Source organism: Janthinobacterium sp. ROICE36, assembly GCF_002869965.1.
Classification (GTDB): domain Bacteria; phylum Pseudomonadota; class Gammaproteobacteria; order Burkholderiales; family Burkholderiaceae_D; genus Janthinobacterium.
The window spans coordinates 1-55649 of sequence record NZ_PEBS01000034.1 but is presented as its reverse complement, the minus strand read 5'-3'; the positions used below and the strand labels follow the sequence as shown (position 1 = coordinate 55649).

The following is a 55649-nucleotide window of genomic DNA, read 5'->3' as shown; positions in this document are numbered from 1 at the left end:
TTTGAAAACCACGGCAATTACATCGTCTCGCTGGGCAATGTGGTGCGTTGGATGGGCCAGCAGGCGGAAAACCTGGGCGTGGAAATCTTCCCTGGCTTCCCTGCCGCGGAAATCCTCTACAACGACGACGGTTCCGTGAAAGGCGTGGCAACCGGCAATATGGGCGTCAAGCGCGACGGCGAACCGGGCCCCGACTTCCAACTGGGCATGGAATTGCATGCCAAGTACACCCTGTTCGCCGAAGGCGCGCGCGGCCACCTGGGCAAGCAATTGATGGCCAAGTATGACTTGAACGCCGGCAAGGACCCGCAATCGTACGGCATCGGCATCAAGGAATTGTGGGAAATCGACCCTGCCCTGCACCAGCCGGGCCTGGTGATCCACTCGACCGGCTGGCCACTGGACGCGAAGACCTACGGCGGCTCCTTCCTGTACCACCTGGAAAACAACCAGGTGATGGTTGGCTACGTGGTCGGCCTGGCCTACGAAAACCCGTATTTGTCGCCGTACGAGGAATTCCAGCGCTACAAGACGCATCCGGAAATCCGCAAGTTCTTCGAAGGCGGCAAGCGCATTTCCTACGGCGCGCGCGCGATCACGGCCGGCGGCCTGCAATCGTTGCCGAAACTGGTGTTCGCCGGCGGCGCGCTGATCGGCTGCGATGCGGGCTTCCTGAACATGAGCCGCATCAAGGGCAGCCACGCAGCCATCAAGAGCGGCATGCTGGCGGCGGACGCGGCCTTCGGCGCGCTGGGCGAACAGCGCCAGCACGACGAACTGTCCAGCTACCCTGTCGCGTTTGAACAATCGTGGCTGCATGAAGAGCTGCACGTAGCGCGCAACGTCAAGCCTTGGCTGTCGAAGGGCCTGTACCTGGGCAGCGTGATGACGGCCGTCGACCAGCTCCTCTTCCGCGGCAAGGCGCCGTGGACCCTGCACCACACGCATGGCGACCATGAATGCCTGAAGCCGGCAGCCCAGTCGAAAAAGATCGTGTATCCGAAACCCGATGGCAAGCTGACCTTCGACAAGATGTCGTCCGTCTTCATCTCGAACACGAACCACGCGGAAGACCAGCCCATCCACCTGACCTTGAAAAACGCCAGCGTGCCCGTCGACGTCAACCTGGCCACGTATGCGGGCCCGGAAGCGCGCTACTGTCCCGCCGGCGTGTACGAGTTCGTGAAAAACGACGACGGCGCCGAGCGCCTGCAGATCAATGCGCAAAACTGCGTGCACTGCAAGACCTGCGACATCAAGGACCCGACGCAAAACATCGTGTGGGTGACGCCGGAGGGTGGCGGCGGTCCGAATTATCCGAATATGTAAGCAGCGTCGCCAGCTTGCAGGAAGACAGCGCCCTACCCAACGGTAGCGCGCTGTTTTTTATTAAATACATCATATTCCTCCGTGCTTTGACCCGCCAGCAACACCAAGTTTGCATTGCGACAGCATTCCTGGAAAAATTCCGCCTCGAATGTTTCTCAGAAGCACTTCCAGCAGTTACAATTCCCTCTGCTAACTATTTCACCTCCCCCCTCCCATGAACGCAAACGCCCATCCCGCAGCGCCCCTCGACGCCGAATTGCAGCAGGCCATCACTGCACACCAAGCTGGCCGGTATGCCGAGGCGGAAGAGCTGTACCTGGCGATTTTGCAGGCACAGCCGTATCACGCCATTGCCAACCACAATATGGGCTTGCTGGCGGGACAGGTCGGGCAATACCAGGCCGGCTTGCCGTATCTGCACAAGGCGCTGTCGGTCAACCCCGACGAAGGCCAGTTCTGGCTGTCGTATGCGGATGGCTTGCTCAAGGCGGGCGAACGCGAACAGGCGCTGGAGATCGTCACGGCAGCCATCACGCGCGGGCTCGACAACGAACAGTCGCAGGGCTTGCGCAGCCGCATCGAAACGGCCATAGCAAGCACGCCGACAGCGCAGGAAACGCAGCACGTCATTGAGTTGTATCAAGCCGGCCACCATGCCGAACTGGAAGTGGCCAGCCACGCCCTGACGCAGCGCTACCCCGAGTCGGACTTTGCCTGGAGCGTGCTGGGCACCGCCATGCAATTACAGGGCAAGGATGCCTTCGAGGCCCTGCAAAAAACCGCGCAACTGGCCCCTAACGATGCCGAAGCGCATGGCAACCTGGGCACCGCATGGCAGGAACGTGGCATGTATGCGCAAGCGGTCGACAGCTATACGCGGGCGCTGGAATTGAATCCGGACTTTGTCGAGGCGCATGGCAACCTGGCAGCGGCGCTGCAGGCGCAAGGCAAGCTGGAGCAAGCCGAACAGGCATACCGGCAAGCGCTGGCGCTGCGCCCAGACTATGCCAAGGGACATTTCAACCTGGGCAATACATTGCAGGCCATGCGGCGCAGCGCCGAAGCCGTCATTTGTTATCAAAGTGCACTGGCCCTGCTGCCGGGCGACGCTGAAATCTACCTAAATCTGGGCAACGCGCAGCAAGACCTGAAACAATGGCAAGCGGCCATCGTCAGCTATCGGGCTGTGCTCCAACTTGCGCCGCACACCAAAGCGGCACATGCCAATCTGGCGGCGGCGCTGCATGAGGCCGAAGATTACGAGAGTGCGGTAAAAACCTGTCAATCTGGCATCAATTTGCATGCCGACGACGCCAAGCTGTACAACAATCTGGGACGCGCACTTCAGTGGCTGGGCCGGGTAGAGGAAGCCATCGCTGCGTATGAACAAGCGATCGCGCTCGATGGCGACTTCCCACAGGCGTTGAGCAATCTGGGATTACTTCAATGCAAGCACAAGAACTACACTGCAGCCATCGAGTACTGCATGCGCGCGCAGCGCCTGCAACCTGACGATGCGCCAACCTGCGCCCAGCTCGCGATCGCCTACGGGAGCGCCGAAGACAGGGACAATGCGCTAAAGTACTTTCAACAGGCCATCGACATGGCGCCTGAAAACGCCGCAATGCATAAGCACCTGGGCGACTACTACAACACCATTAAGCGCTTCGAGCAGGCCGTAGCGTCATACCACCAGGCGCTCAAGTACGAACCAGACAATAGCGAGACGCATAACAACCTCGGCGTCGTTCTACAGGAATTGAAGGCTTACGACGAAGCTACCGCTGCGTACGCGCGCGCGCTGGAATTGCATCCGAAAAACACCTCGGCGCTCATTAACCTAGGTTCGACACAACAGGCGCAGAATCAAATCGAACTGGCCAGGCAGACTTATCTGGCCGCTCTCGCTATCGACGCCGAATTTGATCGCGCTCACTTTGCACTCGGCAATTGCCACGTGCTCATGAGTGAACCTCTGCTGGCCCTCGATTGCTATCACAAGACGCTGGCAATCAATCCCGACTATCGCGATGCCTACGTCAATATCAGCGCCACTTTCAGCAATATTGGCCGACTAGACGAAGCTCTTGCAACCTGCCGCAAGGGACTGGCCGTTTGCCCGCTGTGGGAAACCCTGTTCAGCAACTACCTGTTCTTGCTGTTGCATAGCGCCAACATTGATGCCCCAACACTATTTGCCGAGCATCAGCGCTTTAGTGAAACGTTCGAAAAGCACGTCACCAAGAACCCGCTGCCGCACGACAATACCCGCGACCCGCTGCGCACCCTGAAGGTGGGCTTTGTGTCAGGCGACCTGCTTAACCATCCGGTGCCACACTTCCTTATTCCAATCTTGGAAAATATCGTAGATGGTGCCCAATTGTCACTGTATGCCTACCACAATAATGCGCAAAACGACGATATCACAGAGCGCCTGCGTGAAGTCATTCCCCACTGGCGTCAGGTCGAGCACCTGTCCGACCCCGACCTGGCACACCTGATTCGCGACGATGGCATCGATATCCTGATCGATCTATCTGGTCACACTGGCAAGAACCGCCTGCTGATGTTCGCTGCAAAACCTGCACCTGTCCAGGCAAGCTGGATCGGCTATCCGCTCACCACGGGCTTGCAGGCCATGGATTACTACCTGAGCGACCCGTTTTTTTCGCCGCCCGGGGAATTAGACAGCCAGTTCACCGAGAAATTATTGCTGCTGCCGGCCTGCGTGCCCTTCCTTCCATCCGTATTTGCACCCGCCGTGCAGCCCGCGCCCGCCCTGGCAAATGGCTATATAACCTTCGGTAGCTTCAATCGTTTGAATAAGATCAACCGCCAGGTGGTCGCGCACTGGTGCCGGTTGCTGCGCGCCCTTCCGGATTCCAGGATGCTGCTCGCCGCCATGCCGAAATCCGAAGCGCCAAAACAACTGGAGGCCTGGTTCGGGGAAGAAGGCATCGCGTTGGAGCGCCTGACCTTTGAAGGACGTACCGGCATAACACAATTCATGGCCATGCACCACCGCGTCGACATTTGCCTCGACACCTTCCCGTACGGCGGCGGCACGACCACCTTCCATGCGCTGTGGATGGGCGTGCCCACGCTCACGGTGGCCGGTCCCACCTTGCCCAGCCGAGCCGGCACGATGATCCTGCGCCAGATCGAGCTGGAAGAATTCATTGCCAGCGACGGCGACGATTTCGTGCGCAAGGGTGTGGCTATGGCAGGCAATCCCATGCTGCTGGGAGCCTACCGCTTCAGCATGCGGCACCGCCTGGAACGCTCGACTATGGGCAAGCCCAAGCTGATCACGGAAGGTCTGGAAAATGGCTTGCGCATCATCTGGCAACGCTGGTGCGACGGCTTGCCTCCCATCTCGTTCGAAGCCCCCGTGGCCGTGCCCAACCCGCCGATCGGATTATGATGAGCGATCAAAAAAACAAACCGGTGTATGTCACCCAGCCCCTGCTGCCGCCCCTGGCAGATTTCCTGCCTTATCTGGAGGCGATCTGGGACAACAAGATCCTGACCAATGGCGGCCCGTTCCACCAGCAGCTCGAGCAAGCGCTGTGCGACTACCTGGGCGTCAAGCACATCTGCCTGTTCGCCAATGGTACGCTGGCGCTGATGACAGCCTTGCAGGCGCTGCGCATCAACGGCGAAGTCATCACGACGCCGTATTCATTTGTCGCCACTGCCCATTCTTTGCTGTGGAACAATATCAAGCCCGTGTTTGCCGATATCGAGCCGCACAGCCTGAACCTCGACCCGAGCAAGATCGAGGCGGCCATCACGCCACAGACCACCGCCATCATGCCCGTGCATTGCTACGGCCGGCCATGCGATATCGAAGCCATCGAGAAAGTTGCGGACAACTACAATTTGAAGGTCATCTACGACGCGGCGCATGCGTTTGGCGTGCGCCACCGGGGCGGCAGCGTGCTCAATCATGGCGATCTTTCCGTGATCAGTTTTCACGCCACCAAAATTTTCAACACCTTCGAAGGCGGCGCCATCGTCTGCCCAGACGCCAAGACCAAGCAGCGCATCGACCACCTGAAAAACTTCGGCTTCGTCGATGAAGTCACGGTGGTCGCGGCAGGCATCAATGGCAAAATGAGCGAGATCAATGCCGCCTTCGGCTTGCTGCAGCTCAAGGGTATCGACGGCGCGCGCCAAAAGCGCAAGGCCATCGATGCGCACTACCGGCAGCAACTGGCCGGCATCGACGGCATCACTTGCCTGCAGCAGGGTGAAGGCGAGGCGGCCAACCATGCGTATTTCCCGATATTGGTGGGTCCCGGCTACCCGCTGGCCCGCGACGCCCTGTTCCAGCTGTTGCGCGACCAGGAAATCTACGCGCGCCGCTACTTTTACCCTTTGATCAGCGACTTCCCCATGTACCGCGGCATGCCGTCCGCAGCGCACGCAAATCTCCCCGTGGCGCGCCTGGCATCATCGCAAGTGATTTGCCTTCCCATCTATCCGGACCTGGAGATGGCAAGCGTGGATGCCATCATCGCCATGATCGCCGCCCCCGCGCTGCAACAAGCATCGATACGGAACATAGTCTGATGAACATTTCCACTGAAACCAATTTTTCCGGTGTGGCGGAGAACCATCCGTGGTCTGGCCAATTCACGGTACTCGGCTACGACGATGGCGCCATCAGCACCCTGCCCCATCAATTTTTCCGAAACTGGCTGGACCTGGAACCGACCAGCGGGCACTTCTACATAGGACGTGGCTCCGGTTTTGGCGTCGGCTCGCTGGTAAAATACGACAGCGGGCAGCAAAGCCTGTGCGTGGGTCGCTATGTGGCCGGCGGCTCGCGCCTGCGCTTCCTGCTCAACGGCCGGCATGAAATGCGCACGATCTCGACATACATGCTGTCGATCCTCGGCGGCGGATTGAAAAATGCCCCCCCGCCACAATATGCCGACACAGTGATCAAGAATGATGTCTGGATAGGCGACGAAGTGATGGTGCTGGGCGGCTGCGTGATCGAAAACGGCTGCGTTATCGGCGCCCGCTCGCTGCTGCCACCCAATTTCCGCAGCGAACCGTATGGCGTGTATGCGGGCTCGCCCGCACGCCTGATCCGCTACCGCTTCACGGAAAAAGTCCGTGAAGCGCTGCTGGAACTGGCCTGGTGGGAAATGCCGCTGAGCTGGGTGCGCGACAACAACGCCATGTTTTTGGAAGACATGTGCGCCGACGAAGCGAAGGCACTGTTGGTCATCGACATACTGAAAAACAGCCGCAAACAATGGGAAGAAAAACACGGAAGCGTGGCTGCCTGAGTGCGGCAAGGCCAGCACTGCCATCCCGATTACCTGCAAGGAGTGACCATGAGTGACTTGTTTAATCCAGGCTATTACACGGAAGACGACTTGCGGCGTGCGGGCTTCCGCGCCGTCGGCAACAACGTCCGCGTTGCCAAGAACTGCGTGATTGTCGGCATAGAAAATATCTCGCTCGGCAACAATGTCCGCATTGACGGCTACAGCACCCTGGTCGCTGCTGACGGCGGCCACATCCGCATTGGCAGCCATGTACATATCGGTGGCTACGGCTTTCTCTCGGGTGCGGCGGGCATCACGCTGGAGGACTTCTCGGGTCTGTCGCAAGGCGTGCGCCTGTATAGCAAGACGGATGACTACAGCGGGGCCAGCTTGACCAATCCCACCGTACCGGAAGAATTTACCAATTGTAAAAGCGGTCCCGTGCATTTGGGCCGCCACGTCATCATCGGCTCGGGCAGCGTCGTTCTGCCGGATGTGACGATAGGCGAAGGCACGGCCGTGGGCGCTCTTAGCCTGGTGACCAAATCCCTGGAAAGCTGGGGCCTTTATACCGGCACGCCGGCAAAGCGCCTGAAAAACCGCGCGCGAGGCTTACTCGTAGCAGAAACATTGCTTTTAGAGAAACTGGCCTGCGCGAAAAAATAACCCGAAGTCACAGTCCGGCACAGGCTAGCCCTAAACCAGAAACATGCCAAAAAAGATACTTTCACGTTGACGCAAGGCCGTCCATGAAAAAATTTCCATGCGGCATTTAATGAAGTGCACGGAACGGTCGTCTTGTACTGATAGGAGCAGCTAAAATTCGCTCCTCACCGCAACCACCCAATTAGGAATGACACCATGCTGAGCCTTCACACCAACGCTGCCTCCCTGTCGGCACAAAACTCGATCACGAACACCCAAGCCAAACTGTCGACTTCGATGACGCGCCTCTCCACCGGCTTCCGCATCAATTCGGCCATGGACGACGCTGCCGGCCTGCAAATCGCCACCCGCCTGAAAGCACAAACCAGCGGCATGTCCGTTGCCATGAACAACACGCAAAACAGCACCTCGATGCTGCAAACCGCCGAAGGCGCTTTCGCTGAAGTGACGAACATGCTGGTGCGCATGAAAGACTTGGCAACCCAGGCAGCCGATGCCTCGTCGACCGGCAACGACAAGACCGCCATGCAAGCCGAGTACAACGCACTGGGCCAGGAACTGTACAACGTCATGACCAACACCACGTTTGGCGGCACCAAGCTGCTGGGCAAGGGTAGCGCCGCAGCTGACGGCACGTTGTCGACGTCGATGACCTTCCAGATCGGCGCCAGCTCGACCGAAAAAATGAGTTTCGATGTCTCGACCAACCTGGCCTCGTTGAATACCGCCCTCGGTGGCTTGAGCACGAACTTCTCGTCAGCAGCCACGACGACTTCCTCGGAACTGACCGCTTCCGCCAATGCCACCATCGGCCTGCTGGCGACCGCCATCGACAGCGTCAGCACCGTGCGTTCGGCACTGGGCGCGACGGCCAACCGTCTGGACCACGTCAACACCAACTTGTCGAACATCGCCACCAACACCAAAGCTGCTACCGGCCGCATCATGGACACCGACTTCGCTACCGAAAGCTCAAACATGACGTCGTCGCAAATGCTGCTGCAAGCTGGCACCGCGATGCTGAAACAAAGCAACAGCATGTCCTCGATGGTCATGTCCCTGCTGCAATAATATTGACCCGGCCGCTTGCGGCCAGTCACTCGAAGCCAGACTCCGGTCTGGCTTTTTTTCGTACGCACCCATACAAACATGCCGCAAGATGGGCCGGCGAGCAACAAATACCATTTATTTTCAAAAATTTCCTTAAAGCATTTAATTAAGGTGGCGGAACGGTCGTCTTGTACTGATAGGAGCAGCTAAAAGTCGCTCCTCACCGCAACCACCCAATTAGGAATGACACCATGCTGAGCCTTCACACCAACGCTGCCTCCCTGTCGGCACAAAACTCGATCACGAACACCCAAGCCAAACTGTCGACTTCGATGACGCGCCTCTCCACCGGCTTCCGCATCAATTCGGCCATGGACGACGCTGCAGGCCTGCAAATCGCCACCCGCCTGAAAGCACAGACCAGCGGCATGTCCGTTGCCATGAACAATACGCAAAACAGCACCTCGATGCTGCAAACGGCCGAAGGCGCGTTCGCTGAAGTGACGAACATGCTGGTGCGCATGAAAGACTTGGCAACCCAGGCAGCCGATGCCTCGTCGACCGCCAACGACAAGACCGCCATGCAAGCCGAGTACAACGCGCTGGGCCAGGAACTGTACAACGTCATGACCAACACCACGTTCGGCGGCACCAAGCTGCTGGGCAAGGGTAGCGCGGCAGCTGACGGCACGCTGTCGACGTCGATGACCTTCCAGATCGGCGCCAGCTCGACCGAAAAAATGAGCTTTGACGTGTCGGCCAACCTCTCCACGCTGAACACGGCCCTGAGCGTCCTGAGCGCGAACTTCTCGAGCGCCGCTGCGGCAGGCGCAACGGAACTGACGTCCAACGCCAACGCCAATATCGGCCTGCTGGCGACCGCCATCGACAGCGTCAGCACCGTGCGTTCCGCACTGGGCGCGACGGCCAACCGTCTGGACCACGTCAACACCAACTTGTCGAACATCGCCACCAACACCAAAGCTGCTACCGGCCGCATCATGGACACCGACTTCGCTACCGAAAGCTCGAACATGACGTCGTCGCAAATGCTGCTGCAAGCTGGCACCGCGATGCTGAAACAAAGCAACAGCATGTCCTCGATGGTCATGTCCCTGCTGCAATAATATTGACCCGGCCGCTTGCGGCCAGTCACTCGAAGCCAGACTCCGGTCTGGCTTTTTTTTCGTCTGCGCCAGCATGCATACCCAGCAAATTTAACTAAATTGCCATCACGTTTAACGATGTTGCCGGCATAGTCGCCTGTACAAGGTAGAACACCACACAATTGCCTACCGGAGCCGCCGCGTGCTGAGCATTCATACCAATACTGCCGCACTGTCTGCCCAGCGGGCCATGGGCTGGGCGCAGCAAATGCTGTCGACTTCGATGACGCGCCTCTCCACGGGCTTTCGCATCAACTCGGCCATGGACGACGCGGCCGGCCTGCAGATCGCCACCAGGCTGAGCGCCCAGACCAGCGGCATGGCAGTGGCCATGCGCAACACGCAAAACAGCACTTCGCTGTTGCAAACGGCCGAAGGCGCGTTTGGCGAAGTCAGCGCCATGCTGGTGCGCATGAAGGACCTGGCCACCCAGGCAGCGGACGCGTCGTCGAACCAGAAAGACCGCGACGCCATGCAGGGCGAGTACGATGCGCTCGGCGCCGAGCTGTACAACGTGATGACGAACACCCGCTATGGCGGCACTTTATTGCTGGGTAACGGCAGCGCCGGCAAGGGCACCTTGTCGCAAGCCATGACGTTCCAGATCGGCGCCAGCGGCAGCGAGACCATGCAATTCAACGTGGCGGGCGACATGGGCAACCTGGACGCGGCGCTGCAGGCGATCTCGGCCAATTTCGCGCCAGGCGCCACGCCGGGCAGCGAATTTACCAGCAACAGCAGCGCCAACGGCATGATCGACTTGCTGGCAGCGGCCATCGACAAGGTCGGCAGCGTGCGCTCGGCGCTGGGCGCCACGGCAAACCGGCTCGGACATGTCTACAATAACCTGTCCAACATGATCACCCACACCAAAACCGCCATCGGCCGCCTCATGGATGTCGACTACGCGGCGGAAAGCGCCAACATGACGTCGGCGCAAATGCTGCTGCAAGCCAGTACGGCCATGCTCAAGCAAAGCCAGAGCATGAGCAAGCTGATTCTTTCCTTGTTGCAATAATTTCGATTCGGTCAAGATGGCGGAATTTATTCATATGTATCACCAGAAAGCAATGGCATGGCGATAGACCGCATTTCATCGGGCAATCCGGTACCCTTGATTACCCAGCGTTTCGACGTCAGCCCCGCGACGCCGATGGTGCCCGGCGTGGTGCAGCCGCTGGTGCCCATCGGGCCCTACATGGCGCCTGCACCCGATGCGGGCACCCTGCCGGCACAACTGCAACAGGGCCAGGACAGCCTGGCGTCCCTCATCAAGCCCAATGCCGATGGCACGGGCGGTGCCATGCCGCGCGACAGCAGCGCCATGCAGGTCAATCAACTGTTCTTCACGCGCCAGCTGGTCTGGCAACCGCCCGATGCGGCGCAGCTGGCCGCCTCTTGGCGCGTGATGGTAAAGACGTATGGCGAGCAATACGCGGCCCTGCAGGAACAGGCACGCGGCCAGCACGTGCCGGGCAATCTGTTCATGGCCGAGCAGCAAGCTGCCCTGCTGCGCGAAGGTGCCCGTCCGCCCTTGACGGTCGACAGCGAAGCGTGGCGCTTTGCCGTATATGGCTGGGGCGGCCAGCGCCTGCTGCTGCGCGTGCTGGCCAGCGACGAAGACGAAGAGGCAACACCGAGGCGGCGCGGCAAGGTGGCGCTGCGCGTCGAACTGCTGATTGCCGGCATCGGCCGGGTGGTGATCCAGATGGAACCGGCAGGCGACGGCGTGCTGCTGGAACTGGCGGCCGACGAGGAAGCCGCCTTGCGCCACTTGCGCCTGGCCCTGCCCGAGATTGCCGGCGCCGTGCGGCGCGCAGGCTTGCGCGTGCTGCGCTGCCGCCTGAATCGCCAGTTGCACGCGCAGCGCGTGCACGGCAATTACCCGATGCAAGCGGGCGCCGCCTCGCTATCGCTGCCCCTGTTCCGCGCCATGGCCGAAGTGGCGCTGCTGCTGACGCAGCCGGAAGCGGAAGCGGCGGCCAATCCCGACGCGCCCGGAGCTCCCCCGGCCGTAGCCGAAGAGAAAACCATCATCGCCTCGAAGGAAGTGGCGGCGCCGCTCGGTTATGATTATGGCGACGAGGAAGAAGCGGCGCAAGGCCGCAGCGTGCTGTTGCTGGCCGACGGCCAGGAGCACGACCTGCTGCCGCCGATCGACGAGCAGGATTGATGCAGCAAAAAAAAACGGCGCCCGCAGCGCCGTTTTTCATTTTTACCCTACCGTACCGATGATGCTCACTTCGCGGTTTTCAGGGATTTCGTTGTACGACAGCACATGCAGGCCAGGCGCGAACAGGCGCGCATAGCGGGCCAGCAAAGGACGAATCTGCGGCAGCACCAGCAGCAGCGGCGGCGTGGCTTGCTGTTTCATCTGCTCGCGCGCCACCGGCATGTTCAGTTGTAGCTGCGACAACAGATGCGGGTCGATCGGGTAATTATCCAGGGTCACCTTGCCCGACTGGCGCGCCTGGTTCAGCGAACCGAGCAGCATGTTTTCCAGCTCGCCACCCAGGTTAAACGCCTGCATTTCCATCTTCTGGCCGAACAGGCCGCTGACGATCTGGCGCCGCAGCGCGCAGCGAACTTCGGCCGCCAGCAGGATCGGGTCCTTGGTGGTTTCCGAACTGTCGAGCAAGGTGGTGGCGATGGGCACGATATCTTTCAAAGACACATTTTCCGCCAGCAAGACGCGGAACACGCGCAGCAGCTGCGTGTGCGTCAGCGCCTTGTCCAGCGCGCCGGCCAGCTTGGGCGACAGGGCCGTCAGGCGCTCCATCATGTTCGAGACATCTTCGTGGCGGAATAGTTCCGGCAAGTATTCGCGCACCATCTTCGACAAGTGCGTGGCGATCACGCTGGGCGCCTCGATGACCTGGTAACCCAGGCCCAGCGCATGCGCCTTTTCACTCGGTTCTATCCACGTGACGGGCATGCCGTAGGCAGGTTCGATGCCGGGAATGCCGTCGAGCTGGCCGTACACGTTCGGCGACGGAATCGCCATCAGCCGGTCGGCCTGCACTTCCGCCTGCGCCACCACGGTGCCCGACAGCACGATGGCGTACTGCGACGGTTTCAGGGCCAGGTCGTCGCGCACGCCGATGTTCGGCAGCAGCAAACCCATGGCTTCGGACAAACTCTGGCGCACGCCCTTGACGCGCTTGTTCAACGGTTCACCTTGCGTTTTATCCACCATGCCGACCAATTTATAGCCGAGCATCACCATCAATGGCTGCACGGCAGGCAATTGCTGCCACTCCATCTCGGCAGGCTTGTCATCGCGCAGTGCCGCCTCGATGGCCGCCATGCCGGCCGCATCGGGCCCCTTCACGCGCTTGGTCAGGCGCCAGGCGACAAAAGCCAGTACGCCCGCAAAGGTCATGAACATGAACCACGGCATGCCCGGGATCAAGGCCAGCGCCACCATCATGCCGGACGCGCTGAAGATCACCGTTGGCGAGGTCAGCACCTGGCCTGCCACTTGCTGCTCGAAATCGCCCGAATCGCTGATACGGGTCACCAGGATGGCGGCCGCGGCCGACAGCAGCAGGGCCGGAATCTGCGCCACCAAACCATCGCCGATGGTCAGCAGCGCGTATTGACGGAAAGAATCGCCGAACGACAAGTCGTGCATCAGCGAGCCGATGGCCACGCCACCGACCATATTGATGATTAAAATCAAAATACTGGCAACGGCATCGCCGCGCACGAACTTCGACGCACCGTCCATGGCGCCATAGAAATCGGCTTCAGCAGCCACGTCCTTGCGGCGGATCTGGGCTTTTTCCTGGTTGATCAGGCCGGCGTTCAGGTCGGCATCGATGGCCATCTGCTTGCCCGGCAAGGCGTCGAGGGTAAAGCGCGCGGACACTTCCGAGATGCGCTCGGCACCCTTGGTGACGACGGCGAAGTTGATAATCATCAAAATCACGAAGACCACGATGCCGACGACGAAGTTACCACCGATCACCACGTTACCGAAAGCCTCGATCACTTTACCGGCCGCGTCCGCGCCCGTATGGCCGTGCAGCAACACTACGCGCGTGGACGCCACGTTGAGGGTCAGCCTGAGCATGGTGGTGGCCAGGATCACCGTCGGGAAGACGGAGAAGTCGAGCGGCCGCTTGGCCGACACGCTGACCAGGATGACGATCAGAGCCAGCACGATATTGAAAGTGAACAAGATATCGAGCAGTACCGGCGGCAGCGGCAGGATGATCATCGCCAGGATCACCAGCAGGAACAGCGGCGTGGCGAACTTGTGGCGGCGCATTTCGGCAACCACGCGGTTCAGGAAATTCATGAAGGGACTACCTCGCTCAAATGAGATGACACGACCACCTCGGTGGGAAATGGGGGCTGGGCGGCTCGCTGCCCAGTACGGAATGCTTTCAGCTGGAGTATGTAGTTGAGCACCTGCGACACGGCCTGGTATAGCTGCACGGGAATCTGCTGCTGCACCTGACTGGTGTTGTAGATGGCGCGCGCCAGCGGCGGCAGTTCCAGCGTTTCAATATGGTGCTCCTTCGCCACTTGCCGGATATACAGCGCCATTTCATCGACGCCCTTGGCAACGACAAACGGCGCCTCGGCGCGGTCCTGGTCATACTTCAGTGCAACGGCGTAATGCTCGGGATTGACGATCACCACGTCGGCGTCGGGCACGGTCTTGCGCACGCTGCGTCGGCCGATCTGCTGCTGTAACTGGCGGATGCGCTGGCGCACTTCGGGCCGGCCTTCGCTGCTCTTGTGCTCTTCCTTGACATCCTGCTTGCTCATGCGCTGGTTGCGGGCAAAGAAAAACGCCTGCGCCGGCACGTCGATGATGGCGAACAGGACGAAGACGGAAATGAGGGCCATCAAGCCATCGAGCATCAAGGCCGAGCCATCGAGCATGGCTTGCTGCAGGGGCCGGTGCTGCAAGTCCACGTACTGCCTCAGGCTGGAACGGCTCACATGCACGAGCACCATGCCCAGCACGGCGGCCTTGGCGATGGACAAGCCGAATTCAAAAGCATGCTTGGGCGCAAACAGCCGCCCCAGATTCTTGGCCGGACTCAGGCGCTCCATCTTCGGCATCCAGTTCTTCGTGCTGATGACCCAGCCGCCCGGCACCAGCGAGCCCAGCACCACAAACAGGGGCACGCAAAACAGCGGCACGATCATCTTGATCAGCAAGCCCACCGAGGTGGAAAACGCCATCGACATGGCATTTTCCAGCGCGCCCTTGCTGTCGAGCGGCATGAAGGCCATGGCGAACAGTTCGCGAAAACTTTGCAGGTAGCCCGGCAGCAAATAAATGAAGACCTTCATGCTGATCAGGATGCCCAGCGCCGTCGACAGGTCGCGCGAACGCACCACCTGCCCTTCCTGGCGTGACTTCTTCAGCTTTTGCTGTGACGCCTTCTCTGTCTTGTCGCCGGTGCTGTTATCCGCCATGGGCCACCCGCATCTGTTCGGTGAGCATGTCCAGCACGCGATTCGTCATGGCGATATAGTGCTCGGGGATAAAGCGCACGATCTGTATCAGCATCAGCAGGCCGAACATGGTGATCATGGAAAAGCCCAGCGAAAACAGGTTCAGCGACGGCGCCACGCGGTTCAGGAAGCCGAAGCCCAATTGCACCACCATGGTGGAAAAGACGATGGGCAAGGCCAGCAGCATGGCGGCGGCGAAAATCCAGGCCACGTTATAGGCCACCGTCTGCAGCAGCAGCGGTCCGTAGCCCTGCCCCACGGGCCAGGCCGTGAAACTGGCGCCGATCACGCCCGTCAGCACCAGGTGGCCGTCGATGGCGAAAAACACGATCATGCACATGATGGTGAGCAGGCCCGTGATCACGTCCGACGAGGTGCCGTTGAGCGGATCGTTCATGACTGCCATGGAAAAGCCCACCTGGCTCGACACCAGGTAACCGAGCACCGACATGACCGACATGGCGAAGTGGAAGGCCAGGCCCAGGATGAAGCCGATGATGGCCTGCTCCAGGGTGGCGACGACGGCGTGCAGCGAAAACGGATCGATTTTCAACAAGTCCTGCGAGATGCCCGACGCCTGCATCACGGGCAGCATCAGGATCGCCAGCACCAGCGACAGCAGCACCCGCACGGGGATGGGCACCATGGCGTCGCCGATCACGGGCGAGGCGCTGAGCATGGCCAGGATGCGGCAGAACGGCCACCACACGGCCAGCAGAAACGGCAGCACCTGATTGAAAATCTGATCCATGGGCGCGCGGCGCTATCCGACCAGGGTGGCGGCGCGCTGAAAAATGGACACGCAATAATCCATCAGATAACCGGCCATCCAGCGCCCGGCCAGTATCAACGCGAGCAGGGTGACCAGCAGGCGCGGCAGGAAACTCATGGTCTGTTCATTGATCGAAGTGGCCGCCTGCACCAGCGCGACCAGCAGGCCCATGAGCAAACCTGGCACGACCAGGATCACCACCAGCAGCATCACGACATGCAATGCTTCGATGATCAGGTCGACGGCGACTTCAGGGGTAAACATGGATCAATAGCCCTGTATGCTGGTAACTAAAGTGTTGACGGTCAGGGTCCAGCCGTCGACCAGAACGAACAGCAACAGCTTGAACGGCAAGGAAATCACCAGCGGCGAGAGCATCATCATGCCCATGGCCATCAGCACGGACGCCACCACCAGATCGATGATGAGGAACGGGATGAACAGCATGCAGCCGATCTGGAACGCCGTCTTGAGTTCGGACAACACAAACGCTGCCAGCTTGACCGTGAAGCTATGGTCTTGCGGACGCATGCTCGACGGCTCGCCAGCCAGGTGCGCGATCTGCGCCAGCGCAGCCTTGCTCGTCTGCGCCAGCATGAAGCGCGAAATCGGCACTTCGGCGATCTTCAGCGCTTCCTGCATGCCGATCTGGTCGCGGTCGTAAGGCATGAACGCTTCCTTCCACACCTGGTCGCCGATGGGACGCATGACCAGCAAGGTGAGAATCAGGGCGATGCCCGTGACGATGCGGTTGGGCAAGCCCTGCTGCAGTCCCAGTGCCTGGCGCAGCAGCGACAGTACGATGACGAAGCGGGTAAAGCTGGTCATCATCATGACCATCACGGGCAGCAACCCGAGCAGGGTCATGACGACCAGGATCTGCATCTTCACCGACAGGTCGGTCTTCGCGCCCGGCACCACGCCGGACAATAAATCCTGCGCCCCGGCGGCGCTACAGCACAGCATCAGAACGGGAACAGCCAGCGCGGCAGCCAGCGCGCCGCGGCGCCGGCTCAAACCGGGTACCGCCAGCTTCATGCTGTCATCAGGTCGAGATTGAGGCCGTCGAGGTCGATGACTTTCAGGCCATAGTTCTCGCCAGCCACCACCACTTCGGCACGGCCGATCGGCGTGCCGTTGACCTTGATCACCAGCGGTTCGCCGGCCAGCATGTCGAGTTCGATCACGCTTTCCGGGCCGATGGCCATCAGTTCTTCCAGCGAAATGCGGGCCGAACCCACTTCCAGGGTCAGGGTGACGGGAATCTTGCGCATCATCTGCGGAATATCGCGGCGCGCGCGGGTGCTGGCCACGTCGGACACATCGCCCTGTTCGATGATCATGTCATCGCCCAGGTCTTCCAGCAGGGTTTCGCTCTGGTTGGTATCGGTGATATTCATATTATTCGACATCTTCAAATGAGGTTAAACAGAGCTTGCCCTTGTGTTCGGAAACAGCCGCGGTAAATAAACGGGAGTCGTCGAGCATGACGTCGGTGCGGCTCAGGCTGACGGGAATCACGTCACCAACGCGAAGGTCGAACAAGGCGCCCAGCTGCATCTGCTTGCTGACCAGCCTGCCTTCCAGGGTCACTTGCAGGCGCGAAGCGAGCGGGCGCACGCTGCCACGCAAGGCTTTCTTCGCTTGCGCGCGCTCGGGCAGCAGGCCGCGCAGCACGTCGGCCATCAGGCGCTTGTCCAGCGAGAACCAGAACTGACCGCTCTGCCCGGCTTCGACGTCGCTGAGCGCCACGCTGACGATCCAGCTGCCGCGCACCGGGTGCACGCCAGTCTGCACGGCAACCTCGGCACTGGTGTCGAGCTCGCTACTCTTGCCCAAGGTTTGCAGATTCTTGTGGACGCGGGCGAACAAATTGTTCACCAATTGTTGTCCCAGCACCACAGCGAGACGTTCTTCCGTGGCCGTCACGCGCACTTGCGCCGGATCTGGCAGCGCACCCTTGGCGCCGGCACTGCCGTAGCGATAGTTGAGTACGCTCAAGAGTATCTGCCGTTCGAGCGTAAAGCCCGTCTGGCCGGCCGGCGTGGAAAAACTCAGCCAGAGATTCACGCTGTCCTCGTTTTCCACGCGCGACAAGGTCACGCCATCGATCTGGAAATTACCCCAGTAGCGACGGCTCATCGGCTGGCGCAGGGCCACGGCCAGGTCGTCGCGCAGCTGGGCGCCGAAGACATGCAGCAAATGGACAGGACGTCCAAGCAGACAGGAATCGAGGACTTGATGGCGCACAGTTTGATCTGTCTTGGTAATGATTGTCATGTAGTAGTCATGTCGGTATTGCGGTGGCAGAACAAATTATACGGATCACCCGAAATTAAATACAGCATCGTATCGCATGCTAGATGACTACGGTGCTGAACAATACATGAAAAAGCCAAATATTGCCATGTACCAATATTCTTTGAGGCAATTCTCTCTTTACTTTATAGTTGCCCCGAGGTAAGCTTGTAGCGAGAAAATAGTGATTTGCAGTGCGCCATTCCGCTTACCTGATTCCGGTTTTTATGGCAGTTTCCAGTTCCGTTTATTGCCACCATAAGAAACTTTTATCAGATAATTATTAGTTGTCATGGCCATGTAAATCATATCGGCGCGAGTCTGCCGGGTTTGTTTGAATCTGCTCAAGCGGATGGTGTGGCAACTGATAAAACTGATGGGCCCTGCGGATCGGGCCGGGCAGAATGGCACTCACATGCACGACTGCCGGATTGGCAACACCAGTAATTCTGATTGATACGTCACCGCATATTGAAAGTAGAGGGCAAGATGAGCAATGAACTCGCAGGTCTGATCAAGGCCGATCTGGCAGCATTGAGCAATGACGCGCACGCCCTGGGCGCCAGCATCGCGCCCGCCGCGCAGTTCGGCGCACCGGAACAATCCGGCTTTTCTTTTGCGCAAAGCATGCAAGACGCCATCGGCAAGGTGAATGGCGACGACCGCATGGCAGCGCAGAAAATGAGCGACGTCGACAGCGGCAAGAGCGACGACATGGTCGGCGCCATGCTGGCCAGCCAGGAAGCAAGCCTGTCCTTTTCCATGTTGATGCAAGTGCGCAACAAGGTCATGGGCGCCGTCGATGAGCTCATCAAACTGCCTCTGTAATCTTCACGCCCTGATCCACGCCCAGCCTCCCAGCGAAAGTTACCCCAAGTGATTACCACCATGAAGTCCGCATTTGCGCGCTGGCGCCCTGGCACCCAGCCCGCCATTCCGCCCGCCCTGCTGAAAAACCTGGTCCCCATCGTCGTGCTGGCCATCGGCATCACCGCCATGGTGACCTTGTATGCCTGGCGCGACCAGGCCAACTACAAGCCGGTGTTTGGCGCGCGCGAAAAAGTGGCCGTGACGGACATGATGGCCACCCTGGACGCCGAGCACATCCCCTACCGCTTGCATCCGGACAGCGGCCAGGTGCTGGTGCCCGACGCCATGCTGGGCAAGGTGCGCATGCTGCTCGCTTCGAAGGGTGTGACGGCGCAACTGCCGGCCGGCCTGGAGCTGATGGACAAGAACGACCCGCTGGGCGTATCGCAATTCGTGCAGGACGTGCGCTTCCGCCGCGGCCTGGAAGGCGAGTTGGCGCAAAGCATCATGACGATGGACGCGATCGCTTCGGCGCGCGTCCATCTGTCGATTGCCAAATCGACCTCGTTTGTCGCCAGCGACGGCGACAAATCGTCCGCCTCCGTGGTGGTGGCGCTGAAACCGGGCCGCACGCTGGTGCCGGAACAGATCGCCGCCGTCATCAACATGGTGGCCGGCAGCGTCGCCAGCCTGGCGCCTACGCGCGTGAGCCTGGTCGACCAGGGCGGCAACCTGCTGTCCGCGCACGTCGACCTGACGGACGGTTTCGACGCCTCGGCCGCTGGCAATGAAGGTGCGAAACGTTTCCAGGATGAAATTCGCCGCAATGTCACGGGCTTGCTGGGACCCGTCATCGGCGAAGACAACTTCAAGCTCAGCGTGACGGCCGCCGTGAACAACGACCGCGTCGACGAAACGCTGGAAAAATACGGCGAAGCCCCGAAAGTGACGAGCGAAGCGATGCGCGAAGAGCAGGAACGCAACCGCACCGTGGCCGGCATTCCCGGCAGCCTGTCGAACCGTCCGCCAGCGGCCGCCGTGCCGGCACCAGCCGGCACCGCTGGCGCCGCGCCGGCCGATGGCGCACCGAAGCCGTCCGACGATGGCACGGCCCGCAAGAACGCCACCACGCGCCAGTACGCGTATGACCGCAGCATCACGCAGATCAAGCGCAGCCGCGGCCGCCTGGAAAAACTCAGCGTGGCCGTCGTCCTCAACAGCGCCGCTGCACCGAATCCGAAAACGGGCTGGACCCCTGCCGAACTGGGCAATATTGAAAAAATGCTCAACAGCGGCCTGGGCATCAATGCCCAGCGTGGCGACAGCCTGAGCCTGACGGCGCTGGCCTTCCCTGCCAAGCCGCCCGTGGCGCAGTGGTGGGAAGAGCGCGACACCGTCGTCGATTTCAGCAGCTGGCTGCTGTACGCCCTGGGCGCGGTGCTCGGCTACTTCCTGATCCTGCGTCCGCTGCTGCGCCTGCTGACCACGCGTTTGGCGCCGCCGCCACTGAAACAGCTCGATCCTGCCCTGGCACTGGGCGCCAGCGGCGCCGCCGGCGCGAATGGCGCAGCCGCCGCCGGCGCACCAGCCCTGGGCGTGAATGGCAGCCCGCTGGCGCTCGAAGGCGAGGCCCGCTCCGGCAGCATGCCGGTCGTGCCCCTACTGGAAAACTATGAATTGCCGCCACCAGGCTCGGCGGTCGACGTGATGGTCGACCACCTGAAAGTGCTGGCTGAAAAAGAACCCGAGCGTGTCGCCGAAGTCGTCAAACAATGGATGCAGAAAAATGGCCGAACTCAACAACAATAATCCCTCCGACGGCGCTGAGTACGAAAGCGTCAGCCTGAATCCCGTGGAACAGGCCGCCATCGTGCTGCTGAGCATAGGCGAAGAGCAGGCAGCCAATGTGCTGCGCTGCCTGTCGCGCGAAGAATTGCTGGAAGTTACGCAAGTGATGTCGCGCATGAGCGGCATCAAGGTCGAATCCGTGAAAACGGCGATGCAGACCTTCTTTGACGACTACCGCCAGCAAAGCGGCGTGCATGGCGCATCGCGCAGCTACCTGAAGCGCTCACTGGACATGGCGCTGGGCAGCGATATCGCAAATAGCGTGCTGAACAACATTTACGGCGACGCCATCCGCCCGAAAATGGCGCGCCTGCAGTGGGCCTCGCCGAAATGGCTGGCCGAATACATCGTCAACGAGCACGTGCAGATGCAAGCCGTCTTCCTGGCCTTTTTGCCGCCCGCGCTGGCTGGGCAGATCCTCGATGCCCTGCCCGTCGAAGGCCGCGACCTGGTCTTGCTGAATCTGGCGCGCCTGGACGAGATCGACCGCGACCTGCTGGTCGAGCTCGACGAACTGGTGGGCCGCTGCCTGGGCACGCTCGACACGCAAAGCACCAGCGTGGAAGGCATCCGCCAGGCCGCCGAGATTCTCAACCGCATGCCGGGCAACCGCGCCGCGCTGGTCGAACTGCTGCGCGCGCACGACCCGGACGTGGTCTCGGAAATCGAACTGAGCATGTATGACTTCCTGATCCTGTCCACGCAGAGCGATGTCACACTCACGCGCATCCTGGAAGACGTGCCGATGGAACAGTGGGCCATCGCCCTGAAGGGCGCGGAACCGGCTATCCGCGACGCCGTGCTGAAAACCATGCCGCGCCGCCAGGCACAAAGCTTCGAAGACATGATGCGCCGTTCCGGCCCCGTGCCACTCTCGCGTATCGAACAGACGCGCCAGGAAATCATGGCCACCGTCAAGGGCCTCGCCGATGCGGGCGAGATCGAAGTGCAACTGTTTGCTGAAGCGGTGATCGAATGAAACACTTCCGCTCGTATCGTTTCCCGCCCCTGTCGCAATTCATCGCCGCCGGCCAGCGCGCCTCCAACGAGGATACGGATGGCCAGTGGCAGGCGTCCGTCTCGGAAGGTTTCGAGCAGGGCCAGCGCGACGGCTACGAAGTGGGCCTGGTGCAAGGCCAGCAGGACGGCTACGACACCGGACGCGACGATGGCATGGCGCAGGGCCGCGAAGAAGGCCGCAATGAAACCCTGGTGGCGCTGGACCGCCTGGCGCGCCCCGTCGACGCCATCTTGCGCGACCTGAAAAAAGTGCGCGCCGATTACCGCGAAGCGCAGCGCAAGGAAGTGGTCGACCTGGTGGCCAAGGTGGCGCGCCAGGTGATCCGCGCTGAACTGGCGCTGCAACCGGTGCAATTGCTGGCCCTGGTCGACGAAACCCTGGCCTCGATGCCGCCCACGCGCGAAGAAATCGACGTCTTCCTCAATCCGGAAGAACTCAAACGCATCAGCGAACTCGATCCGAAGCGCGCCAAGCGCTGGAACCTGATCGCGGACGCGCGCCTCGACGCGGGCGAATGCCGCATCAAGGCGGGCGACAATGAAGTCGACGCGGGTTGCCATCAGCGCCTGTCGGCCTGCATGGACCAGGTCAGCAGCCATCTGGCGTTGGCCGCCGAACACGCAGACCAGGGCGCGCCTGCATGATCGCCGACACGCTGCGCAGCTTCGAGATCGGCGATATCCCGGTCGCGACACCCACCGGCCGCCTGGTCGGCGCCTCCGGCTTGCTGCTGGAAAGCGCCGGCTGCCGCCTGCACACGGGCCAGCGTTGTCAAATTGAAACTGTGAGCGGCGAATGGCTCGATGCGCAAGTCGTGGGTTTTCGCGAAAAACTGTCTTACCTGATGCCGTTCAAGAAAGCCACGGGCCTGACCACGGGCGCGCGCGTGCTGCCCCTGCCCGACAAGGCCAGCCTGCAGATCGGCCCCTCGTGGCTGGGCCGCATGGTGAATGGCCTGGGCGAGCCGATCGATGACCTGGGCCGCCTCGGTGGCGAACACATCCTGGAAGTCACGCCGCCGAAAATCAATCCCCTGAAGAAACAACCCGTGATCGAGCCGCTGGACGTGGGCGTGCGGGCGATTAACAGCATGCTGACCCTGGGCAAGGGCCAGCGCGTGGGCCTGATGGCCGGCTCCGGCGTGGGGAAAAGCGTACTGCTGGGCCTGATCACGCGCCAGACGGTGGCCGATGTCGTCGTCGTCGGCCTGATCGGCGAACGCGGCCGCGAAGTGCGCGAATTCGTCGAAAAGTCGCTGGGCGCCGAAGGCTTGAAAAAGGCTGTGCTGGTGATCGCGCCAGCCGACGAGTCGCCCTTGATGCGCATCATGGCCACCGAACTGTGCCACTCGATTGCCGCGCATTACCGCGACCAGGGCAAGCACGTGCTACTGCTGGTCGATTCACTGACGCGCTATGCGATGGCCTTGCGCGAAGTGGCGCTGGCGCTGGGCGAGCCGCCGGCCACGCGCGGCTATCCGCCGTCCGTGTTTTCGAACCTGCCGCAACTGGTGGAGAGCGCCGGCAATGGCGCCCACCCTGACGGCAGCATGAGCGCCATCTACACGGTGCTGGCCGAAGGCGACGACCAGCAAGACCCGGTGGTCGACACGGCGCGCGCGATTCTCGACGGCCACATCGTGCTCACGCGCGAACTGGCCGAGCGGGGCCACTACCCCGCCATCGACATCGCCGCCTCGATCAGCCGCTGCATGGCGCAGGTGATCACGCTCGAGCACATGCAGGCGGCGCGCGCGCTGAAAGCGTCGATGGCGCGCCATGCGCGCGTGCGCGACCTGATCCCGCTGGGTGCCTACGTGCCCGGCGCCGACCCGATCACCGACCGCGCCGTGCAATTGCACACGCCCATCGAAGCCTTCCTGTGCCAGGGCACCAAGGAAGAGGCGCCGATGGGGCCGTGCATCGCCCAACTTGAACAGATCATGGCCTAGGAGCAAACGTGAGCGACGCGCATACCATCCGCAACCTGACCACCCTGGTCGGCCTGCGCAGCACCGAAGTGGAACGCCTGCAAGGTGAAATGGCGGCGCAGACGGCCGTGCGCGAGCGCTACCAGAAAAACCTGGCGCGCCTGACGGGCCTGTACACGGACAGCGGCCCCAGCGGCGCCCTGCCCTTGGCCCTGTCCGTCAACTGCGGCAACTTCAAACAAGCGGTCATGCAGATGGCCGACCAGCACCGTACCGATCTGCACCTGCACGAGGCCAACATGGCCGTCTCGCAGCGCGCCCTGAATACGGCCTGGGCCAAACGCGAGGTACTGGGCCAGGTGCTGACGCAAAAACAAAAGCATGTTGCAAATGAGCAACAACGTGTCGATACCAAGCGGCAAGACGAGCTGGCGACGCAGTTCTGGTTCCGCGGGCAGGTAAAATGAGGTTTGTGTAAGTTTCTTTCAGGAAAACTTCACGAAACGGGAATGGGGGTCGCCTTGTACCGGTATATCCCTTTATTCAGGAGTCTGGCATGGCAAACGCAATTACCGCACCACGATACGATCCGCTCGTCACAGCAGAGAACCTGGCTACCAAATCGGTGGCGGCGCAAAAGGCAGCTCTGGCGGCTCAGACTGCGCTTGCCAACAACACGTCCAGCGCGCTGGGCAACCTGAAATCGGCCATCTCGGCATTCCAGCTGGCGATGACGACCATGACGTCCAGCAAATCCGTGCTGAGCCAGTCTGCGACCTTCAGCAATACCGCGTATGGCACAGCCACGGCCGGCATCAAGGCGGCGCCGGGCAGCTACGCATTCTTTGTCGAAGAACTGGCCACTGCCAGCCAGACTTCGTATGGCGGCTTGAGCAGCACCATGCCCGCCAACGGCGGTTCCATGACCATCCGCATCGGCGACCCGCTGGCCGCTGTCACCGCCGACAACGCCTTCGACATCGACCTGGCCGCCGCCAACAAGGATGGCGACGCCTACCTGTCGCCGCAGGAAATCGCTGCCGCCATCAATGGCAACAGCAAGAATAATGCGCGCGTCACTGCGTCCGTCATCAATATCGGCAACCAGGCGCAACTGGTGCTGACCTCGAATCTCACCGGCATCGCCAATGCCGTCTCGATCGACACCGGCAGTGTGACGGATCCGGCGCTGCAGACAGCGCTGCAGAGCGACAAGAAATCCCTCGTGGCACCCAAGGATGCTGTCGTCTGGCTGGGCGCTCAAGGCTCCGGCACAAAAATTACCCAGGCGTCGAATACCTTCACCAACGTGCCCGACGTGAAAATGACGTTCACCAAGGCCATGACGTCAGGCGAAAGCCCGATTACCGTGACCGTCGGGACCGACAGTGCCGGTACCATTGCCAATGTGCAAGCCTTCGTCGACGCCTACAACAAGCTGAAAAGCGTGATGGATGGCTTGGCGAATCCCGGCAACCCGGAGAAAAATATCGCTGCCGGCATCTTTGCCCACGACTCCGGCCTGAACGCCCTGCGCTCGAGCATGGGCGACGCCTTGCGCCTGACGGTCGATGGCGTATCGCTGGTGGCGTATGGCATTACCGCCCAGCGCGACGGCTCGATCAGCCTGAATACGGCCAAGCTGACGGCCAAGCTGGCCGACAATCCTGCCGGCCTGGACAAACTGTTCGGCAATAACAGCCTGTCCGCGCCTGCCGGCGTGCTCGGCGGCCTCGACAAGGTTCTGGGCCAGTGGAGCAATGTCACCAAGGGCCAGATCACCCAGCGCCAGGCAGCGACGGACAAGCTGCAGAAAAGCCTGACCAAGAGCAGCGAGCGTCTGACCAATCAGTACAACACGGCTTACAGCCGTTTCCTGGACCAGTATTCCCGCCTGCAGGTACTGCAAGAGCAAATGACCAGGAATTCTGACATGTTCGATGCCATGTTTAATAACAGCAAATCCTAAGGCGAGCGTGCCAGCCGCGCCGCCCCACGTTAACATAGCGAGAAGATAATAATGTTGAACAATGAAGCTTACGGCAACTACCATGCCGTCAACCTGGATTCCCAGACCGCCCGCGCCACACCGGTCGAGCTGGTACTGGTGCTGACGGACGGCTTGCTGGAAGAACTGGCGCGCGCGCGCGGGCATATCGTGGGCAAGCGCTACGAACAGAAGGCGATCAGCCTGGACAAGTGCACGCAGATCATCAACGGTTTGTCGAGCTCGCTCGATTTCGACAATGGCGGCGAAGTGGTGGTCAGCCTGGCGCGCCTGTACGATTACTGCGTGGCGCGTCTGTACACGGCCGGCATCAAGCTGGACCCGTCGCTGATCGATGAAGTGACGACCTTGATGACCACCATCAAGCGCGGCTGGGTGGGCGTCCAGGCGAATAATGCCTAGGCGCGCTGCGCTGCAGCAGCTGAGCCGGCAATTCAGCGCGGCGATCGCGCAGCCGGACTGGGATGCGATGCAAAAACTCTCGGCCAGCCTGGCGAAAAACCTCCCGCTACTGGCCGAACGGGGCGCATGGAATGCGCTGGAACAAGCAGAATTGTTGCAATTGCGCAAAATTCACGCGCAAGCGGTTAAAATTTGCTCTGAGGAAAAAGAACGCCTGGGCTTACACCTGGGTGCATTACAGGCAAACAAGGAAGGTTGGGTCGCCTACGCCGCGCTCGGCGAATACGACTTGGACGGGAATCAAGCATGATCATGAACTTCAACACGGCGCCGGCACCGGCGGCCAATGCGGCACCAGCGTCGGCGCCAGCGCCAGCGCCAGCACAGACGACCAGCTTGCCCGGCACGCCGGGCGATGGCAGCGGTGCACCCGCCGTCCTGCCCCTGTTTGCGCAGGTGCTCGATGGCGCAGGCGAGCCGACGGCCGAAGCCGATACGGCCGATGCCGCCAAAGCTGAGCCTGCCAAGGAAAGCGACAGCCCGGCCGACAGCAGCTTGCCAGCCATGGCCGCCCCCGTCCTCGGTTTGCCCGTGACGCTGCTGCCACCGGCGGACGCGGCGGCAGCGGAGGCACGCGCCAACGCGCAGGCGCAAGTACAGACCCAAGTGCAGGCGAATGTGGCGCAGGCCAACCCGGCACTCAACATCAGCCTGCATCCGGCGGCCATCAGCCTTACCGCGCAGGCAATGGTGCAATCAGCAGGGCGTGACATGCGCGAACCGCTGGCCGCCGCCAACCCGGCGATGACTGCCAAAGGCAGCGCGCCGGCACAGCCTTTCGATTCGTTACTGCAGCAAAGCACGCCGGCGACAGCCGTGGCCGCCCCAGCCGTGGCCGCGCGCGAAGGCGAACGTGGCGCCGCGACGCCGGCACCCGCGCCCAACCTGGGCCTGACGGGCGCGGTCGGCAACACCGCCACGGCGGCGCCAGCCGGCGATACCATCAAACTCAACGGCCCTGCCCAGCAATGGCAGGAACCGTTGCGCGAAGCGCTGGGCGAACGCCTGCAGACGCAGATCGGCCGCAACAGCGAACACGCGACGATACGCCTCGATCCCCCCATGCTGGGCCGCATTGAAATTTCCATCCGTCACACGGCCGGCGCGCTGCAAGTGAACGTCACGGCGTCGAACTCGGAAGTGTTGCGCCAGTTGCAAGGCATCGGCGAAAACATGCGCAGCGACCTGGCGCAGCGCCAGTACACCGATGTGGCCGTGAATATCAGCGCCACCCCGCGCAGCCCCGCCGCCCAGGCGTTTGCCGAAGGCGACGCGCGCGGCCAGCGTCAACCTGGGCGCCAGCAGGATGAATCAGAGCCCGGCCGCGCGTTGTCCGACGGCAGCGCTGCCGCCACCACTTACGCCATGCATGAGCGAGAAATTGCCTGATGACTATGAAAATGAAATTGATAGGCGGCTTTATCGCCGTGGCCGTGCTGGCCGCCGGTGCGGCTGGCGGCGCCATGTGGTATTTGGCCAAACCGGTCGCCGGCCATGCCGAGCTTGCCGACGCAAAAGCCCCGCCACCGCCCGCCACAGGCAAGAAGGCCCGCAAGTTCCTCACCCTGGACAAGGTCATCGTGATGCTGCGCCGCGGCCCCGGCGACAGCGAAACGCACTATCTGTCGGCCGACCTGGTGATCGCCACCACCGAGGAAAAGGAAAAGCTGACCAAGGACCACTTGCCGCTGATGCGCTCGATCGCCGTCAGTACTCTGTCGAGCTTTCCCATGGACAAGGCGCAGACCATGACGGTGGAGCAATACGCCGAACAGATCAACAAGGCCTTCAATGTCAGCTATGAACGCGAGCAGATGGAAAAACCGTTTACGGAAGTCATGGTCGGCAAGCTGATCATTGAATAAGCCACCACGCCAGCCGACCTAGTGGGATATCCCGTGGCCTATGCAGAGCAATACCAGGAAGCGTATGGCGCCGGCGAATACGCCGCCGCCAGCGCCTGCGCGGCCGTGCTCAGCGTTGCTGAAGAGCAACAGCATCTGGTGGCGTATGCCCCTTTGGTGAAGCGCATCGTGCGCCAGCTCAATTCGCAGGTGTCAGGCGCCATCGACCGCGACGACATGGAACAGATTGGCCTGATGGGCCTGCTTGAAGCGCTGCGCCGCTACGGCGTGCCGGACCAGTCTTTCGGCAGCTATGCCAGCCTGCGCATCCGTGGCGCCATCCTCGATGAACTGCGGCGCCAGGACTGGCGTCCGCGCGCCGTGCGCCAGGAAAGCCACCGCCTGCGCGATAGCGTGCGCGCCCTGACCCGGCGCCTGGGGCGCGAGCCGCTGGAAGCGGAAATTATGGCCGCCCTGAAGCTGACGCCGGAAGCCTTCCAGGAATACCAGTTGGCGGAAAACGCCGAGCTGATCGTCAGTTTCGACGAAGTGCTGCAGGAAAGCCTGGGGCAAGCCGACAGCGCACCGAGCCCGGAAGAGCAATTGATGGTGCGGCGCAGCCTGGAGCAAGCCCTGCGCGCGCTCGACGAACGCGAGCAGCGCGTGATCCAGATGTATTACGAATTCGAACTGAGCTATAAAGAAATTGCCGCCGTGCTGGACCTGAGCGACGCCCGCGTCTGCCAACTGAACAAGACGGCGCTGGGCAAGATGAAAGCCATGCTGCAAGACGCATAAGTTTCAGCAACACCCATCAAATTGACGCAGCACAATGACGCAGAAAGGCAGTTGACATGGTAATTATCGGTATCTTAATCGTGATGGGATGTGTATTCGGAGGCTTCGCCCTGATGGGTGGTACCGTCCACGCGATCTGGCAACCGGTCGAGTTGATCATCATCATCGGCGCCGCCGTCGGCGCCCTGGTGCTGGGCAACCCCAAGCATGTACTCGGGGAAATGCTGCACCAGATGCGCAAGATCGTCACGCACAAGAAGCAAGGTTCGGAATTCCAGCGCCAGTTGCTGCTGCTGATGTATGAACTGCTGCAAACGGCCGCCGGCGGCCTGAAGGCGCTCGACGCGCACGTCGAGGCGCCGCGTGAAAGCGCCCTGTTCCAGCGTTATCCGCTGGTGCTGGAAGAGCCGAAGCTGCTGGCCTTCATCGTCGACAACTTCCGTTTGATGGCAATGGGCAAAATCAACGCGCATGAACTCGAAGGCGTGCTGGAGCAGGAACTCGAAGCCATCCACGACGAGCTGCTGCAACCGTCGAAGTCCCTGCACAAGATCGCCGAAGCCATGCCCGGCTTCGGTATCCTGGCCGCCGTTCTGGGCATCGTGATGGCCATGAATTCCGTGGCCGACGGCGCCGATGCGGCGGAAATTTCGGAAAAAGTGGGCGCCGCCATGGTCGGTACCTTCATCGGCATCTTCTTCTGCTACGGCGTGCTCGATCCGATGTGCAACATGATGAAACAGCTGGTGGGCGAGGAAGGCTCGACCATGGAATGCGTGAAGGTCGTGCTGGTCACGCACGTGGCGGGCAAGCCGCCCCTGCTGGCCATCGATGCTGGCCGCCGCCTGGTGCAGCTGAACATCAAGCCTAGCTTCGCCCAGCTGGAAAGCTGGATCAATACGCTGGAAGCTGGCGGCGCCGAACAAGAGCAGGGCCAAGGCCGGGGAGGCCGCCGTGCTAAAGCCGCATGAGAAACATGAACAGGCCATCATCAAGCGTGCCGGTCGCAAGCATGACGACGATGGCCATGGCGGCGCCTGGAAAGTAGCGTTCGCCGACTTTTGCCTGGCCCTGCTATCACTCTTCCTCGTGCTGTGGCTGATGGCCGCGCGCGAGCAGCAGGCGATGAAGGAAATCATGATGGACGCGTCGGCCAGCAGCCGCCAGGGCGAAGGCCAGGGCGTCATGCCGGAACAGAGTGGCGGTCCACGTGGCAGCCTGATCGAGCGCTTCCCCATGCCCCGCAAGGGTTCAGGCGACACGCGCACGGAAGGCAAGCAGACGCAGGACGGCAAGGCCGGCGCGGCGCCGCAAAACCAGACCAAGGTCAGCTACCAGTCGCCGGAAGACCTGCTGTCGCTGTCGCGTGCGCTCGACAAGCTCAGCGACGAAGCGGGATTGAAGAGCAATCTGCAATCGGTGATTACGCCGTACGGCTTGCGCGTCATGCTGCACGATACGGACAAGCAAGGCATGTTCGTGCGCGGCAGCGCCGTGCCAACCGACCGCTTCCGCAAGCTGCTGCGCCAGATGGGGCCCGTCTTCGCCCAGATGGACAACCAGATGCTGATCGTCGGCCACACCGACTCGCTGCAATACGCCAATAACGGCTATGAAGGTTATTCGAACTGGACCCTGTCGGCCAACCGCGCCATGTCGGCACGCGCACAATTGTTGATTGGCAGCATGAGTCCGGACAGCGTGCTGCAAGTGGTGGGCATGGCCGCCCGCGCGCCGCTGGACGTAAAAAATGCCAGCGCCGGCATCAACCGCCGCATCGAACTGTTAATATTGACGCGTGGCCAGGCCGACAGCATCGCCGCCATGTTCGGCATGGCCGGGCAAAAGGCACAAGGCGAAGAGCTGCAGGTGGGCGAACCGGACGCGGGAACGCTACAACGGCTGCGCGAAAAACTGGGCCTGCCCGCAAAGAAGGAGCGCGATGAGCATGCAAATTAAGGGCAAGGGACAACGTATGAAAATCTCCTCCGGCAATACCGGCGCTGCCGTACGCAGCAGCACCATCGCGCCGGCCGAGGCGATCGCCGAGTACGCGGGCGCCGCCGGCGTCATGACAGGCTCGTCGGCCGGGGCGGAATTGCAATCGGCCGTGCTGCAACCGGCCATGGCCGCCCTGCGCGCCATGCCCGAGATCGACCACGAGCGCGTGGCCATGCTGCGCGATGCGCTGGCCAAGGGCGAATTGCCATTCGATCCTTCGAAACTGGCAGGCCTGATCCAGCGTTTCCACGGCGGCGAATCGTGACCGCGCCGCGCAAGGGCATCACGCGCCAGGAAGCCGTGCGCCGCGTGCTGCAAGGCATGTCGGACGACAGCGCCGGCTACGCCGCCCTGCAAACATTATTGGAAGAGCAATTCCAGGCCACCTTGCAGCACCAGAGCACCCGGCTGAGGGCGCTAGCCGAGCAGGTTACCGCCGCCGTCGAGCCCCTCGATGCGCGCCGCCGCCAGCGCGTCAGCCTGGTCACTGCCCTGCTGGGCGCACAAGGCGATATGCCGCAATTGTTTGCGTTGTTGCAAGAAGACGCGCGCAGCAAGGCCGAGGCCGACTGGGCCGCGCTGGAGCAGATGGTGCTGGAATGCAAGCGCCTGAATACCCGCAACAGTGATTTATTAACAGAGCAGTACAGCATCATGCAGCGCGTGCTGCATGGCGAGGAAGATACGTATGCGCCAGGCTGATTTCCCCACACTCCGCGCCACGGCAGCGACACCATCGACGGCAGCCACATCCGCCGTGCTGAGCAATATGCACGCGACCCCTGCCACAGTGGCCGCTGGCAGTTTCAGCGACGTGTTCCGGCAGGTACAGGGCGAGGTGGCCCGCTTCATCGAACAGGGCGGCGGCAACGCCACCAGCCTGAGCCCGCAAGGACGCGCCTACCTGGAGCAAAGCCAGCCCGTCAATGTGCTGGGAAGCATCAACCAGGGCGGCGAGATCGGCGAAACGCAGCAGCAATTCCTTGCCTCGATCAAGCCGTGGACGCAAGAAACGGGCGCGCGCCTGGGCGTGGCGCCGGAAATTGTCGCCGCCCACGCGGCGCTGGAATCGGGCTGGGGCCAGCGTCCGCTGCGCCAGGGCACGGGCGCGGACACGAATAATCTGTTCGGCATCAAGGCCGGCGGCAAATGGCAGGGTGACGTGGCCAGCAATATCACCACCGAATACGAGGCGGGCAGCGGCACGGCGCTAAAGAAAACCGAGCGCTTCCGCAGCTACCCGGACCAGGCCAGCGCCTTCCGCGACTATGCCCAGGTGTTGCTCGACAACCCACGCTACCGCGCCGCCCTGAACACGGGTGCCGACGCGGGCGCCTTCGCGCAAGGCCTGGCGCGCGGCGGCTATGCCACCGATCCCCATTACGCCGCCAAGCTGACGCAGCTGGCGACGCGCTTGCAGCGTACGACCGCCGCAGACTGACCTTCCTTAACGGCCGGTAATATCGGCCGGCTCCACCACGCCCGCATCGACCACCCTGGCACGTATCACCGTGCCGCTGGTGGCGTTGCGCACGCGGATCACTTCGCCCAGCGCGCCCGGGTCCATCGCTACACCGGCCATGCTCACTTCCACCTGCTCCTTGCGCGCCACGATATTGACCGCACTGCCCCGTTTGATCAGCATGGGTGCAGCCAGCTGCCCCTGGCGCAGCACTTCGCCGGTGCGCAAGCTGCGCCGGCTCGACAGGCCGACGGCGCCGGACAAGGAAGAAATACTATCCGGCACCATCGTCACGTCGCGCCGCGCCAGGGCCACGTCGTCCGCCTGCAACGGCGTATTCGCCGTGACGGGTGCGCTGGTGACGGCGACCTGGGCCGTGATGCTGCCGCGTGCCAGCATTTCATAACGCCAACCGTTGCTTCCAGGACACACTGCCACAAAGCGCATGCGCTGCGCCGAACGGCTGTCCGCCGTCTCCAGCGCGACGGGCACCGCGCACGCCGGCACGGGGCGCGTGCTTTTTACCACAGTCACCTGAAACTGCGGTTCCAGCAATCCCGCCGAGGCTGCCTGCTGTGCCAATTGCTCGCGCGCCAGTTGTTCCACACGCGAAAATATATTGTCGGCTGGCAATTCTGCGCGTCCTGCACTACTATATAGGCTGGTCAGTAAAAATAGGCCAGTAAGCAGTAAGTGACGACATTGCGCCTTGTTCCACATCACGGAATAGTTCTCAAAGTAAATCATCGCTAACCTTAATCAAAGATACTGAAGCGGCATGACCTTACCATGCGTCTACATGACCAGGCTGGGATTTTAGCTCTGCACCACCTATTTTCTGGCCCGAACCGCAAAAAGCACGATCGAATTCAATACAAAGGATGACCATGGGGATTAATTTCAAGGATGCGCTGGGCGTGCACGCCGATGCACTCGCGCTGCGTGCCGACCGTACCCGCGTGCTGGCGGCCAATATTGCCAATGAAAATACGCCCGGCTTCCAGGCCATGGACATGGATTTCGGCAGCGCCCTGCAGCAGTTGCAGGATAACGAAGCGGGCCTGCTGTCGACCGATGACGATGCCAGCGCCCTGTACCGCGTACCCTACCACCCCAGCCGCGACGGCAATACCGTTGAAATCGGCGTCGAGCAGGCGGCGTTCTCGCAGAATGCCACCGACTTCCAGACCAGCCTCACATTCGTCAACATGAAACTGAAGGGTCTGTCCAAGGCCATTTCCGGTCAATAAGGATCAGCATGAGCTTCCAGGATATTTCCAAGATCGCCGGTTCGGCGATGGCGGCGCAAACCGTGCGCCTCAATACCATCGCCAGCAACCTGGCCAATGCCGATTCCGTTGCCGGTTCGGAAGGCGAAACCTACCGCGCGCGCAAACCCGTGTTTGCGGCCGTGATGGACGGCCCCGGTTCCAGCGGCGCCGGTGGGCGCGTACAGGTACTCGACGTGGTGCAAAGCGACGAACCGCTGCGCAAGGTGTATGAACCTGGCCACCCGATGGCCAATGCCGATGGCATGGTGTTCTACCCTAACGTCAACCAGGTTGCCGAGATGACCGACATGATGTCGGCGTCGCGCGCGTTTGAAACCAATGTCGAAGTTCTGGGCCGTATCAAGTCGATGCAGCAATCGCTCCTCAAATTAGGTGAAGCATAATCCATGGAAACCAATCTCTTTACAAATAACACCAGCGGCAGCGGCAGCAACAACAATGCCGTCAAGTCGCAAGGCAATGCCACCCAGGACATGTTCACCAAATTGCTGGTCGCGCAGATCAAGAACCAGGATCCCCTCGCGCCCACCGATCCGAGCCAGTTCGTCAATCAATTGACGCAGCAGGCGCAGACGGAGGCGATGCAAAACCTGTCCGCGCTGACCAGCGCCAATGCCAGCGTGCTGCAATCGATGCAAGTGCTGGCCCTGGGCGCGCAAGTGGGTTCCGAAGTGATGGTCAACAGCGAAACGGTGCAACTCGATACGAGCAAGGTCAGCGGCAGCATCGCGCTGGCCGCCGGCACCACCAAGACCACCGTGACACTGAAAGGGCTGGACGACAAGGAATACAAGATCGAACTGGGCGCCAAAGGAGCCGGCACCGTCCCCTTCACCATCGATCCCGTCGCGCTGGGCTTGCCTGCTGGCACCTATAGCATGGCGGTGACCACCGGTGGCACCGAAAAGCCATCGGTCGACATCGCAGGCAAGCTCAACAGCGTGCGCCTGTCGTCCGGCGGCAGCATGATCCTGAACGTGTCGAACCTGGGCGAAGTCAACCCTGGCGCGATCACCGGCTTTAACGGCAAGACGGCCTGATCCGCCCTTCCCTTCGTTTGCTGCACACTAATCTCGTCCTTCACTAAAGGAAGTCAACATGAGTTTCGACATCGCCCTGTCCGGTATCCAGTCCATCAACCAACAGTTGAACAGCACCAGTAACAATATCGCCAATGCCGGCACCTACGGCTTCAAGAGCAGCCGCGCCAACTTTTCGGCCATGTATGCAGGTTCGCGCGCCACGGGTACGGAAATCGGCTCTCTCACGCAAAGCATGTCGCTCAATGGCGGCGTGCTGAACACGGGCCGCGCGCTCGACGCCGCCATCGACGGCCGCGGCTATTTCGTCGCCCGCGATGCGCAAAACACCATGAGCTACAGCCGCGTCGGCATCTTCTCGGCCAGCAGCGACGGCAAGCTGATCGATGCGAACGGCCGCCTGGTGCAGGGCTATGCCGCCGTCAAAGGCAGCACCACCCTGGGCACCATGGGCGACATGCTCATTCCGACGGGCCAGATTCCCGCAGAGGCGTCGACCAAGCTGGCGTATGCCGCCAATATGTCATCCGAATGGACTATCAAGGCTGTGCCCTTCAACAAGACCAATGAACTGAGCTACAACAGCGCCAAGTCCTCGATCGTCTACGATTCGCTGGGCGCCAAGCACTCGCTGGGCCAGTACTTCGTCAAGACGGCAACGGGCGTCGACGTGCACTACACCTTGGACAACGCCGATCTGGCGCCAGTGACGAGCATGGCCTTCGACACGTCCGGCAAGCTGACGATGACCGCGCCGGTCACGCTGGCGCTGGGTACGCCGACCGGCGCCGCGCCGCTGTCGATCGCCATCGACTACACGGGCACCACCCAGTTCGCCGGCGAAGCCAACACCTCGACCGACCGCTCCGATGGCTATGCCTCGGGCACCTATACGGGCGTGGAACTGGCCGATGACGGTTCTGTCGTGGCGAAATACACGAACGGCCAAAAACAAAGCATCGGCGTGATCGCCCTGGCCACCTTCCCCGATGAAGGCGCATTGACTGCCATCAACGATACCAGCTGGGTCGCCTCGACCACTTCCGGCACCGCCATCTACGACCGCCCAGGCGTGGGCATGGCCGGCAAACTGGTGACGAGCTCGCTGGAACAGTCGAACGTCGACATCACCTCCGAACTGGTGGGTCTGATGACGTCGCAGCGCAATTACCAGGCGAACTCGAAGGTCATCTCGACCGAGAACGCCATGCTGCAATCGCTGATGCAAGCGCTGTAATCCACGATACGCAAAGGTAAAGAGCAATGGATGCGCTGATTTATACCGCCATGAGCGGGGCCGACCGCGCCCTGCGGGCACAGCAGGTACACGCCAACAACCTGGCCAACATCGAGACGGGAGGCTTTCGCGCCAACCTGGAAGTGTCCACTGCCCAGCCGTTGCAAAACGGCTATGGCTACGACGACCGCCACATGACGCAGACGCAGTCGAGCGCCATCGGCACGCGCACGGGCCCCATCAAGGAAACGGGACGCGAACTCGACGTGGCCATCACGGGTAACGGTTTTCTCGCGGTGCAATGGCAAAACGGCGAAGCCTACACCCGCGCCGGCGCCATGGACCTCGATGAAACGGGCGCACTGACCCTGAACGGCCGGCCGGTGCTGGGCGAAGGCGGTCCCATCACGATTCCCGAGCATACCAGCCTGGCTATCGGCGCCGATGGCACGATTTCCATCCAGGTGCCGGGTACGGCGCAAATGCAGACGGTCGACAAGCTCAAGCTGGTCAACGCCGAAGCGGGAGAACTGACCAAGAACGAGGCGGGTCTGATCGTGGCGCGCGGTGGCGAAGACTTGCAGGCTGACCCGACGGTACGTCTGCGCGACCGCCACCTGGAAGGCAGCAACGTCTCGGCCGTCGAGGAAATGGTCGCCACCATGAGCCTGAACCGCAGTTTCGAGATGCAGATGAAAGTATTCAAGGCCAGCGATTCCATGACCGAATCCGGCAACCGCCTGCTGGGCGCTTAAGCCCAACGCCAACCAATTACCAGGAGTAAACGATGAATCCAGCAATGTGGATCAGCAAGACCGGCGTGCAGGCACAAGATGCCAAACTGCAAGCCATCGCCAATAATCTGGCCAACGTCAATACCGTGGGTTTCAAGCGCGACCGCGTCGTCTTCGAAGACCTGTTTTACCAGGTCGAGCAGCAACCGGGCACGCAGCGCGCCGACAATACCCTCTCGCCATCGGGCGTACAGCTGGGTAACGGCACGCATATGGTGGGCACGCAAAAGGTGTTTACCACCGGCAGCCTGCAAACGACGAGCCGCGAATTCGACGTCGCCATCACCGGCAACGGCTTTTTACAAGTGCTGCGCCCGAACGGCGAAGCGGCCTACACGCGCGCCGGCCAGCTGGGCATCAATGAAAACGGCGTGATGGTCAACGCCCAGGGCTTGCCGCTGGTGCCGCAGATTACCGTGCCGAACAATGCCACGGCAATCACCATCGGCGAAAACGGCATGGTCACGGCCACCGTGCCGGGCAATGTCAACGGCACCCAGCTGGGCCAGCTGAACCTTTCCAGCTTTATCAACCCGACGGGCTTGCTGGCACTCGGTGAAAACCTGTTCCAGGAAACGGCATCGAGCGGCACGCCGACGGAAGGCCGTCCCGGCGAAGGCGCACTGGGCAAGCTGAAACAGTTTGCGCTGGAAGGCTCGAACGTCCAGGTGGTCGAAGAGATGGTCGATATGATCGCTGCCCAGCGCACCTATGAAATGAATACCAAGGTGCTGTCGGCCGCCGACAATATGCTGCAATACCTGGCGCAAGCGGCACGCTGATGACAGTCGCCATGAAAGCCACGGCGGCCCTGCTGCTGGTGTTGATGGCCGGTTGCGCCAGCCAGCCGGCCGCGCCCGTGGCGCCCAGCTTTTCCGATACGCCGCTGCCAGTGGCGCCGCGCAGCGCGGCGCGCGGCGGCGTGGGCGGCGGCGTGTTCAATCCCGACGCGGGCCTGGACCTGATCTCCGACAGCCGCGCCTTCCGCGTGGGCGACGTCGTCACGGTAGCCCTGCAGGAAACCACGCAAGCGAGCAAGAAGGCCGGCACCTCGTTCAACAAAGGTTCCTCCGTCGGCGTGAAGGCTGCCAACATTCTGGGCAAGACCTTACCCAAGACGGGTGTCGACCTGTCGGCCGACCGCAACTTTGCCGGCGACTCGACCAGCACGCAGCAAAATGCGCTGTCCGGCGCCATCACCGTGATCGTGCAGGAAGTGCTGCCGAACGGCTTGCTGCGCGTGCAGGGAGAGAAAACGCTGACCCTGAACCAGGGCCTGGAATTCGTGCGCCTGCGCGGCTACCTGCGCGCGGCCGACATCGATTCCAACAACCAGGTTTCGTCCCTGCGCATCGCCAATGCACAGATCGCCTATTCCGGCCAGGGCACCCTGGCCGAAGCCAATACACCAGGCTGGCTGACGCGCTTCTTCGTCGGCCCGTGGATGCCGTTTTAAGGTGACAACATGAAATTCCGCTCCGCCCTGCCCCTGGCAGCCATGCTGGCCGTGCTCTCCGGCTTTGCCCTGCCCGCCAGCGCCGCGCAAGTGCTGCGCAACCTGGTCAGCATCGAGGGCGTGCGCGACAACCCGCTGATCGGCTACGGCCTCGTCGTCGGCCTGAACGGCAGCGGCGACACCACCCAGGTGAAGTTTTCCAGCCAGTCCGTGGTCAACATGCTCAAGCAGTTCGGCGTGAAGATGCCGGACGGCGCCGAAGCGAAAAGCAAGAACGTCGCCACCGTCATGGTCAGCGCCGTATTTCCACCAGGATACCGCCGTGGCCAAGCCATCGACGTCACCGTCTCGTCCCTGGGCGATGCGAAAAGCTTGCGCGGCGGCACCTTGCTACTGACGCAATTGCGCGCGGCCGACAATGAAACATATGCGCTGGCGCAAGGCAACGTCGTCGTCGGCGGCTTGAACGCCACCGGCAAGAGCGGCTCGTCCGTCACCGTCAACACGCCCACCTCGGGCCGCATTCCCAACGGCGCCAACATCGAGCGCGAGATTCTCAGCGACTTTTCCACCAAGCCTTCCGTCACCCTGAACTTGCGCCATCCGCATTTCGAGACGGCCATCAATATCGTCGAAGCCGTCAACCGCCGCTTCGGCGCCGTCGCCACCACGCGCGACGCCACCAGCGTGGACGTACTGGCGCCGGAAAACCCGACCCAGCGCGTGGCTTTCATGGCCAAGCTCGAAGCGTTGACCGTCGATGTGGGCGTCGACACGCCGAAGGTGGTCTTCAATTCGCGCACCGGCACCGTGGTCATCGCCGAAGGCTTGCGCGTGAAGGCCGCCGCCATCACGCATGGCTCGCTCAAGGTGGTTATTTCCGAAAGCTCTGCAGTCAGCCAGCCGGCGCCGTTCGGCCGCGGCCAGACCACCGTCACGCCGCAATCGAAAGTGTCGGTCGACCAGGGCAATGGCAATATGTTCAAATGGCCGGCCGGCGCCAAGCTGCAATCGATCATCGACGTGGTCAACAGCCTGGGCGCTTCGCCCGATGATATCATGGCAATCTTGCAAGCCCTGGACCAGGCCGGGGCCATCGAAGGCGAACTGGTGGTGATTTGATGCTTAATGTAAACGACAGCAGCAGCGCCCTGCCCTCGGCGCTCGACGACAAGACCCCCGCCGCGGCCACGCCGGCCGATCCCCGCTACGCGGCCAAGGCCACCGAGGCGGCCGTCAAGTTCGAAGCCTTCTTCATCTCGCACATGCTGCGCCAGATGCGTTCGGGCACGCGCGAGATGGCAGGCGAAGACAGCGTCTTCAAGGACCCGATCAACAGCGACATGCTGGAAATGGCCGACAACCTGGTGGCCGACAAGATGGCCGGCCAGCGCGCGTTCGGCATCGCCGACGCCATCCTGCGCCAATTGCTGCCGGCGGCCGGCGCCCCCGTGGCAGCCAAGAATACGGCCAACAGCGCTGCCAAGACCGACAATATTGCAGCGCCGCTTAATAAATCCGTCTGAAGCGTCGCCTGTACAAGGTAACAACGATTCAATGCCTGCCCAACCGCACGCGCCACACTCTTCACGAAAGAAAATTGCCCAATGAGCATCATCAGCAATGCATTGTCAGGCAGCATCGCCGCCCAGGCCGCACTCAATGCGGCCAGCCAGAACATCGCCAACCTGCAAACGGCGGGCTACACGCGCCAGGGCGTGCTGTTGTCCTCGCTTGGTGCAGGCGCGGGCGTGCGTTCGGCCGGCAATGGCGTGGAGGTGTCGGCCCTGCTGCGCTTTGCCGATGCGTATAAAAGCCAGCAAATGTGGCGCGCCGCGTCCGACCAGGGCGCCCGTGCGCAGACCCAGCCCTACCTGACGCAACTCGAGCGCGTGATGGGTGACGATGTCTCCAGCATCAGCAACGGCATCGACGGCTTTTTCGCCGCCCTCAACGCCTCGGCCGTCGACCCGACCTCGACGCCGCTGCGCCAGCAGATCGTCACCTCCGCCGACGCCATGGCGCAGCGCTTCAACAGCATCAGCACCGTCATGGGCAACCAGCTGCTGTCGGTGCAGCAGCAACGGTCAGCCATCGTGCCGCAAGCTAATACCACCCTGGCCAATATCGCCGCGCTGAACCAGCGCATCAGCACCTCCACCGCCTCGGGCACGAATGTGTCGTCGCTGATGGATGCGCGCGACCAGCTGATCGATGGCCTGGCCTCGCAAATGGGCATCGAAGTGCTCGACCAGCCGGACGGCTCGCGCAACGTCTCGCTGAAATCGGGCCAGCCGCTGGTCATCGGCAGCATTGCCGGCACCCTCAGCAGCAACATGACGAATACGGGTGAACAAACCTTGAGCCTCGACTTCGCCAAGTCGACGTATACCCTCGATTCGGTGGCCATCGGCGGCCAGATGGGCGGCCTGGGCGAATTCGAGCAAAATACCCTGAAACCGCTGCAGCAGTCGCTGCAAGACATGGCCACGCAGTTAACCGCCAAGGTCAACGCGCAGCTGGCCCTGGGCAAGACCATGGCAGGAGCCGCTGGCGGCCCCCTGCTGGTCTACGCGAACGGCAAGCTGGGCATTACTCCCGGCTTTAACGCCAAGGACCTGGCTCTGTCGCTGACGGGCGCCGCCGGCGACAGCGGCAACTTGCAGAAATTGATCGATATCAAGAATGAGCCCATCACCGTCAGCTGGGTGGGCTCGGTCCTGATGAGCGACGCCGACACGCAGCTGGTCGGCAAGCTGGGCATCTACAGCCAGCAGAACCAGGCCCTGCTGAAGACGTCCAACACGGTGCGCGCGCAAGCCATTGACGACTGGAAATCCACCAGCGGCGTGAACAAGGACGAAGAAGCGATGAGCCTGGTGGAATTCCAGAATATGTACCAGGCAAACATGAAAGTCATTTCCGTGGCGAATAGCTTGTTTGATGCCACTTTGCAAATGATGGGTTAAGGAGAAGAGCATGCGTGTCGCCAGCAGCCAGTACCAATCGCTGATTAATATTTCTCTTCAGCAAAATCAGGAACGCATCAATTTCCTGACCCAGCAGATGTCCTCGGGCTTGCGCATCCAGCTGCCATCGGACGATCCGATTGGCAATGTGCGCATTTCGCGCCTGACGCGCGAGCAAGCCATGGTGACCCAGTACCAGGACAATATTGCCACGGTGAAAGTGCGCCTGCTGAAAAACGAAAACTACCTGTCGAGCATGGTCACCGACATGGGCCAGGCGCGCGACCTGCTGGTATGGGCCGCCGACGGCAGCAACACGCCCGGCGACCTGAATGCGATGACGCAGTCGCTGACCGCCATGCGCGACAGCGTGCTGTACACGGCCAACCTGAAGGACCAGGAAGGCCGCTACATGTTTTCCGGCACCGCCACCGACCAGGCGCCCATCAAGTACGACCCGACGGCGGCTCCCGGCTCGCGTTACAGCTACGTCGGCAATACCGACACGCAGAACGTGGTAGTGGGCAATGGCGTGACGCAGGCGGCCAACGTCGACGTGAAGAGCCTGGAAGTGTGGCTGAACAAGATCGACCAGGTCATCGGCAGCCTCAGCGCGCCAGGCGTCAGCCCGAATGACCCTGCCGTGCGCGCCATCGTGAGCGACGGCCTGGGCGGCACCGATGACGGCATGGATTTACTCTCCGGCAAGATCGCCATCTTCGGTGGTGCGCAAAACATCCTCACTACGCTGTCCGGCAACCTGGCCAACGTCTCGCTGTCGAACGACATGGCCTTGTCCGATTTGAAGAAGACCGACATGGGCGCGGCTGCCATCGACCTGAACGGCTACCAGACTGCCCTGCAGGCAACATACAAGGCGTACGCCAAGGTTGGCAACCTTTCCCTGTTTGATCTTCTCTGACCACCATGCAAATCGTTCAGACTTCCTCCTCGTCCGGCGTCAATGCCAAAGGCACCGGCAAGACCCGCGTCGCCGATGACGCGTCCGCCGCCATTAATGGCAGCGGCAGCGCCAGCGCGCGCAGCGAGGCGCCGGCAGCGAGGAGTTCGACAGCGAGTCTGAAGCGTGGCCTGAGCAACTGGGATCACCAGTTGCAGGGAGAAATTTCCAACGCGCAGCAAACGCTCGATTACCTGGAACGCAGCAGCAGTCAGTTGCAAGCGCTGAAAGGCGAGCTGGCGGCCAAGCTGGCCGCGCGCCAGGGACGCGAAGGGCAAGTGGAAGCACGCGTACGCCAGTTCAGCAATACCTGGCGCCAGCGCGCCAGCGCCTCGGGCGGCACGCTCGACGCACAGCTCAGCTATACCAGCCCGCAGGCGGCACAGCAAAACTTCAGCATTCGCGGCCTGACCATGGCCAGCCTGCAGGAAGGACCGCAGGAAGTGCTGGCGTTTTCCGTCGGCGGCGCGAACCAGGCCTTGCGTTCGGTGAATATCGAACCGGGCCTGAGCGAGAGCGAAATCGTGTCCCGCTTCGACCGCGCACTCATGCCGTCAGGCATAGGCGTCAAGCTGGGCGAAAATGGCGAGCTGGTGTTCAGCACGTCGGAAGCGTCCTGGGCCAACGTGCGCGACAGCCTGTCCGTGCGCGGCAGCGGCATCCGCTATCCGACCGGCCAGATGAGCCGCGTGCGCACGGATGCGGAACCGGCCGCCATCGCCCCGGAAGAATGGCATACCGGTGACACGGAAGCCTTGCGCGCTACCTTGCAGCAAGTGGTGCAAGCGCTGGCGCAGTTGCAGGCGGCGCGCAGTTCCGTCAGCCTGGCACTGGCGCAAGCGACGGGACGGGTGGCCCGCGCACAACCGGTGCAAGTGAGCGTCAGCATGGATACCTTGGCGGAAAACTTCACGGAAAAAGCCAGCCAGCCCGGCTATGAATCGCTGTTGGCGATCAGCTCGGCGCTCGTCGGCATCAGCCGCGAGCGGGTGGTCGCCCTGCTGGGCCTGGAATAAGCCCTCTTCCGCCTGCGCTGCCTTGCCACGCGCAGCAATAGTGGGGCATGCCCCCTAGCTCAGCACGGTGGAAATCCGTAAGATGCTGCTGTCGCTGGTGCTTTGCCCCATACGCCAGCGCATCCCGTCATCCACTTCCGGAGTTCCCTTGATAAAAACCGCCGCCCGGCTGCTCAGTTACGCCCTGCTGGGCAAATCCGACAAGCAGCCCCTCGATATTGCCAAGGTGCGCAAGGTATTGATTTTGCGCAACGACAAGATCGGCGACATGATCGTCACCTCGGCCCTGTTGCGCGAGTTGAAAAAAAACTATCCGCACTGGCAGATCGACGTGGCAGCCAGCAGCGCCAACCGCGACATCATCGCCGACAATCCGCATGTGAGCGACATCCTCATCTGGGACAAGCAGCCGCTGCTGCGCGACTTGCGCACCACCATCGCCGAGCTGCGCCGACGCCGCTACGACGTCATCTTCAACCCCTACAACCGCTTTTCGATTCCCTTGCTGCTGCGCATCAAATGGCTGGGTGCGCGCTATTTGACGGGCTTTGCCATTCCCAAATACGGCACCTCGACGGCCAAGCTGGGCATGTTCGACCATACGGTGCCCTGCGACCGCAGCCGCCACATCCTGCACAGCTACTTCGCCACCTTTGGCGCCTTTGCCCTGGGCGACATCGACCTGCACTATGAACTGTTCGGCGTGGATGCGCACGCGGCACAGGTCGACGCTGCCTGCGACACCCTGCTGCGCACCCATGAAGGCTTGTTCTGCCTTAATTTCCAGGGCAGCAATGCGCAACGCACGGTCAGCGTGGCCGACGCCCGGCGCTGCTGCGCCGCCCTGGCGGCACGCTATCCGCGCCATGCGCTGCTGGTGATCGCCGCACCGGGCACCGAGGCGCGCGCTGCCGAGATCGTGGACGGTGCCGGCCATGCCAACGTGATGGCCGCGCCACCCACCGGCCACATCCTGGCGCTGGCGGCCCTGATACGCCGCTGCGAACTGGTGCTGTCGCCCGACACCTCGGTGATCCACATCGCCTCGGCGTATGACAAGAAAATCGTCGGCTACTACATCCGCACCGACAACTATCGCTGGTTTTATCCGGCCAGCCGCCATTACCGCGTCATCCTGGCACCGGGCCTGACGCTGGCCAAGGTCAGCGCCGCCGAGACCCTGGCTGCCGTGGAACAGCTGATGGAAGGCGACGGGCAGGCGCAAACGACTATTCAAGCCGCAGGCTGAGCCGCCAGCAGGCGGTCCATCTGCCCTGCCGGCAACGCGCGGGAAAAGAAATACCCCTGCGCATAATCGCAACCGGCAGCGCGCAGCAGATCGCGCTGCGATGCCGTCTCCACGCCTTCGGCCACGACTTTCAAGCCCAGCCGCTGCGCCAGCCCGATAAGCGCCACGCACAGGCCCTGCCCGGCATCATCGCGCCCCAGTTCCCCCACCAGCGAACGGTCGATCTTGAGAAAGTCGATATCGGACTTTTTCAGGCACGCGAGCGACACTTGGCCGCGGCCGAAATCGTCGAGCGCCAGCGCCAGGCCCATGGCGCGCAACTGGCGCAGGCGCTCGACCACCTGGCGCGCCTCGTCAAGCAGCACCGCTTCCGTTGTTTCGATGACGATGGCGCCCGGCGCCAGGCCCTGGCGCGCCAGATGCCCGCCCCAATCCTGGTACAGCGCAGCGTCGCAGCGAAATTCCACGGCCGACTTGTTGATGCTGATCTGGAACGCGGCGCCATGCTCGTCTTGCCACTGCCGCGCCTGACGCACGACCTGGCGAAACACCCATTCGCCGATATCGATGATCAAGCCGTTCGCCTCGGCAAACGCGATGAAATCGGCGGGCAGCAGCAAGCCGCGCAGCGGATGACGCCAGCGCAGCAGCGCCTCGGCCCGCTCGATACTGCCATCGCACAGGCGGATGATGGGCTGGTAATGCACTTCGAACTGGTCCTGCGCCAGAGCCAGACGCATCTCGCGCACCGTGTTGCGGCGCAATTCGGCCGCCTGCTGCAAAGCCGGAGTGAAATAGCTATAGCCGTTGCGCCCCGCACTCTTGGCCGCATACATGGCCTGGTCGGCATGTCGCAGCAAGGTATCCGGCGCCTCCGCATCGGCCGGATACAGCGCCACGCCCACGCTGGCCGACACTTGCACCGTGTCGCCGTCGAGCATGAAAGGCAGGGCCAGCGCCGCTGTCAGTTCCTGCAGCACGCGCTCGATGCCGCCCAACTGCCCCACGCCGGCCAGGATGACGGTGAACTCGTCGCCGCCCAGGCGCGCGACGGTATCGGTGGCGCGCACGCGTTCGCTGATGCGCGTCGCCGCCTGGCGCAGCAGCATGTCGCCCTTCTCGTGACCCAGGCGGTCATTCACCTGCTTGAAATGGTCGAGGTAGATGAACAGCAGGGCCAGACAAGCGCCTTCGCGTTTGGCGTGGTGCGTCTCGTGTTGTAGCCGGTCGAGAAACATGTGGCGATTCGGCAAGCCCGTCAGCTGGTCGAAATTGGCTTGCCGCCAGATGCGCTCGGACGCTGTGCGCTGCGCCGTGATGTCGCTGACCAGCGCCAGCGCACCCAGGTAGGTGCCGCCGGAGTCGAAGATGGGATTGGTAGCCAGCGTGGCCCACAAGGTGTTGCCGTCACACCGCAGGAATTTGAATTCGTGGCGTTCGGTAATGCCATCCTGGCGCCGCGCAATGTTGCGCTCCAGAATGGCGCGTCCCTCGTCATCCATGAAGGCAGCCAGTGGCTGGCCCAGCATATCCTCGATCTGGCAGCCCAGCATCTGCGCCATCTTCGGATTGACAAAGCTGGTCAGCGCCTGCGCATCGATTTCCCAGATGCCCTCCTCGGCGCTGTGCACGATGCGCCGGAAGCGTTCTTCGCTGCGTTCCAGCGCCGCCAGCTTGCCCTCGGCCTGCTCCAGCACCAGGCGCAGCGCCTGGCCGTTCGGGTCGGCGCTGCCCAGCAGGCTGACGGGCAAGCCGGCCTCGGGCGCGCCGGGACGGGACCCCAACTGCACCTGCAGCTGAATGCGCTCGGGCTCGCTGCTATTGAGCACGCGCTGCACGAACTGCGCGTAATCGTGACGGAACGCCTCGTGGATAAAGGAACGGAACAGCACGTGGCCGTTCCGTTCCCGCGGCAGGCCGAACAGCTCGGCCGCCATCAGGTTGACTTGCAAGATCACGCCATCGAGGCCCAGCACGAAATAGGCGACGGGCGCCAGCAGATACAATTCGTTGAAATAGGCTTGCTCGCGTTCGGCCTTCACCCGTTCCGGGCTGAAGACGCCATCGTCAAGCAGGGGCGCGACATGCTGCGGCACGCCGTCTTGGCCGAGCGGGGAGGAATCCGGAGCAGATGCCGCTTGCGGAGGTATGTCCATGGCTGTCCTTGGCACCGCCGCCCTGGAAAACAGGTGGGTGCAGTAGCGAGACTAGCATGCGCACCGCGCAGTGTCGAGCGATGCCTGCCATGGATACCGTTTCTACAACAAGCCCGCTCAGCGGCCCTTTCCCATGCCGCGCCGGCGCAAGCCGAAATCATGGCCCACCACCAGCAAGGTGCTGGCCACCAGGCTGGAAAGCCCCACGATCAGCTGGATCAGCTTGTCGTCAGGCAAGATCCACAGCGACGCGTCCGGCGCCTCGCAGCCCGTCGCCGCACTGATGAGGGGCGAGACCCAGGCCGCATCCGGCGTCACGTCCAGCACGACGGCGCCGTCGGCACTGGTCTGCAGATAGATGTCACCCCCTTCGGCCAGGGTAAAGCAGATGCCCACGCCCGTTTCCGTGGCGCGGATATTGTCCTGCATGCTGCGGTTATGCTCCTCGATCCACACTTCCACGTCGTACGGCGTTTCCAGGTGCTCCCACGGACAGGGGCGAAAACGGGGACGTTCGTCCGGACTGGCGGGGGAATCTGGGGTGTCGGGGATGTTGCTGTCTGCTGCGCCTTGCATGCTCGTTGACCTCTTCTGCGGTGATGCGGCGGGACCGGTTGCCCGCCAGCCGCCATTATCCACCGTTCACGGTCAGCCTGGTATTGCTGGTGCACATCTATCAGAAAAACTGATGTCTATTAACTTTTAACATCAGCACACCTGACTTAAAATAGCGGCCATCTCTTCTTTACAGGCTTTACATGCAAGGCATCCAACGCAAAATCGTCTACGTCACCGCCTTTGAAATCATCGGCATGGCCATTTCCACGGCCTGGCTGACCCTGCTTTCGGGCGAATCGCCCACCAGCACGGGCCCGCTGGCGCTCATGATCACCACCATCGCCGTGATCTGGAACCTGCTTTACAACACGGCCTTCGAGTACTGGGAAATCCGCCAGGTGTCGCGCACGCGCACCGTCTGGCGCCGCATCCTGCATGCGATCGGCTTCCAGATCACCCTCGTCATCTACCTGATCCCGCTGATCGCCTGGTGGCTCAACATCAGCCTGTGGCAAGCCTTCGTGCTGGACTTCGCCCTGATGCTGATCATCCCGTGCTACAGCTTCATCTTCAACTATTTCTTCGATGGCCTGTTCGGCGTGCCGCTGTCGGCGCAGCAGCCGAAGGAAGCACCGGCCGGACTTCAGGGTGCCGCTGCCGGCACCTCGCTCAGCAACTGAAGAAAGGACCGTGCCGCCATGCCCAGCGGCCGGTCCTTCATCCACACCAGGTGGATGGGCACGACCAGGCCATTGCCCGTATTCTTGAATGCCACGCGGCGCACCCGCCCTGCCGCCAGCGAGTGGGCGATGGCCGAAGCGGCAAAGTTGCCCCAGCCCAAACCCGATTCCACCATCGCCAGCGCCATCGGCAAACTGTCCGTGCGCCAATAGGACAAGCCCACCACCGGGCGCGCATCGGCCAGATCGAGTTCGCGGCTGGCGACGATGATCTGGCGCAAATTCACCAATTCCTCGATATACAAGGGCCGGCCCGCCACGCTGGGCGGATGCTGGGTGGAAATAATCGCCAGCAAGGCATCGCTGCCCACCAGCTGGAACTGCTCCTCGTGATTGATGCGTCCGCCAGCGAAAGCCATGCAGGCGCTGATGCGGCCCCGGTGCAACATGTCGAGCACATCGTCCTGCGGCGCCGTCAGCACTTCGATGTCGAGCAGCGGATGGCGCTGCGACAGCGCGCGCACGGCGGCCAGGAAGGGCGCATGGTCGAGCTCGGCAGCGATGCCCAGCGAAATGCGGCTTTCCAAGCCCTGCGACAATTCCTGCACGTGCAGGTGCAACTGCTTCAACTGCTCGGCGATCAGGCGCGCGTGGGGAAGCAGCGCCATCGCGGCGGGCGTGGGCACGGCTTCGCGCGCACCACGGTCGAACAGGGCGATGCCCAGTTCCGCCTCGATGTTGGCAATCGCCATGCTGACGGCCGAGGGCGCCCGCCGTAAGTCGCGCGCGGCGGCCGAGAACGAGCCGCCGTCGACGACGGCCAGGAACAGTTCGATGTTATGGCTGGACAGTTTCATGGGGCTGGACGATCAAAGCGGCACTTTTGCGCGCGCCGGTGGTCAGACGCAAAGGAGCGGCTGGCGCCTTGATTGGGAACGTCCCGTGAATTTCGCGCCAGCAACGATAGCCTGCCGGAGCCGCCCTGCCACGACGACTGCCTCAGCCTTTCCAGGTGCGCTGCAGCCCGGTATCGGCATGGATCCAGCCGCCACGAGGGCCGGAACGGTAATAAAAGCCCACGCCACCCTGCTTGAAGCTGCGCACCAGGGAACCGAGCACTTCCGCGTTCAGGTTGGCCACGCGGATGTCGGCGGCGCGCCCCGAGATGTGCAGCGACTGGCGCGCAGCCGGCACGCCCGCTTCGCGCAGGCGGCTGTTCGATTCGGCCGTGCGGTAGCCGGACAGGATTTCCAGCGGCTGCTCGATGCCGTAGCGGGCCACAAACGCTTGTGTGCCCCACAGGGTTTCCAGCAGTTTCGGGTCGATGGGGGCCGTCTTCTTGCCGTTCACGTCGCGCAGCAAGTGGCACAGTTCCTGGTAGGCAGAATCGATGACCTCGCCATCTTTCCAGTACAGCAGCCTGGCCTTTTCATTGCTGGCCGGGCGCACCACTTCCAGGGTGCGCGGCTTGAGCCAGAATTCCAGGTCCAGCGCCTGCGCATCAAAAATGTCGGGAGGCGGTTCCATCTCGGTGATGGCCTGGCGCGACTGCGAGGTGATCGAACGGTCGACGCTGGCCAGTTGCGTCGGCTGGGGCGGTACGCTCGTGCGCGGCGCGCGCGGCTTGGCGCTGGCCGAAGCCGAGGCGGGAGCGGCCGTGCGCGAGGCGCAGCCGATGAGCGGGGTGGTTACCAGGCCCAGCGCGGCCAGGCCCATACCGTGGTGTAGAAAGTTTCTGCGCGATGCCATAGTCAGTCCAATTTAGCGATGGGAATACTATAGCGTATTGTGCTGCGAAGAAAAACCCTCAATGCCTATCGTGTCGCCCTCATTTCCATGCATTTTGCTTCAGGCGGCAACCGCGACGGGGGCGGCGACCCCTTTCGCCTGCGCCAGCGCCGTCAGGGGCTTGTCCTGCAAATAGCCCTGCGCCACGATGGGCAAGCCCGTGAGGGCGGCGATACGCTGCAGCGCGGCCAGCGCGGCCGGCGTGTCGAGGCGCTTGAAGATGACGCGGATTTTCGCCGCATGGCACACGGTGACGAAGCTGGCGACGGACTGCTCGTCGCTGAGGTTGCCCGCGTCGAGCTTGAACGCATGCGGGTGCAAGCGCTCCAGCATGCCGCTTGCTTCGTGCACGCTGGCCAAGTTGATGGCCAGGCGGAAACCGTTGCGCCGGTAATTGTCGGCCACATAATTGAGCAGCCAGCCCTGGTTCGGCGTCACCGCTGGCAATTGCAGCACGATGCGCCCGATGGGCACGCCCAGCGCGTCGAGGATGCGCTGGAAGGCGTGGCCGTGATTGCTGCTGACAGCGCTCAGCAGGCGGTCATGCACGTTCAGGTACAGGTCGGACTGCTCCGCTTCGCTCTGGCGGAAAAAATTGATCGCATGCAACATGCGGCACAAACGATCCAACTCCACCGATTCATCGTCGCTGGCCGCATGGTCGAGCAAACGCCACAGCGACAAGCCCTCGTCCGCCTTCGACACGCTGCGCGCCAGCCCTTCGAACGCCACCAGCTTGCCGCTGCCCAGTTCGCGCAGCGGCTGGAAGGCGCTGGTCATGGTGCAATTGAAAAAGCGCCCCAGCGCCCTGCCCTCCCCGTCTTGCCAGACACGGGTGCCGGCCTGGGTTTGATGCGACAAACGGGCCAGATAGTTTTTCAGGACGGGAAATGGCATGGCTGCTCCTTCATCGGGCTGCGCTGGCATCCCGCATGGGGAAGACGGCGCCAAAGTGTGCAGAGTAAGCCAGCGCAAACCAAAGGAGAACGAATGGTTTCGCCGTTTGATATGCGGCCAGCGAATAAGAACACCGCAATGGACAGCGCATAACGATAGTCGAAAACATTCCTTCCAACGCCCTGCCCCGGCCTTTACTGTGGGCGTGTACCGATATCATCAGGAAGGGTCGCCATGTGCCAGTTACTCGCAATGAACAGCAGCAAGCCAGCCGCGCTGGGATTTTCCTTTGCCGGCTTTGCCGAGCGGGGCGGACGCACGGACGAGCACCGCGACGGCTGGGGCATCGCCTATCATTCCAGTAGCGGCTGCACCTTGCTGACGGACCATCTGGCGGCCATCGATTCGCCGCTGGCCGCCACCGTACAGCAGCATCCCGTGAAGGCGAAAAACATCGTCGCGCACATCCGCAAGGCCACGCACGGCCGCATCGCGCCAGAAAACACCCACCCGTTCGCCCGCGAACTGTGGGGCAAGACCTGGTCCTTCGCCCACAATGGCGACTTGAAAACGTGGCGCCCGCCCGCCAATGCCGATTACCGTGCCAGCGGCGACACGGACAGCGAACTGGCTTTCTGCCACCTGCTGGCCCGCTTGCGCACGCGCTTTCCCTTGGGTGACCCCACGCGCGCCGCGCTGCGCGCCGCCATCGCCGAGGTCGCCACGGAGATCGCCGCGCACGGCAGCTTCAATTTCATCCTCTCGGACGGAGAACTGCTGTTTGCCCACTGTTCCACGCATCTGCACTATGTACTACGCGCATACCCGTTTTCCGTGGCGCAACTGATCGACTGCGAGCGCAGCATCGACTTTCGCCAGCATAACCACCTGGACGACCGCATCGCCGTCATCGCCACGCAACCCCTGACGCAAAACGAGGACTGGCTGGCGTTCGCGCCCGGCGAACTGTTACTGTTTGCCGGCGGCACCTTGCTGCAAGTGGACGATCGCGCGCCGCAAGGCGTGTATATCCAGATCAGTTACTGAAGGGAAATAGTCAAAGGGAAGAAAAAGCCCGCCGCCGTTTGGGCGGGCTGAAGTGCAGGATAGCCGTCAGGCCGAATTGCAGTTGCAAAAGCGCTTGCGCTTGGGGTCGCCGCTAGAGATGCCTGCGGGATCAATCTGTTTCCAGCAAAAAATCGTTTCCACGCCATACGGCGAACGCACATTGCCCGCCTCGACATAGCCCAGCTTGACGAAAAAGTCCTCGCTGCTGGCCGTGCTATGCAGTTGCAAGGCCTTGATGCCCCACTCGCGCGCCTGCGCTTCCAGCTGTTCCACCAGCGCCTTGCCGGCGCCCCGGCCTTGCGCCTCGGGCAGCAAGTAGCACAGGGCCAGCTTGCCGGCGCGCGTCAGCAAGCCGACACCGACGACGGCGCCCGCCTCGACTGCGACCAGCGAAAAATTGGTAGGCGACGCAAACCAGCACGCCACCATCTGCGGTGTTTTATTGCCCAGCCAGGCTTCCAGGATGGCCGGATCGTCCCGATGATCGAGGCTGCAGCATTCGACGATGGAGCGTCGTAATACGTTGCACGCCTCGAAAGCGTCGGTCGATGTTGCAATACGAATTTCAAGACTCATGTACGCTCACAAAATATTCCAGTTGCCGATGCAGACGGTTTTACCCCTGTATCGTGCGATTCGACTATACACCAAGCGGCGCAATCAGGTTTTTTGCCGCACGCCACGAGCCGCTTTTGCCGATGGCGCAATGCCTGCAGACTACGTGCTGATGCGCATCTTGCCCACGAATGTTTGCAAAAATCGATATCTGTTTTTTAGCGCAAATGGGAATCAAGTCTAAGCATATTACGAAAAATTCGTTTCTTTTCCGGCCGGAATTTTAGACTATGACTGTCTATTCTCACAACAAGAGTTCAACATGCACCATTCCAACGCCGTATCGACCAGCCCAGCGACGCTCACCCAACGCTCGCGCCGCTGGTTCCTGGCCGGTGCCCTGGCCGCTTCCGCCGCCGCCATGAGCCTGCCCATGAGCGTATCCGCCGCCGAACCGGTAGTCTTGCTGAACGCCTCGTACGACGTGATGCGCGAATTGTTCAAGGATGTGAATCCCGCATTTATTGCTGATTGGAAAGCCAAAACGGGCGAAACCATCACCATCAAGCAGTCGCACGGCGGTTCCAGCAAGCAGGCGCGCTCCGTCGCCGATGGACTGGAATCGTCCGTCGTGACCATGAACCAGGCGAATGACATCGATATCCTCGTCGACCGGGGCCTGGTGGTGGCCGACTGGGCCAAGAAATTGCCGAATAATGCGGCGCCGTTCTACTCGACCATGGTGTATCTGGTGCGCAAAGGCAACCCAAAACACATCAAGGATTGGGACGACCTGGCCAAGCCCGGCATCAAGGTCATTGTGCCGAACCCGAAAACCTCGGGCAACGGTCGTTACACCTATCTGGCAGCCTGGGGCTATGCCGTGAAAAAAGGCGGCAGCGAAGCACAGGCGCGCGAGCTGGTAAGCAAGCTGTTCAAAAACGTGCCCGTGCTCGACGGCGGTGGCCGCGGCGCCACCACCACCTTCACGCAACGTGAAATCGGCGACGTGCTGGTGACGTTTGAAAATGAAGTGCAACTGGTGCGCGCCGAATTCGGCGACAACTTCGAAGTGGTGTATCCAAGCATCTCCATCCTGGCCGAGTCACCGGTGGCGGTCGTCGACAAAGTCGTCGACCGCCGCGGCGTGCGCAAGCAAGCCACGGCCTACCTGCAATACCTGTACTCGGAGCCGGGCCAGGAACTGGTCGCCAAGCACTATCTGCGCCCCCGTTCGGCCACGGTAGCGAAGAAATACGCGGCCAGCTTCAAGCCGATCAGCCTGTTTACCGTCGATGACGTCTTTGGCGGCTGGAAACAGGCGCAAAAGAAACACTTTGACGATGGCGGCGAATTCGACAAGATTTATCAGAAGTAATCTGAGCTGCATCAATCAACAACCGGGACTTGGGCCGGTTTTTTTATGGCGGTGTGCCGGCGTCCCACTCCAGAGCGCTGAACAGGCTGGCGATCTCGCTGCTGCGCTGCGTGCCCGTCTTGGCCAGGATGGCCTGGATCTGACTGCGCACGGCACTGATGCGCACGCCCTGCCGTTGCGCGTACCCGGCGGGCTCCATCCCGTCCGCCAACGCCAGCGCCAGCGCCCACTCAGCGCCCGTCAAGCGGAATGGCCGCTCGAACGCACCCGGCCAATGCCGCAGCCCTGTCCTGAACAGGGGCCGCAGGGACAACATGGCCATCACTGCCCCATCACCGACAGCGTGCTGCCCGATGCACACAGGCAGCGGCAGGATACCTATTTCCAAGGCCGGCCGGCCATCCTCATCAGCGGCATACAAGGGCGCCGGACGCGGGCAGGCCAGCCCTGCGCACACTTGCCGCACGCGTTGCGCCAACTGCTGCTGCACCGAACTGACGCGCACATCCACGCTGCTGCCACGCACGGCAATCAAGGGCCGAACCGGGGGCGTGGCAGCCAGCAGCCGCTGCGCCGCCATGTTCATGAAGACCAGCCGCAGGCCGGCGTCGACCAGCAAGATCGCGCGGGGCAAGACATCGAGCGCAGCCCAGGCCAGCCCACCATGCGCCTGGGCTTGCTGCGCCGTATCGCGCAGACGAAACACATTCGGCAAATGTGCGAGCACGCGCTGCAGTTGGCCATGCGTGCGCCGGTCAAAGCGGCCCTGGCCGGCTGCGCGGTGCGCGGACAGGATGGTCGGCGCGCCGTTATCGGGGACGACGCCACTGCACGAATAGCGCACGCCCGCGCGCAGGTAAAAATCCTGGAAATACTCGCTACGCGCCACGGCCTGGTCGCTGAAATAGTCTTGCATCAGGTGCATGCGCCCCGGCGGCCCCCGCGTCAGGACCGCATAGCCGGGATCGAGCGCGTGATAGTAGCGGCGGTAACCGTGCTCCCACGCTTGCTCGTCCAGGCCCGTGACACAGGCACGCGAAGGCGCCGTTCCCGCTTCCGCTTTCAGGAAACAGCAGGCTACGTCGCCACCAGCGAGCCGCGCGAACGCACGCAGGGCCGCATCCCACTGCGCCGGCTCCAGTGCCGCCCGGTAAAAAGCGGCAATGACGGGATCGGCACCGACCTTCTCCATCCACCCCCCACCTTTCTGTAAAAAAATCGGCAAATCGCTGCCGCACCCTTCACTTGAAGGATGCGCGGCAGCGGCCCGGCACGCACCATGGCATCGATGGCGCCGGCCATGCGCACCGCCATCGGCAATGCTCTTCCAACTTCGCACTCACCAAGGAGTAACATCATGTTTTCAAGCGATAACGTTCTCCGCATCCTCCCGCTGGTTCGCGTTGGCGGCAAACCATGGCGCCTGGCAGTCGGCGCCTCCACCCTGCTGGCGCTGTCCGCGTGCGCCAACCTGCACACCATCCACCGCAGCAGCGACTTGCCGGACGACGGCAAGGCCATCCACCTCGACGCAGCCCAGCGTGTGATCCATGTCACGAAAGACGGCAAGGCCTGCGCCGAACCGACGCCCGACGCTCTGCAATCGTACGCGTCCACATTCGGCGGCACACTTAACGCCGGCCCCGATGGCGCCTCTTTCTCCGAAGCGCTGCGCGCCAATGCCGCCAGTGTAGGGCTGCACTCCCAGAGCATTACCCTGATGCGACAGCATCTGTTCAATATCTGCGAATTTGCGCAAAACCAATGGCTCAATGACGCTGACGTCATGCTGCTCATGGAGCGTTCGCAAGACCTCACGCTGGGCATCCTGGCTATCGAGCAACTCACTGGCGCCGTGGTAGCGCGACAGCCTGTGCTGTCAGACCATACAGACCTGGCCGCAGCAGCGAAGCAGCGCATGCAGGCATCCCAGGACGCCATGGCAACGCAAGCCAAGCTCGATCTTGCAATCAAGAAAGAACATGCCATACAAACCAATGCCGATGCCGCTGCGCATGCGATGCCGGCGACCCCGGCCACGGCCGGCATGGCTACGTCGTCAAGCCAGGAAGTCCGCATGCTTAACAGGGTGTTGAAAAAGGACCCCAGTCCTTCGGATTTTGTCGCCAGACATGCGAATTTTTCGGGCTGGAAGCCGCATTTTTCCTAAAAAGCAGTTTTCAGCCACTTTTCAGGCCGTTTTTTGACATTTTTTAGCGCTTTCCGTACTCTATGGACGGAGTTATCCAACCACCGCCGATAAACGCCAGCCAAAGATCGTCGCCATGCGCGTCAGGTTGTAAGCGGCGAAAGTGAACGTGGTTTGT

Annotated in this window: 58 protein-coding genes (1 of these 58 running past the window's edge); 43 read left to right on the top strand and 15 right to left on the bottom strand. The window is 61.9% G+C overall.

Going from position 1 to position 55649, the window contains the following annotated elements:
- The 9 genes from CSZ94_RS15225 to CSZ94_RS15185 form a co-directional block, all read left to right on the top strand.
- Window positions 1–1329, top strand: partial view of an electron transfer flavoprotein-ubiquinone oxidoreductase gene (locus tag CSZ94_RS15225; protein WP_180977492.1) — the 3' portion only. The gene continues 348 nt to the left of window position 1, outside the view; the window shows 1329 of its 1677 coding nt (coding positions 349–1677); its start codon lies off the left edge, out of view; its stop codon occupies window positions 1327–1329.
- 214 nt (window positions 1330–1543) lie between these two features.
- Window positions 1544–4753 carry a tetratricopeptide repeat protein gene (locus CSZ94_RS15220; protein ID WP_102122275.1) on the top strand — a complete coding sequence of 1070 codons (3210 nt, stop codon included), beginning with the start codon at window positions 1544–1546 and terminating at the stop codon, window positions 4751–4753.
- The gene (locus CSZ94_RS15215) at window positions 4750–5904 is read left to right on the top strand and encodes a DegT/DnrJ/EryC1/StrS family aminotransferase (RefSeq protein ID WP_308410567.1); all 1155 of its coding nucleotides are present in this window, start codon (window positions 4750–4752) and stop codon (window positions 5902–5904) included. Before CSZ94_RS15220 ends, CSZ94_RS15215 begins: the two co-directional genes overlap by 4 nt.
- Window positions 5904–6632 carry an acetyltransferase gene (locus CSZ94_RS15210; RefSeq protein ID WP_102122273.1) on the top strand — a complete coding sequence of 243 codons (729 nt, stop codon included), beginning with the start codon at window positions 5904–5906 and terminating at the stop codon, window positions 6630–6632. The genes CSZ94_RS15215 and CSZ94_RS15210 overlap by 1 nt, the downstream gene beginning before the upstream one ends.
- Window positions 6633–6680: 48 nt before the next feature.
- Window positions 6681–7280 (top strand): acyltransferase, encoded by a 600-nt coding sequence (locus tag CSZ94_RS15205; RefSeq protein ID WP_102122272.1) that lies wholly within the window; start codon window positions 6681–6683, stop codon window positions 7278–7280.
- 195 nt (window positions 7281–7475) lie between these two features.
- Window positions 7476–8351: a flagellin N-terminal helical domain-containing protein gene (locus CSZ94_RS15200; RefSeq protein WP_102122271.1), complete on the top strand. Its 876-nt coding sequence runs from the start codon at window positions 7476–7478 to the stop codon at window positions 8349–8351.
- A 230-nt stretch (window positions 8352–8581) separates the two neighbouring features.
- Entirely contained in the window at window positions 8582–9457 is an 876-nt protein-coding gene (locus CSZ94_RS15195; protein ID WP_102122270.1) for a flagellin N-terminal helical domain-containing protein, read from the top strand.
- Between the two features lie 181 nt (window positions 9458–9638).
- A complete protein-coding gene (locus CSZ94_RS15190) occupies window positions 9639–10514 on the top strand; it encodes a flagellin N-terminal helical domain-containing protein (RefSeq protein WP_102122269.1) in 876 nt (291 codons plus the stop codon).
- Window positions 10515–10571: 57 nt separating this feature from the next.
- Complete coding sequence (locus tag CSZ94_RS15185; RefSeq protein ID WP_180977491.1) at window positions 10572–11669, top strand: hypothetical protein; 1098 nt, start codon at window positions 10572–10574, stop codon at window positions 11667–11669.
- A gap of 42 nt (window positions 11670–11711) precedes the next feature.
- Here the strand turns inward: CSZ94_RS15185 and CSZ94_RS15180 are convergent, their stop codons facing one another.
- The 7 genes from CSZ94_RS15180 to CSZ94_RS15150 are packed head-to-tail and all read right to left on the bottom strand — an operon-like array spanning window position 11712 to window position 18026.
- Entirely contained in the window at window positions 11712–13799 is a 2088-nt protein-coding gene (locus CSZ94_RS15180) for a flagellar biosynthesis protein FlhA (protein ID WP_102122268.1), read from the bottom strand.
- Complete coding sequence (locus CSZ94_RS15175) at window positions 13796–14935, bottom strand: EscU/YscU/HrcU family type III secretion system export apparatus switch protein (protein WP_102122267.1); 1140 nt, start codon at window positions 14933–14935, stop codon at window positions 13796–13798. Before CSZ94_RS15175 ends, CSZ94_RS15180 begins: the two co-directional genes overlap by 4 nt.
- Entirely contained in the window at window positions 14925–15725 is an 801-nt protein-coding gene (locus CSZ94_RS15170; RefSeq protein WP_102122266.1) for a flagellar biosynthetic protein FliR, read from the bottom strand. The genes CSZ94_RS15175 and CSZ94_RS15170 overlap by 11 nt, the downstream gene beginning before the upstream one ends.
- A 12-nt stretch (window positions 15726–15737) precedes the next feature.
- On the bottom strand, window positions 15738–16010 hold the full coding sequence (locus CSZ94_RS15165) for a flagellar biosynthetic protein FliQ (protein WP_034757874.1): 273 nt from the start codon (window positions 16008–16010) through the stop codon (window positions 15738–15740).
- A 3-nt stretch (window positions 16011–16013) separates the two neighbouring features.
- Window positions 16014–16784: a flagellar type III secretion system pore protein FliP gene (fliP, locus tag CSZ94_RS15160; RefSeq protein WP_102122265.1), complete on the bottom strand. Its 771-nt coding sequence runs from the start codon at window positions 16782–16784 to the stop codon at window positions 16014–16016.
- Window positions 16781–17146: a FliM/FliN family flagellar motor switch protein gene (locus CSZ94_RS15155; protein WP_102122264.1), complete on the bottom strand. Its 366-nt coding sequence runs from the start codon at window positions 17144–17146 to the stop codon at window positions 16781–16783. Before CSZ94_RS15155 ends, fliP begins: the two co-directional genes overlap by 4 nt.
- A 1-nt stretch (window position 17147) precedes the next feature.
- On the bottom strand, window positions 17148–18026 hold the full coding sequence (locus CSZ94_RS15150) for a FliM/FliN family flagellar motor switch protein (protein ID WP_180977490.1): 879 nt from the start codon (window positions 18024–18026) through the stop codon (window positions 17148–17150).
- 507 nt (window positions 18027–18533) lie between these two features.
- On the opposite strand from CSZ94_RS15150, the gene CSZ94_RS15145 reads away from it, so the two are divergent.
- The 17 genes from CSZ94_RS15145 (at window position 18534) to CSZ94_RS15065 (ending at window position 32207) form a co-directional block, all read left to right on the top strand.
- Window positions 18534–18872, top strand: a complete 339-nt coding sequence (locus tag CSZ94_RS15145) for a flagellar hook-basal body complex protein FliE (RefSeq protein WP_102122262.1) — start codon at window positions 18534–18536, stop codon at window positions 18870–18872.
- Between the two features lie 60 nt (window positions 18873–18932).
- Window positions 18933–20663, top strand: coding sequence for a flagellar basal-body MS-ring/collar protein FliF (gene fliF, locus CSZ94_RS15140; protein ID WP_102122261.1), 1731 nt, complete (start codon window positions 18933–18935; stop codon window positions 20661–20663).
- A complete protein-coding gene (locus CSZ94_RS15135) occupies window positions 20641–21681 on the top strand; it encodes a flagellar motor switch protein FliG (protein ID WP_102122260.1) in 1041 nt (346 codons plus the stop codon). Before fliF ends, CSZ94_RS15135 begins: the two co-directional genes overlap by 23 nt.
- Window positions 21678–22367: a flagellar assembly protein FliH gene (fliH, locus tag CSZ94_RS15130; protein ID WP_102122259.1), complete on the top strand. Its 690-nt coding sequence runs from the start codon at window positions 21678–21680 to the stop codon at window positions 22365–22367. The genes CSZ94_RS15135 and fliH overlap by 4 nt, the downstream gene beginning before the upstream one ends.
- Window positions 22364–23674, top strand: a complete 1311-nt coding sequence (fliI, locus tag CSZ94_RS15125; RefSeq protein WP_102122258.1) for a flagellar protein export ATPase FliI — start codon at window positions 22364–22366, stop codon at window positions 23672–23674. The genes fliH and fliI overlap by 4 nt, the downstream gene beginning before the upstream one ends.
- 8 nt (window positions 23675–23682) lie before the next feature.
- On the top strand, window positions 23683–24120 hold the full coding sequence (locus tag CSZ94_RS15120) for a flagellar export protein FliJ (RefSeq protein WP_102122257.1): 438 nt from the start codon (window positions 23683–23685) through the stop codon (window positions 24118–24120).
- Between the two features lie 89 nt (window positions 24121–24209).
- The gene (gene fliD, locus CSZ94_RS15115) at window positions 24210–25622 is read left to right on the top strand and encodes a flagellar filament capping protein FliD (RefSeq protein WP_102122256.1); all 1413 of its coding nucleotides are present in this window, start codon (window positions 24210–24212) and stop codon (window positions 25620–25622) included.
- A gap of 51 nt (window positions 25623–25673) precedes the next feature.
- Window positions 25674–26063: a flagellar export chaperone FliS gene (fliS, locus tag CSZ94_RS15110; protein ID WP_102122255.1), complete on the top strand. Its 390-nt coding sequence runs from the start codon at window positions 25674–25676 to the stop codon at window positions 26061–26063.
- A gap of 67 nt (window positions 26064–26130) precedes the next feature.
- Complete coding sequence (locus tag CSZ94_RS15105; RefSeq protein WP_258000998.1) at window positions 26131–26373, top strand: hypothetical protein; 243 nt, start codon at window positions 26131–26133, stop codon at window positions 26371–26373.
- Window positions 26370–27512, top strand: coding sequence for a flagellar hook-length control protein FliK (locus CSZ94_RS15100; RefSeq protein WP_102122253.1), 1143 nt, complete (start codon window positions 26370–26372; stop codon window positions 27510–27512). Before CSZ94_RS15105 ends, CSZ94_RS15100 begins: the two co-directional genes overlap by 4 nt.
- Complete coding sequence (locus tag CSZ94_RS15095) at window positions 27512–27988, top strand: flagellar basal body-associated FliL family protein (protein ID WP_102122252.1); 477 nt, start codon at window positions 27512–27514, stop codon at window positions 27986–27988. The genes CSZ94_RS15100 and CSZ94_RS15095 overlap by 1 nt, the downstream gene beginning before the upstream one ends.
- Window positions 27989–28021: 33 nt before the next feature.
- Window positions 28022–28765, top strand: a complete 744-nt coding sequence (locus tag CSZ94_RS15090; protein ID WP_102122284.1) for a FliA/WhiG family RNA polymerase sigma factor — start codon at window positions 28022–28024, stop codon at window positions 28763–28765.
- Between the two features lie 56 nt (window positions 28766–28821).
- Window positions 28822–29736, top strand: coding sequence for a flagellar motor stator protein MotA (gene motA, locus CSZ94_RS15085; RefSeq protein ID WP_102122251.1), 915 nt, complete (start codon window positions 28822–28824; stop codon window positions 29734–29736).
- The gene (locus CSZ94_RS15080) at window positions 29720–30724 is read left to right on the top strand and encodes a flagellar motor protein MotB (protein ID WP_258000997.1); all 1005 of its coding nucleotides are present in this window, start codon (window positions 29720–29722) and stop codon (window positions 30722–30724) included. Before motA ends, CSZ94_RS15080 begins: the two co-directional genes overlap by 17 nt.
- 16 nt (window positions 30725–30740) lie before the next feature.
- Window positions 30741–31031, top strand: coding sequence for a flagellar biosynthesis anti-sigma factor FlgM (gene flgM / locus CSZ94_RS15075; RefSeq protein WP_102122249.1), 291 nt, complete (start codon window positions 30741–30743; stop codon window positions 31029–31031).
- Complete coding sequence (gene flgN, locus CSZ94_RS15070; protein ID WP_102122248.1) at window positions 31028–31468, top strand: flagellar export chaperone FlgN; 441 nt, start codon at window positions 31028–31030, stop codon at window positions 31466–31468. The genes flgM and flgN overlap by 4 nt, the downstream gene beginning before the upstream one ends.
- The gene (locus CSZ94_RS15065; RefSeq protein WP_102122247.1) at window positions 31455–32207 is read left to right on the top strand and encodes a glycoside hydrolase family 73 protein; all 753 of its coding nucleotides are present in this window, start codon (window positions 31455–31457) and stop codon (window positions 32205–32207) included. Before flgN ends, CSZ94_RS15065 begins: the two co-directional genes overlap by 14 nt.
- Window positions 32208–32213: 6 nt before the next feature.
- Here CSZ94_RS15065 and flgA read toward each other — a convergent pair whose 3' ends face one another.
- Window positions 32214–32861 carry a flagellar basal body P-ring formation chaperone FlgA gene (gene flgA / locus CSZ94_RS15060; protein WP_102122246.1) on the bottom strand — a complete coding sequence of 216 codons (648 nt, stop codon included), beginning with the start codon at window positions 32859–32861 and terminating at the stop codon, window positions 32214–32216.
- Between the two features lie 254 nt (window positions 32862–33115).
- Here flgA and flgB point away from each other — a divergent pair, with 254 nt between their 5' ends.
- The 13 genes from flgB to CSZ94_RS14995 all read left to right on the top strand — a co-directional run bounded on the left by flgB (window position 33116) and on the right by CSZ94_RS14995 (window position 44242).
- Window positions 33116–33478: a flagellar basal body rod protein FlgB gene (gene flgB / locus CSZ94_RS15055; RefSeq protein WP_034758109.1), complete on the top strand. Its 363-nt coding sequence runs from the start codon at window positions 33116–33118 to the stop codon at window positions 33476–33478.
- 8 nt (window positions 33479–33486) lie between these two features.
- On the top strand, window positions 33487–33903 hold the full coding sequence (gene flgC / locus CSZ94_RS15050) for a flagellar basal body rod protein FlgC (protein ID WP_010397423.1): 417 nt from the start codon (window positions 33487–33489) through the stop codon (window positions 33901–33903).
- 3 nt (window positions 33904–33906) lie between these two features.
- Window positions 33907–34560, top strand: a complete 654-nt coding sequence (locus CSZ94_RS15045) for a flagellar hook capping FlgD N-terminal domain-containing protein (protein ID WP_102122245.1) — start codon at window positions 33907–33909, stop codon at window positions 34558–34560.
- A gap of 58 nt (window positions 34561–34618) precedes the next feature.
- Window positions 34619–35797, top strand: a complete 1179-nt coding sequence (locus CSZ94_RS15040) for a flagellar hook protein FlgE (RefSeq protein ID WP_102122244.1) — start codon at window positions 34619–34621, stop codon at window positions 35795–35797.
- 26 nt (window positions 35798–35823) lie between these two features.
- Window positions 35824–36552, top strand: a complete 729-nt coding sequence (locus tag CSZ94_RS15035) for a flagellar basal body rod protein FlgF (RefSeq protein WP_102122243.1) — start codon at window positions 35824–35826, stop codon at window positions 36550–36552.
- Between the two features lie 32 nt (window positions 36553–36584).
- Window positions 36585–37373: a flagellar basal-body rod protein FlgG gene (flgG, locus tag CSZ94_RS15030; RefSeq protein ID WP_167389655.1), complete on the top strand. Its 789-nt coding sequence runs from the start codon at window positions 36585–36587 to the stop codon at window positions 37371–37373.
- Window positions 37373–38047 carry a flagellar basal body L-ring protein FlgH gene (gene flgH, locus CSZ94_RS15025; RefSeq protein ID WP_258000992.1) on the top strand — a complete coding sequence of 225 codons (675 nt, stop codon included), beginning with the start codon at window positions 37373–37375 and terminating at the stop codon, window positions 38045–38047. The genes flgG and flgH overlap by 1 nt, the downstream gene beginning before the upstream one ends.
- Window positions 38048–38056: 9 nt before the next feature.
- Window positions 38057–39169, top strand: coding sequence for a flagellar basal body P-ring protein FlgI (locus CSZ94_RS15020; RefSeq protein WP_102122242.1), 1113 nt, complete (start codon window positions 38057–38059; stop codon window positions 39167–39169).
- Window positions 39169–39573 (top strand): rod-binding protein, encoded by a 405-nt coding sequence (locus CSZ94_RS15015; RefSeq protein ID WP_102122241.1) that lies wholly within the window; start codon window positions 39169–39171, stop codon window positions 39571–39573. The genes CSZ94_RS15020 and CSZ94_RS15015 overlap by 1 nt, the downstream gene beginning before the upstream one ends.
- Window positions 39574–39654: 81 nt before the next feature.
- Window positions 39655–41016, top strand: a complete 1362-nt coding sequence (gene flgK, locus CSZ94_RS15010; RefSeq protein WP_102122240.1) for a flagellar hook-associated protein FlgK — start codon at window positions 39655–39657, stop codon at window positions 41014–41016.
- Between the two features lie 10 nt (window positions 41017–41026).
- Complete coding sequence (gene flgL / locus CSZ94_RS15005; protein ID WP_102122239.1) at window positions 41027–41938, top strand: flagellar hook-associated protein FlgL; 912 nt, start codon at window positions 41027–41029, stop codon at window positions 41936–41938.
- Between the two features lie 5 nt (window positions 41939–41943).
- A complete protein-coding gene (locus CSZ94_RS15000) occupies window positions 41944–42993 on the top strand; it encodes a hypothetical protein (RefSeq protein ID WP_258000991.1) in 1050 nt (349 codons plus the stop codon).
- 148 nt (window positions 42994–43141) lie between these two features.
- On the top strand, window positions 43142–44242 hold the full coding sequence (locus CSZ94_RS14995; RefSeq protein ID WP_180977489.1) for a glycosyltransferase family 9 protein: 1101 nt from the start codon (window positions 43142–43144) through the stop codon (window positions 44240–44242).
- Here CSZ94_RS14995 and CSZ94_RS14990 read toward each other — a convergent pair.
- Both CSZ94_RS14990 and CSZ94_RS14985 read right to left on the bottom strand, forming a co-directional pair.
- Window positions 44227–46398: a putative bifunctional diguanylate cyclase/phosphodiesterase gene (locus tag CSZ94_RS14990; RefSeq protein WP_258000989.1), complete on the bottom strand. Its 2172-nt coding sequence runs from the start codon at window positions 46396–46398 to the stop codon at window positions 44227–44229. The genes CSZ94_RS14995 and CSZ94_RS14990 overlap by 16 nt on opposite strands.
- A 117-nt stretch (window positions 46399–46515) precedes the next feature.
- Window positions 46516–46974, bottom strand: a complete 459-nt coding sequence (locus tag CSZ94_RS14985) for a hypothetical protein (protein WP_102122237.1) — start codon at window positions 46972–46974, stop codon at window positions 46516–46518.
- A 182-nt stretch (window positions 46975–47156) separates the two neighbouring features.
- Here CSZ94_RS14985 and CSZ94_RS14980 point away from each other — a divergent pair, with 182 nt between their 5' ends.
- Entirely contained in the window at window positions 47157–47636 is a 480-nt protein-coding gene (locus CSZ94_RS14980) for a PACE efflux transporter (RefSeq protein WP_102122236.1), read from the top strand.
- On the opposite strand, the gene CSZ94_RS14975 is transcribed toward CSZ94_RS14980, so the two are convergent.
- The 3 genes from CSZ94_RS14975 to CSZ94_RS14965 all read right to left on the bottom strand — a co-directional run bounded on the left by CSZ94_RS14975 (window position 47600) and on the right by CSZ94_RS14965 (window position 50321).
- Window positions 47600–48493 (bottom strand): LysR family transcriptional regulator, encoded by an 894-nt coding sequence (locus CSZ94_RS14975; RefSeq protein ID WP_102122235.1) that lies wholly within the window; start codon window positions 48491–48493, stop codon window positions 47600–47602. The two genes, CSZ94_RS14980 and CSZ94_RS14975, sit on opposite strands and share 37 nt — an antisense overlap.
- A 142-nt stretch (window positions 48494–48635) precedes the next feature.
- Complete coding sequence (locus tag CSZ94_RS14970; RefSeq protein ID WP_374703582.1) at window positions 48636–49385, bottom strand: YcbK family protein; 750 nt, start codon at window positions 49383–49385, stop codon at window positions 48636–48638.
- A gap of 99 nt (window positions 49386–49484) precedes the next feature.
- Window positions 49485–50321 carry an EAL domain-containing protein gene (locus CSZ94_RS14965; RefSeq protein ID WP_102122233.1) on the bottom strand — a complete coding sequence of 279 codons (837 nt, stop codon included), beginning with the start codon at window positions 50319–50321 and terminating at the stop codon, window positions 49485–49487.
- A gap of 234 nt (window positions 50322–50555) precedes the next feature.
- Here CSZ94_RS14965 and CSZ94_RS14960 point away from each other — a divergent pair, with 234 nt between their 5' ends.
- Entirely contained in the window at window positions 50556–51368 is an 813-nt protein-coding gene (locus CSZ94_RS14960) for a class II glutamine amidotransferase (protein WP_102122232.1), read from the top strand.
- Between the two features lie 66 nt (window positions 51369–51434).
- Here CSZ94_RS14960 and CSZ94_RS14955 read toward each other — a convergent pair whose 3' ends face one another.
- On the bottom strand, window positions 51435–51965 hold the full coding sequence (locus CSZ94_RS14955) for a GNAT family N-acetyltransferase (protein WP_102122231.1): 531 nt from the start codon (window positions 51963–51965) through the stop codon (window positions 51435–51437).
- A 301-nt stretch (window positions 51966–52266) separates the two neighbouring features.
- Here CSZ94_RS14955 and CSZ94_RS14950 point away from each other — a divergent pair, with 301 nt between their 5' ends.
- Window positions 52267–53322, top strand: coding sequence for a sulfate ABC transporter substrate-binding protein (locus CSZ94_RS14950; RefSeq protein WP_102122230.1), 1056 nt, complete (start codon window positions 52267–52269; stop codon window positions 53320–53322).
- 43 nt (window positions 53323–53365) lie between these two features.
- Here CSZ94_RS14950 and CSZ94_RS14945 read toward each other — a convergent pair whose 3' ends face one another.
- Window positions 53366–54514 (bottom strand): LuxR family transcriptional regulator, encoded by a 1149-nt coding sequence (locus CSZ94_RS14945; RefSeq protein ID WP_102122229.1) that lies wholly within the window; start codon window positions 54512–54514, stop codon window positions 53366–53368.
- A gap of 108 nt (window positions 54515–54622) precedes the next feature.
- Between CSZ94_RS14945 and CSZ94_RS14940 the strand changes: the two genes are divergently transcribed.
- Window positions 54623–55492, top strand: a complete 870-nt coding sequence (locus tag CSZ94_RS14940) for a hypothetical protein (RefSeq protein ID WP_146009810.1) — start codon at window positions 54623–54625, stop codon at window positions 55490–55492.
- Window positions 55493–55649 lie beyond the last annotated feature (157 nt).

Excerpts from the sequence above, each read along its gene's own strand:
- CSZ94_RS14945 (WP_102122229.1), bottom strand. The coding sequence starts at position 54,514 with ATGGAGAAGGTCGGTGCCGATCCCGTCATTGCCGCTTTTTACCGGGCG.
- motA (WP_102122251.1), top strand. The coding sequence starts at position 28,822 with ATGGTAATTATCGGTATCTTAATCGTGATGGGATGTGTATTCGGAGGC.
- CSZ94_RS15020 (WP_102122242.1), top strand. The coding sequence starts at position 38,057 with ATGAAATTCCGCTCCGCCCTGCCCCTGGCAGCCATGCTGGCCGTGCTC.
- flgG (WP_167389655.1), top strand. The coding sequence starts at position 36,585 with ATGAATCCAGCAATGTGGATCAGCAAGACCGGCGTGCAGGCACAAGAT.
- CSZ94_RS15200 (WP_102122271.1), top strand. The coding sequence starts at position 7,476 with ATGCTGAGCCTTCACACCAACGCTGCCTCCCTGTCGGCACAAAACTCG.
- CSZ94_RS14955 (WP_102122231.1), bottom strand. The coding sequence starts at position 51,965 with ATGAGTCTTGAAATTCGTATTGCAACATCGACCGACGCTTTCGAGGCG.
- CSZ94_RS15065 (WP_102122247.1), top strand. The coding sequence starts at position 31,455 with ATGCGCCAGGCTGATTTCCCCACACTCCGCGCCACGGCAGCGACACCA.
- CSZ94_RS15215 (WP_308410567.1), top strand. The coding sequence starts at position 4,750 with ATGATGAGCGATCAAAAAAACAAACCGGTGTATGTCACCCAGCCCCTG.
- fliI (WP_102122258.1), top strand. The coding sequence starts at position 22,364 with ATGATCGCCGACACGCTGCGCAGCTTCGAGATCGGCGATATCCCGGTC.
- flgC (WP_010397423.1), top strand. The coding sequence starts at position 33,487 with ATGAGCTTCCAGGATATTTCCAAGATCGCCGGTTCGGCGATGGCGGCG.
- CSZ94_RS14985 (WP_102122237.1), bottom strand. The coding sequence starts at position 46,974 with ATGCAAGGCGCAGCAGACAGCAACATCCCCGACACCCCAGATTCCCCC.
- CSZ94_RS15135 (WP_102122260.1), top strand. The coding sequence starts at position 20,641 with ATGGCCGAACTCAACAACAATAATCCCTCCGACGGCGCTGAGTACGAA.
- CSZ94_RS15195 (WP_102122270.1), top strand. The coding sequence starts at position 8,582 with ATGCTGAGCCTTCACACCAACGCTGCCTCCCTGTCGGCACAAAACTCG.
- CSZ94_RS15045 (WP_102122245.1), top strand. The coding sequence starts at position 33,907 with ATGGAAACCAATCTCTTTACAAATAACACCAGCGGCAGCGGCAGCAAC.
- fliF (WP_102122261.1), top strand. The coding sequence starts at position 18,933 with ATGAAGTCCGCATTTGCGCGCTGGCGCCCTGGCACCCAGCCCGCCATT.
- CSZ94_RS15000 (WP_258000991.1), top strand. The coding sequence starts at position 41,944 with ATGCAAATCGTTCAGACTTCCTCCTCGTCCGGCGTCAATGCCAAAGGC.
- CSZ94_RS14960 (WP_102122232.1), top strand. The coding sequence starts at position 50,556 with ATGTGCCAGTTACTCGCAATGAACAGCAGCAAGCCAGCCGCGCTGGGA.
- fliD (WP_102122256.1), top strand. The coding sequence starts at position 24,210 with ATGGCAAACGCAATTACCGCACCACGATACGATCCGCTCGTCACAGCA.
- CSZ94_RS14970 (WP_374703582.1), bottom strand. The coding sequence starts at position 49,385 with ATGGCATCGCGCAGAAACTTTCTACACCACGGTATGGGCCTGGCCGCG.
- CSZ94_RS14990 (WP_258000989.1), bottom strand. The coding sequence starts at position 46,398 with ATGGACATACCTCCGCAAGCGGCATCTGCTCCGGATTCCTCCCCGCTC.
- fliH (WP_102122259.1), top strand. The coding sequence starts at position 21,678 with ATGAAACACTTCCGCTCGTATCGTTTCCCGCCCCTGTCGCAATTCATC.
- CSZ94_RS15170 (WP_102122266.1), bottom strand. The coding sequence starts at position 15,725 with ATGGATCAGATTTTCAATCAGGTGCTGCCGTTTCTGCTGGCCGTGTGG.
- CSZ94_RS15100 (WP_102122253.1), top strand. The coding sequence starts at position 26,370 with ATGATCATGAACTTCAACACGGCGCCGGCACCGGCGGCCAATGCGGCA.
- CSZ94_RS15040 (WP_102122244.1), top strand. The coding sequence starts at position 34,619 with ATGAGTTTCGACATCGCCCTGTCCGGTATCCAGTCCATCAACCAACAG.
- flgM (WP_102122249.1), top strand. The coding sequence starts at position 30,741 with ATGAAAATCTCCTCCGGCAATACCGGCGCTGCCGTACGCAGCAGCACC.
- CSZ94_RS14965 (WP_102122233.1), bottom strand. The coding sequence starts at position 50,321 with ATGCCATTTCCCGTCCTGAAAAACTATCTGGCCCGTTTGTCGCATCAA.
- flgK (WP_102122240.1), top strand. The coding sequence starts at position 39,655 with ATGAGCATCATCAGCAATGCATTGTCAGGCAGCATCGCCGCCCAGGCC.
- CSZ94_RS15165 (WP_034757874.1), bottom strand. The coding sequence starts at position 16,010 with ATGTTTACCCCTGAAGTCGCCGTCGACCTGATCATCGAAGCATTGCAT.
- CSZ94_RS14950 (WP_102122230.1), top strand. The coding sequence starts at position 52,267 with ATGCACCATTCCAACGCCGTATCGACCAGCCCAGCGACGCTCACCCAA.
- CSZ94_RS15220 (WP_102122275.1), top strand. The coding sequence starts at position 1,544 with ATGAACGCAAACGCCCATCCCGCAGCGCCCCTCGACGCCGAATTGCAG.
- CSZ94_RS15145 (WP_102122262.1), top strand. The coding sequence starts at position 18,534 with ATGAGCAATGAACTCGCAGGTCTGATCAAGGCCGATCTGGCAGCATTG.
- CSZ94_RS15015 (WP_102122241.1), top strand. The coding sequence starts at position 39,169 with ATGCTTAATGTAAACGACAGCAGCAGCGCCCTGCCCTCGGCGCTCGAC.
- CSZ94_RS14975 (WP_102122235.1), bottom strand. The coding sequence starts at position 48,493 with ATGAAACTGTCCAGCCATAACATCGAACTGTTCCTGGCCGTCGTCGAC.
- CSZ94_RS14980 (WP_102122236.1), top strand. The coding sequence starts at position 47,157 with ATGCAAGGCATCCAACGCAAAATCGTCTACGTCACCGCCTTTGAAATC.
- flgB (WP_034758109.1), top strand. The coding sequence starts at position 33,116 with ATGGGGATTAATTTCAAGGATGCGCTGGGCGTGCACGCCGATGCACTC.
- CSZ94_RS15175 (WP_102122267.1), bottom strand. The coding sequence starts at position 14,935 with ATGGCGGATAACAGCACCGGCGACAAGACAGAGAAGGCGTCACAGCAA.
- flgL (WP_102122239.1), top strand. The coding sequence starts at position 41,027 with ATGCGTGTCGCCAGCAGCCAGTACCAATCGCTGATTAATATTTCTCTT.
- CSZ94_RS15150 (WP_180977490.1), bottom strand. The coding sequence starts at position 18,026 with ATGACAATCATTACCAAGACAGATCAAACTGTGCGCCATCAAGTCCTC.
- CSZ94_RS15205 (WP_102122272.1), top strand. The coding sequence starts at position 6,681 with ATGAGTGACTTGTTTAATCCAGGCTATTACACGGAAGACGACTTGCGG.
- CSZ94_RS15095 (WP_102122252.1), top strand. The coding sequence starts at position 27,512 with ATGACTATGAAAATGAAATTGATAGGCGGCTTTATCGCCGTGGCCGTG.
- CSZ94_RS15035 (WP_102122243.1), top strand. The coding sequence starts at position 35,824 with ATGGATGCGCTGATTTATACCGCCATGAGCGGGGCCGACCGCGCCCTG.
- CSZ94_RS15155 (WP_102122264.1), bottom strand. The coding sequence starts at position 17,146 with ATGAATATCACCGATACCAACCAGAGCGAAACCCTGCTGGAAGACCTG.
- CSZ94_RS14940 (WP_146009810.1), top strand. The coding sequence starts at position 54,623 with ATGCGCACCGCCATCGGCAATGCTCTTCCAACTTCGCACTCACCAAGG.
- fliS (WP_102122255.1), top strand. The coding sequence starts at position 25,674 with ATGTTGAACAATGAAGCTTACGGCAACTACCATGCCGTCAACCTGGAT.
- fliP (WP_102122265.1), bottom strand. The coding sequence starts at position 16,784 with ATGAAGCTGGCGGTACCCGGTTTGAGCCGGCGCCGCGGCGCGCTGGCT.
- CSZ94_RS15105 (WP_258000998.1), top strand. The coding sequence starts at position 26,131 with ATGCAAAAACTCTCGGCCAGCCTGGCGAAAAACCTCCCGCTACTGGCC.
- flgH (WP_258000992.1), top strand. The coding sequence starts at position 37,373 with ATGACAGTCGCCATGAAAGCCACGGCGGCCCTGCTGCTGGTGTTGATG.
- CSZ94_RS15185 (WP_180977491.1), top strand. The coding sequence starts at position 10,572 with ATGGCGATAGACCGCATTTCATCGGGCAATCCGGTACCCTTGATTACC.
- CSZ94_RS15180 (WP_102122268.1), bottom strand. The coding sequence starts at position 13,799 with ATGAATTTCCTGAACCGCGTGGTTGCCGAAATGCGCCGCCACAAGTTC.
- CSZ94_RS15210 (WP_102122273.1), top strand. The coding sequence starts at position 5,904 with ATGAACATTTCCACTGAAACCAATTTTTCCGGTGTGGCGGAGAACCAT.